The following is a 57671-nucleotide window of genomic DNA, read 5'->3' on the forward strand; positions in this document are numbered from 1 at the left end:
GCGGCGCGCCGCGTATCGCGCTTGCGCACCCGCACCGCGGCGAGCAGCAGTTCGGCATAGGCGCGCCGGACCTCGCGCGCCGAATCGCTGCCGCGCGCCTCGGCACGGCTGGGCACAAACCCTTGCCAGCGGCGCACCGTTCCGGCCTCGCCGCCCTGGTAGCGCTCACGCACGCCGCCCGCGGCGGCGAGGCGCCGGGCGACGTCGGGCGAATGCGCGGCCACGGCATCGACGAAGGCCTGCCATGCCGCCAGCTTGGACTTGGTATTGCCGGCGGCGGCCGCCTTTGCCGCCAGCGCGCTGGCGCGCTCCTGATAGAAGATCGCGCGGCCGGCATCGAGGCGGTTCAGCGCGCCGTTGCGCGACGTCCTGTTGCCATCGGTGTGCGGCCGTGCCGGGCCGGATCGCATCACGGACGACCATGTCATGCCGTCCGGGGTACGGCCGGGCGCCGCTGTCCGCCCCTGCGGTGCGAGGCGCAACGACCCCCGCGGCGTCAGCATGCCGAGGCGCCGCGCCTGCAGCCACAGCAGGCCGGTAGCCGCATCGGCCACCCCCATGCGGAACCGCTGCCGCAGGGAAGCGGCCACGGCGCGTTGCCAGCGCGGCGGCAGCGCCGGCATGGCCGGCGTCGCCGCGTTCGGATCGGTGGAGCGGCGCGGCGCAACCGCATGGATATCGCCTTCGATCGATGCACGGACCGGCCTGGTGCTGCCCTTGGGCACGAAGTCGAGCACGGCGTCCCGATTGGCGCGCATCGCGTCGAGCGTCTTTGAGACCAATGCCGCGCTATCGGTCAGCGCGGCACGATGACTGCCGAGGCGCGTTACCAGGGCCTGTGCCTGAGCCAAGGGCGCGGCGTCGCGCGTCGGAGCGGCTTGCCGCGACGGCAGCGCGGCAAGCCATTGCACGAGCTCGCCACGCAAATGCCGCATCGCCTCGGCGCGCGGCGCCAGCACGTCGGCCGAGCCCTTGAAATCCCGCTGATTGGCTTCGATTCGCCGCAGCTCCTGCCGCAATCCGATGGCCAGCAGTGGATGCCAGGTGGTGGCGAGCCGCTGCGCGGCCGTGTCGAGGCGGCGCAGATCGCGGACGATCGCGTTTTGCCGGGCAGGATCGGTTTCCAGTTGCAGGCGCGCCAACTGCGACTGCGCGCGCGACTCGATCCGCCGCATCTGCTGGCGCATCGGCCCGGACAGCCAGCGATGCAGCGCCTGGCCGTCCTCGAACGCCGTCTCCCGCGCCACGCGCACCAGCTTGGCCTCGGCATCGCGCTGCTTGCCGATCGCCTGCGCCGCACCGCGGCGCCCGGCATCGAGCCAGTTCAGCATGCCCAGCGTATCGACGCGGCTGAGCCGGTCCTGTACCGCGCGCCAACGGCTACGGGCCACGGGATAGCTGTGCGGCGGGGTTTCCGTGCGAGGCTGGGCCGCCGACGGGCCTGGTGTCGCCGGCGGCCTTGCCGCGCCGGCGGGATCGACGCCCTGCCGCCTTAGCGAACCGGGAAAGCCGGCCAGGCTGGACAGCGCCGGCAGCCGCTGTGCCATCGTGTCCTGCCATTGACCCAGGCGCATGCGTGCCGCCGCCAGCGGCGTCTGCATGGCATTGCGCAGCGGCATCGTCAGCGTCGACAGCGCCTGCGCGCCGCGGTCCAGGCCCGCCATCGTGCCGCGCCAAGCCGTCGCGGCGTGGCGCACCCCGGTCAGCGCGCCGGTCGCGCTCTGGCGAATCCAGCGGCCGCTGACCGGATTGATCATGAACTGCACGCCGCCGAGCAGCAGTTGCGTGCGCGTGGTCGCGCGCTCGCCGGGCGTCATGTTTTCCCAGTTCGACACCGCCGAATAAGCGGTATAGCCATAGGTGCCGGCGCCGACCGCGAGCGCCTGGCGGCCGCTGCGGGTGGCCTGCTGCTGCAGCGCCTGCGTGCGCAATGCCAGCTGGCTGGCCTCGTCGGTCAGGCCGCGGCTTTCGGCCACCAGCGCGCGCTGGCCGCTGCGTGCCGCGCTGACCCCGGCCACGCCCGCGCGCACGCCCAGCGCGGCGGCGAGGATATTGAGCCCGTCGATCAGCATCTGCGGGTTCTTGTCCGGGTTCCAGCTCTGGCCATGCGAGATCTGGTCGGCGATGCTCGCGGCGGAGGTGCCGACGCCGTACGCGGTCGCGGCCCCGGCGGCCGCCATGGCGACGGGCGCCAGCGCGCCGCCGGAGCCGACCACCAGCACCACGCCGGCGACGATGCCGACGCCGGCCGCCACCGTATCGAGATGGGTCTTGCGGCGGAAGCTCTCCCAGCCGCTCTCGATGCGCGCGTCGCCGATCTCCAGCTCGATATTGCCCTTGCTGTCCACCGTGAACTCGCCGTCGCGCGGCATCGCCAGCACGGCGTCCGCCGCCGGCAGCGTATTGTTTTCGCGGTAGTCCTTCAGGTCGTCGTACGCGCGCCCGGCCTCGTCGACGAAGCGCGGACCCTGGCCGGTCTCGACCTTGAACAGCATTGTGCGGGTGATGCCACGCTCGCGGCTGGCGTAGACCACCGGCAGCAGCGTCACGCGCGCATGCTCGCCGCCCTGCTCGATCAGCTGGTCGGCCACCACGTCGAGCATGTCGGCGTAGTCGTCGTCGATGCCGGCGAAGATGTCCTGCTTGCGCAGCGTTTCCATCTGCGCGTCGGCATCGCCCGCGAGCTGCACCTCGGGCGGAATGCCCAGCGCCAGCCCTGCCATGTTGCGCGCGTGCGTGCGGCCCGCCATCTCGTAGGGTCGCCCGCCGTAGTCGACGTAGTGCTGGTTGATGACGCCCTGCGCCATCGCGCGCGGCTCGGAGACGAATAACTCGTACAGCGCGGCAGGGTCCTCGCGCTGCTCGGGCGTCAGCGTCGCGGTCAGCGCGCGGGTCTCCTGCGCGGCGCCGGCCTGCGCGGCCTCCTGCACCAGTTGCTGGCGCGCGGCGTCCTCGTTGTCCAGCGCCTGCTGCAGCGGCGCCCAGGTCGGCGCGTCCTGCTCGCGCAGGAACGGATGCTCGCGCTTCCAAGCCTGATGCTCGTTGCGCAGGCGCTCGACGTCGTCGCTGGCCGCGCCGCTGTCGCGCTCGCTGCGATAGCGTTCGAGTTCGGCGGCGCTGGCCGACGCCGTCGCACGGGCGCGCTCCAGCGCCTCGCCGGTGGAAACCACGGTCTCGTCCTTCTCCACGTCGACGCCGAGGTCGCGCGCACGGTCTTCGGCGGTCAGGCGGGCGCCGAGCGCGGCCAGCAGCGCGCGATGGTCGGTGTCGACCTGCGCGGTGAGCCGAGTCAGTTCGGGATCTGCGTCGGCGCCGGGGTTCTGGCCGGGGCTGGCGCCATTGGCATTGGCCGACGCATTGCCGTCGCGGCGAGCCTGCGCGATGGCCTGCGCATCGTTGTTCAGCGTCTCATAGTCTTGCCATGCGGTGTCCTCGGCGGCGATGGCCGACTGCAGCTGCGCATGCGCTTCCCAGACGCGTGCGGTGACCGGATCCATTTCGACGCGCGATGGGCTTTGCCCCGGGATCGACAGCGTTGTCGAGGCAGCCGGATAGCTGCCGTACAGGGTGGGAGACTGCACCGAGAACTGGGTTGGGTACTGGACATACCATCGCCCGTTCTCCTTGACGGCAACCGGCGGCGAACCGGGCGCAGCCAGCAGCGGCGCAGTGGCCGACGTGGAACTCGTGGAGGCAGGGGATGTGGGCGGCGGGGTTGCCGTGTCCCCGCTGGCATTGCCGGCCGCCGCATCGATACCGGGCGGCAACACCGTCCATGGCGCCGGGCGCGCGGCCTCGCCGAAATTTGGCGTCAGCAGCGGCGAGGTCGACAGCGAAGGGCGCGTGCTCGGCAACGATCCCGGCGACTGCGTGGCTGGCGCGAGCGGCGCGGACGGTCCGGACGGTGCCAGCGGGCCGGCTGGCGCGGACCCGGAGAAATCGTGCGTCCGATGGGCTTCGAGCGCCAGCGCGTACTCGCCCTCCGCGGCGCGGCGCGTCTCGGTGGACGCGAGCGCATCGCTGCGGCCATGCGCGACCGCCTGCGCCAGCCGCGTTTCGTCGCGGCGTTCGCGCGCGGTGTCGATCTCCTGCTGCGTGGCGCCCGGCCGCCGCACGGTCGCCTCATAGGCCTGCGCCGCGTTGGCGGCGGCCTCATCGGCCGTGGGCAACGCGCGCTGAGCGGCACCGCCGTCCTTGCGCCATTCGTCGGTACGGCCCTGCCGCAATACGTCCGTCGCGTCGCCGTTGGCGTTCGCCACGGTCCCCTGCACGTTGGCGCGCGCCTGGCCCGCCGATTCGCGCAGCGTGGCGATGGCGCCGTCGCCGGGGGCACCGGCGCCGCCCTTTTCGCGAGCCCGCAGCCCCTCGACCAGCGCCGCGTCCGCCTGCTGCGAACTGCGCAATGCCTGCAGCGCGTCGTGCTGGCCGCGGGCGGCCGCCATGCGGTCCTGGGCGTCGGCGTAGGCGATGCGCGCGTCCTCACGGCCTTCCGCACCGGTGGCGCCCTCGTACGCGGTGCGGGCATGCTCGAGGCCGGTCTGCGCCTCGCGGTATTCGGTATCGATCTCGGCGGCGCGGTCGCGCAGCGCCTTGCGCGCGGCTTGATCGTCCTTGGCCGACTGGGCCTCGTTCAGCGCCGTTTGCGCAGCGGTATTGCGCTGCTCCAGCGTCTGCCGGGCCTGCTGGACCTCGGGCGGTTCGACCAGGCACTGGTTGGCACGGGTCTCATCGACACGGTGCTGCTCCTGTTTGGCCGCGAGGTCGTTGGCGGCCACCTGCGCGTCCCAGGATGCCTGCGCCGCGACAGATTGCCGGTCCGCCACCCACCACGCGTCCAGCGCCGCCCCATAGGCATCGTCGGCACGCTGCAACGCCGCGGCATCGCCCTCCGTGCGGGCACGCTGGCGCGCCGCGCCGGCCTGCTCCAGCTCGCGCCCGGTTCTGTCCAGCTCGCGCTGCGCGGCATCGCGCTCGTAGCGGCGCCATTCGGTTTCGAGCGCCGCGGCGGCGCTGTCGGATTGCCGCCGGGCGGCACCGGCCGTTTCCCGCGCCTCGTTCAGGGCCTGCTGGTCGGCGGCATTCAGACTGGCCGGATCACTGCCCGGCGGGGCCAACGCCGTCACCGCGCGGTCGGCGGCGGCCAGCGCCTCATCGGCCCGCTTGGCATTGACGTCGGCCACCGCAACCGTGTGCAGTTGCTGCGCGTCGTCGTACGCAGCCTGCGCCGTGTCGACCTTCGCCTGGTTCTGTGGTCCCGGCTCCCGCAGCGCCGCGGCCTTGGCCTCGTCGAGCGCGATGCGCTTGTCGTGCGAATCCAGTTCGAGCGCGGCCTGGTTCAGCTCGGCCTTGCGCGTCGCCGCGGTCCCCTCCGCCGCCTCGGCCTTGGCGATATCGTCGCGCGACTGCGAACGCTCGGCGGCCTCGCGCGCGGCTTCCGCCTGCGCGCGTGCGGCCGCCTCCGCCTCCTGTGCCTGGCGCAGCCGCTCGAGCATCGCGGCGATCTGCTCGCGCATCTGCTGCAGCCGCGCCTGCAGCTCGGCCAGTTCGCGCTGGCGCTGCGCAGCCGAGTTCGATTCGGCATCGGCCGCGCGTGGAGGCGGCGCGGACGGTGCCGGCGGCGGTGGCGGCGGGGGCGGCGGGACCGTGATCGGGCGCACCGTCGAGGGACCTGACAGATCGGCGGGATAGCTCATCGTGACCTCGAAACGAAGGCCGGGCGAGGCACCATGCCGATGCGGACGCGCCCTGACCCGGGGCGCCGACATCAGACCGCGCGTCGATGAAGGCCCCGTGACGACACGAACCCTCGTGGTGCGAAGCGCCGCCGCTGCTGCGCTGCACAGCGATATCCCTACGAGTCTCCGTAGCCCATGCCCTGCCCCGCTTGCCGCTGGCGCGCCGTATGCTTACGCGTTGCTCTCGCATGGAGACAGGGACTTCCCGTCGTTCCCGCGAAAGCGGGAATCCAGCGTCTTTGCAAGCCACTGGGCCTCGCTTTCGTGGGGACGGCAGCTGTCGGCCGCTCGTCGCCATGCCATTTGGCGACATCGCGTCATCGGGGAAAACCCGATATCCGCCTGGGTGCGCGGGAATGCCAGATTGGCCGGGGCCCGCGTATTGACCGAGATTTAGAGGTGATCTCAATTTTTTCTTATGAGGACCCAAGCTAAAAAATAGTTGGACGAGCCGCCCGGCGAATTTGAAGAATGCAGATGCCGGGGGACGTCCATCCATGCATGACAGGTTCCCGCAGACCGCCGCGAGTCATTCGGCTTCGCCGCGGGCAATCCGCCTGCAAGTGGGGACGCGCGCTCTGGCCCGGATCCAGCCTGTACCGACGCACCGCGACGAGACACCACGACGAGGAACGCATGGAAACGCAGATTGGCAGCATGCAGGGGGAGCAGCAAAGCCGACCGTCGACCGGCCTCTTTGCCTGGTATCGCGACATCACGCCGGGCGAGCGCCGCACGTTCTGGAGCTGCAAGGTCGGCTACGCGCTCGACGCGATGGATACGCAGTTCCTCAGCTTCGTGATTCCGACGCTGATCGCGACCTGGGGCATCACGCGCGGCGATGCGGGCTTCATCGGCACCGCCACGCTGCTGACCTCGGCCGCGGGCGGCTGGATCGCCGGCATCCTGTCCGATCGCATTGGCCGCGTGCGCACGCTGCAGCTGACCATCGTCTGGTTTGCCTTCTTCACCTTCCTGTGCGGGCTCGCGCAGAACTACGAACAGCTGCTGATCGCCCGCGCGCTGATGGGCTTCGGCTTCGGCGGCGAATGGACCGCGGGCGCGGTGCTGATGGGCGAGGCGATCCGCTCGCAGGACCGCGGCAAGGCGGTCGGCATGGTGCAGGCGGGATGGGCGCTCGGCTGGGGCATGTCGGCGCTGCTGTATGCGCTGGTGTTCAGCATCCTGCCGCCCGAGACCGCGTGGCGCGCGCTGTTCCTGATCGGCCTGCTGCCGGCGGTGTTCGTGATCTTCCTGCGGCGCCTGGTCAAGGAGCCCGAGGTCTACGCCGAGCACAAGGCCAAGGAAGCAGCCTCCGAGCAGAAGACCTCGTTTGCCGCGATCTTCTCGCCGAAGCTGCTGTCGATCACGCTGCGCGCCGCGCTGCTGACGACGGGCGCACAAGGCGGCTACTACGCGATCACGACCTGGCTGCCGACCTTCCTGAAGACCGAGCGCGGCTTGACGGTGCTCGGCACCGGCGGCTATCTGGCGATGGTGATCGTCGGCTCGTACCTGGGCTATATCACCAGCGCCTATCTGACCGACCGCATCGGCCGCAAGCGCAATTTCATGCTGTTCGCGCTGTGCTCGATGGCGATCGCGCTGATCTACACGCAGATCCCGGTCAACGACACCGTGATGCTGATGCTCGGTTTCCCGCTGGGCTTCTTCGCCTCGGGCATCTTCGCCGGCATGGGCGCCTTCCTGACCGAGCTGTTCCCGACCAGCGTGCGCGGTTCCGGCCAAGGCTTCTGCTACAACGTGGGTCGCGCCATCGGTGCGCTGTTCCCCTTCCTGATCGGCCATGTCAGCCAGACCATGCCGCTGGGACAGACGATCGGCGTGTTCGCCGCCGGCGCCTACGGCGTGCTGATCATCGCCGCGCTGACGCTGCCCGAAACGCGCGGCAAGACGCTGGAAGCATGAGGGATCGGAGAACGCATGCGCCCGGCGATAACCCTTCAGGGTCTAAGGAAAGTGGCGTATATACAACATCGTCGCGGCATCGCATCAACAGGCCGCAGGCCTTGCCGTATCGCCGTTCGCGGGCATCGCGATGGATGGCAATGCGGCCCCGCATCGCACGGTTGGAATGCGCGTTCGATGTCATGACATCTTGGCTTGCAATAATTTGGCCGGCGTCCGATGGCAACAGCAGCAGCAGCAGCAGCCACCGCTGGCGCCATCACGGTTTCGCACCACCACAGCATCGATATCGATAGCAATAGCGGCCGCGCAACGCACGGCACGCACAACACCGGGCACGCCGCACCGCGGCGCCATCCGGGTTTTCCGACGGGAATGGGTCAGCAGTATGTTGGGCTTTGCCTGAAGGCCTGGCCAGCGGGCGCGCTATGTCGCCAGCGGACCAAGCCATGGCAAGCCTTCACGCTGTCGCGTCAATGCGGCAGCCATACGCATTTGTCGGAGGCGATCGATGGAAAAAGTAGTGGAAGCCGGCCTGGGCCGCGACACCAGCCTGTCGCGGACCCTGAGAGCCGACCTGCCGCGCGCCACAAGCGACGGCACGTCGGCGCGCGGTCCACGCGGCCTGCCCCCCGTGACGGGCCCCCACGGCATCAAGGTATTCGGCGAACGGCATATCGTTCCCGTCCAGCGGCGCACGCGCCAGGGCGGCATGCCGGGGCTGGTCGAGGCCATGCTGCGCGAAAGCTCGCATGAATCGCGCACCGCGCTGATGCAGTCGGCCATCCGGGGGATCGGCTTCGACTGGCTCGGCTATGGCACCGCCACCACCGTCAGCGGGCAGGTGCAGATGCGCACCTTCCTCGATACCTACTCGCATCCGGGCTGGCGCGACTACTACCTGCGCGAGCGCTACTACGAGGTCGATCCGCGCCAGCCGCGGCCCGGCACCTTCGGCCTGCCGCTGGTGTGGGACGTCAGCGACCTGGAGCGCAGCACCTCCGGCGGCACGCAGGCGCTGCGGCTGCGCCGTTTCCTCGACGATCTGCGCGACGCCGGCATCCGCAGCGGCGTGTTCCTGAACCTGCCGATGCCGGGCACCAGCGACTTCGTCGCGATCAGCTTCGCCTCCGGCATCGAGAGCCGCCGCTGGATCGGCGATCCGGTGATCGGCCAGGCCTTGACCGTCGGCTTCGCGCTGCACGAGTTCCTGACCTGCCATGCCGATATCCCGGCGCTGGGCGGCACGCAGCGCGATGGACTGTCGGAGGTCCAGCGCGACATCCTGGCTTGTCTTGCGCAAGGGCTGTCGGACAAGCAGATCGCCAACCGCATGGAGATGTCGATCTTCAACGTCGACTACCACATGCGCCGGCTGCGCAGCCATTTCGGCGTGCGCAATCGTGTGCAGCTGGCGCATGCGGCGACGATGCAGGACCCGACCTTGATCGCCACGGCGGTGGAGAGGATGGATCGGGCGGAGAGGATGGAGCGTGGGGGCAATGGTGCCCGCGAGCGCGCCGGGGCGGGATATCGCGCGGAAGAGGCGTTGTTGGATTGCTAGGGGCGGTTGCCCTCTCCTCCAGCCCCTCTCCCGCGAGGGGGAGAGGGGAGCACGTCAGCGGTCGAGCAACGGCGATGCGGTATCTATCGCGCCAACCGGCTCCCTCTCCCGCTTGCGGGAGAGGGCTGGGGAGAGGGCAAACCACGCCAGCAAACCACAATCCCCCGGCCGCCCAACCACCCTACCCGCCCTTCGCCCACCGCATCAGATCCGCCACCCGCTCGAACAGCGAGCGATCGATGAAGCGATCGAGCGGCACCGTCAGATAGAGCCGCTGCGCCAGGTCCGAATCGAAGGCCGACGGAATCAGGTAGTCGGCGGCCGCCTGCCGGATGCGCGCCGCGACCTGGCCGCCGCCTTTGGCGACCACCTTGGGCAGCGTACCGGGCCCGTCGTAGCGCAGCGCCACCGCGTATTGCGTGGAATAGACGACCGCGGTCGACACCCGCACCCGTTCGCCGACGCCGAAGAACGCCGCCTCGAAAAACGCCGCGCGCCGCCGTCCGGCGATCATCGGGTCGCCCTGCGTGTCCTTGTATTCGCGCCGGTATTCCTCGACGCTCATGCGCTGGCGCTTCATGAACTCGTAGCGCTCGTGCACGTAGTCGATCACCGCCATGATCAGATAGATCACCGCGGCCCAGCAGCACATCATCAGCAGGATATGGGCGATCAGCAGCAGGATCTCGGCCGGCCGCGCATAGCCTGTGCGCACGCCATCCTCGATCGCCCGCAGCGCCAGCACATAGATCAGCCCGCCCAGCAGCGCGATCTTGATCACGGTCTTCAGCAGGTTGACCAGATTGCGCACCGCGAACATCCGCTTCAGGCCCTCGGCCGGATTCAGCCGTGCCAGTTGCGGCTTGATCTGTTCGAACGCGACCAGCGGCCCGACCTGCACGAAGGCGCCGATGATGCCGCAGACCAGAGCGATCGCGGCGATCGGCAGCACGCCCATCAGCAGGAAACGCGCGCCGGCCTCGCCGAGCGCCAGCATCTGCTGGTCGGCCAGATGCTGGTCGATCGCGCCCATCGCGCTCAGCCACAGCGCCTGGAACAGCCGCACGAAATAGCGCCCGAGCAGCCATAGCGCGATCAGCACGCCAAGAAAGACGAAGGCCGACGTGACATCGCTGCTGCGCGGCACCTCGCCGCGCTTGCGCGCGTCGTCGAGCTTGCGCCGCGTCGCTTCGAGGTTCTTTTCGCTATCGGCCATGGCGTGGCCTCACTGAACGCCCGCGCGTCCGCGCAGCAGGTCGATCAGCGCGTTGTCCGGACGCAGGAAGCCCTGCAGCGTGTCCACCATCACCGACAACATCAGCACCAGCATCAGGAAGGCGACCGTGATCTTGACCGGCTGCGCGAACTGGAACACGTCGAACTGCGGCACGAAGCGGGCGATCAGCGCGAAGCCGAGTTCGACGATCACCAGCAGCAGCAGGATCGGCGCCGCCAGCTTGACGACCCACGAGAACATCGTGCCGGCATAGATATTGGCAAACTGGAACGACGACAGCGACACATCGGGGCCGAAGGACATCACCGGCCAGAAGGCAAACGATTCGACGATCACGCCGGTCATCGCGAACAGGCCGCCGAACGACGCGAACAGCGCGATACCCAGGTGGGACAACAGGTTCTCCATCGGCCCGTCCTCCTGCTGCGTCACCGGATCGAAGAAGGTCGCGTTGCCCGAGCCGGTCTGGAAGTCGATCAGCTCGCCGATCATCTGCAGCGCGACGAAGAACAGCCCGAACGCCATGCCCAGCAGCAGGCCGATGAACGCCTCCTTGAAGATCAGCAGCAGCCACAGTCCGCCCGCCACCGCGTCGATGTCGACGCGGGCGCCCGGCGAGACAAACAGCGCGATGGCCAGCACGATGCCGTTGCGCGCCACGCCGGGGATCGATTGGTGCGACAGGAACGGCACCACGGTAAAGGCGGTCAGCAGCCGCGGCATCACCATCAGGATCGGCATCACGGTCTCGCGGCCCCACTGGAAAAAGATCGCCGGATCGATCATGCCTTGATGCCTGCTCCCATGCCGCGTTGCCAGACGCGCAGCGCGGCCTCCTCGGCGGCCTCTTCCTCGCGGCGCTCGATGTCGGCTCGTGCCGCGGCCTGTTCGCGGCCGATCAGTTCTCGGGTGCCGGTCAGCCGGGCCTGCGCCTGTGCCCACAGCCGGCGGCTTTGCTCGAATTCGGCACGACGCTGGCCAGCAATATCGAGGGCCTGCGCCAGCGCGGCATTGGCGCGGGCGATGCGCGCGTCGAACGACGCCTGCCACGCCTGGGCATCGAGCAGGCCCGAGATCGCGACGCCCTCCTTCGCGGCGCTGTCGTGCAGGCGCTGCAGAAACGCCGCGCGCTCCGACAGCGCCGCGCGCACCGCGCCCTGCGCCGCCTCCGCGGCCCGCATGCCTTCGAGAAACGCATCGCGCTTGTGCCGCATCTCGCGATGGGCGTCCTCGTGGCGGCGTTCGCGCACGCGTTCGAGCTGGCGCAGCGGCACCGTGGTCGACTGCCCGTTCATCGTTTGGCCTCCTGCTGAGCGGGGGCGCGCCCTGCCGCGGCCATCGCCGCCGTCGCTGGCGTAACCGCCGGGGCCGGCGGCGTGATCGCCCGTTCCAGCGTGCGCAGCGTGGTCTCGTAGGTATCCAGCTTGCCGGCCGGTTGCGCCAGGAAGGCGCGGATCTGGCCGATCGACGCGACCGCGGCGTCGGCCACCGCATCGGCGCCGGGACGGTACTCGCCGATCTGCAGCAGCAGCTCCAGTTCGCGGTACTTGGCCAGCAGCTCGCGCAGCCGCGCTGCATGGCGCGCCTGCTGGTCGTCGACCACATGCGGCATCACGCGGCTGACGCTGGCCAGCACGTCGATCGCCGGATACTGGCCGGCGCTGGCCAGCTTGCGCGACAGCACGATATGGCCGTCGAGAATCGAGCGGACCTCTTCGGCGATCGGGTCGCTGTCGTCCTCGCCTTCGGTCAGCACCGTGTAGGCGGCCGTGATCGAGCCGCGCGCGGCGGTACCGGCGCGCTCCAGCAATTGCGGCAGCATCGAGAACACCGAGGGCGGATAGCTGCGCCGAGTCGGCGGCTCGCCGCTGGCCAGCCCGATCTCGCGCTGCGCGCGCGCCAGCCGGGTCAGCGAATCGACCAGCAGCAGCACGCGCTTGCCCTGGTCGCGGAAGTGTTCGGCGATCGCGGTCGCGGTATACGCGCACTTGACCCGCTCCATCGGCGCGCGGTCCGACGTCGCCACCACCAGCACGGTGCGGGCGAGCCCTGCATCGCCAAGGCTGTATTCGATGAATTCGCGCACCTCTCGCCCGCGCTCGCCGACCAGTGCGACCACATTGACATCGCTCTGCGCGCCGCGCGCCAGCATGCCGAGCAGCGTGCTCTTGCCCACGCCCGGCGGCGCGAAGATGCCGACGCGCTGGCCCTCGCCCAGCGTCAGCAGGCCGTCGATCGCGCGCACGCCGGTGGGCAACGGCGTGCGGATCAGCGCGCGGGTCAGCGGATCGGGCGGCTCGTTCTCGACCGGCACCTGGCTGACGCCGACCAGCGGCCCGCGGCCGTCGATCGGACTGCCCAGCGCGTCGAGCACGCGACCCAGCAATGCGGCGCCCGCCGGGCACCGGTAGCCGTGCATCTGCGGCACGACCTCGGTCACCGCCGACACGCCGGTGGTGCGTCCGAGCGGCGTCAGCAGCGCGGTCTGCTGCTCGAAGCCGACCACCTCGGCCAGCAGCGGCGGCTCGCCCGGCGTGACCAGCTGGCAGATCTCGCCGACATGCGCCTGGATGCCGGTCGCATTGATCAGCATGCCGACCGCCTTCGACACGCGCCCGCGCATCGCCACCGGCGTGAAGTGGTCGAACGCGCGTTCGAGATCGAGCGCGGCGTGCTGCAGCGCGGCCTTCAGGTCGGATGTCGGGATCGGGTCGGCCATGGGCGTGGGTTCAGAAATGCGCTGCGAAACAGCTCAACGATCCGTCGTCCCCGCGAACGCCGGGACCCAGCGGCTTTGAAAGACGCTGGGTTCCCGCCTGCGCGGGAACGACATGGTGGTGATGGACATGTTGTCAGCGTACACACCCGTCGTCCCCGCGAACGCGGGGACCCAGTGGCTTTTGAAAGACGCTGGGTTCCTGCCTGCGCGGGAACGACGTGGGGATGATGGGCATGTGGTCAGCGTACACACCCGTCGTCCCCGCGAACGCGGGGACCCAGTGCCTTTTGAAAGACGCTGGGTTCCTGCCTGCGCGGGAACGACGTGGGGATGATGGGCATGTGGTCAGCGTACACACCCGTCGTCCCCGCGAACGCGGGGACCCAGTGCCTTTTGAAAGACGCTGGCTTCCTGCCTGCGCGGGAACGACGTGGGGGTGATGGGCATGTGGTCCGCCTCGCACCGTCAACCCGCCTGCACCCGGCGCGCAAACGCTTCGAGCTGGGCCTGCAGCCCGACCTCCATCGTGCCGGACGGCGTCAGGATGCGGCAGGCATCGGGCTCCAGGCTGGGCTCGACCACGACGTTGGCGCGGCGCGGCCAGTCCAGCGTCTCGGCCATCGCGTCGAGCAGATTGCGCACCGCCTGCTCGCGGCCGAGCGGGATCTGGATCGTGATGAAGGGCTCGCTGCGGACCAGCACGTCGATCCGCTGCAGCGCGACCTCGAGGATGATGTCCGGATCGAGCTCGCCGGCGATCTGCTGGACCGCCTTCATCACGATATTGGCCATGGTCCGGCGCATCGCGCCGAGCTGGCGCTCCGCCTCGGCGGCGGCGCTGACCTGGGCGGCGGCGTGCTCGGCCTGGGCCTTGGCCCAGCCTTCGCGGTAGCCGTGCTGGCGCCGCTGCTCGGCGTCGCGCTGCGCGTCGGTGGTGATCCGATGCGCCTCGCGGCGGGCGGCCTCGATGACCTCGGCCGCGTCCATCAGCGCCGCGTACTCCGCCTCCTTCAGGACCTTGCGCTCGGACAGCAGCTGCAGGTTCTCGCTGGTGATCAGAAAAGCCAGTGCCATGTCGGAAACCGTTCTGGAATCAGATTGAGCAGAAGCAGCTCGCGCAGCTGCGCGGCCTGCGGGCGGCTCAGCGCCGGCACCGGCAGCGCGGCCAGCCGGCGCGGGAACTTGCGCCGCACCGCGGTGAGCAGCGCCGATGGGGCATCGCCCTGTGCCGTGCCGCCCGCCGGCGGCAACGTCTGCACCAGGCCGCACAGCAGCCGGTAGCCGCGTTCGGCCATCACGCGGGCGGCCGACGATGGCCGCGCGCGGATCGGATCGAGATTCATCGGCAGGTCCGGCAGGTCGGGCACGCGCTTCAGGATGAAGGCCACCGCCTGCGGGTCGAAGCGCCGCGCGGCGCGCCGCAGCCGGTACGGCACCGTGCCGATCAGCGGCTGCGCCAGCGCCCCCAGCCTGCCGTCGAGCTGCTGCGCGAGGCGGCTGCGCTCGCTGGCGAAGCCGGGCTTGTGTACGGCCATGCCGCACCAGACCGCCAGCAGCCGCAGCGCGCTGCGATCGAGCAGCACCAGCCGCGCCAGCGGGTCGCCACGCCCGTCGAGCAAGGCCTGCAGCAACCGCCCGCGCGCCGGTTCGTCGCCGCCGCCGAGCGCCAGCGGCCCTGCCAATACCTGCGCCGCGGCCGGGCCGAAGCGGTCAGCCTTGCGCAGCGGCAGCGGCCATTCGCGCGGCAGCCAGCTCGGATGCTGATGCGCGAGCGGGCGCTGCGCGAAATCTGCGACCGCGCGGGCCAGCGCAAGCGACGGCACATGCGAGGGCACATGCGAGGGCACATGCAGGCCATGCGGCAGACCCGGCGCGGCCAGCGCGACCATCAGGCACGGCTCCTCGTCGACGGACGGGCGCCAAGGCGGCCGAATGCCTGCCGCAGGCCGCCGCGCTTCCACGCGAGCACGCCGAGGCCGGCGAGCGCCAGCGCGGCGATCACCGCCCCCGCGATCGCCGCGAAGCGGCCGACCGGGAAGCCGTGGCTGGCCGGCGCACGGGCGACCGGCCCGATGGGCGTAAATGGCCGCGCCTCGACCAGCGACAGCGAGACCTTGTCGTGGGTCACGCCCTCGATGCTGTGGGCGACCATGTCCTTGACCGTCGGCACCAGCAGCCGCAGGTCGGTATCGGGACGATGCTTGATGAAGACCGCCGCCGACGACGGCCGGATCTTGTCCGACAGCGGATCGGTAGCCGGGATCACCACGTGCACCCGCGCGGTCACCACGCCGTCGATATTGCGCAGCGTTTCGGACAGCTCCTGCGACAGCGCGAAGATATAGCGCATGCGCTCTTCGGTCGGCGTCGCCACCAGTCCCTGCTTCTGGAATACCTGGCCCAGCGACGAAAAGCGCTCGCCGGGCAGCCCTTCGCTGCGCAGGATCTCCAGCGCGGCGGGCAGCTGCGCCTCGTCGACGCGCACGCTCCAGCCGGTCTCGCCGGCGCGGACCTTGTCGGCATCGATACCTTCGGCGGTCAGCACCGCCAGCATCTGGTTGGCCTCGGCCTCGTTCAGCGAGGCATACAGGTCGACGCGGCAGGCGGCCAGCAACAGCGCCAGCGTCAGCGGGGCAATACGGACAAGACGGGACAGCCGGAGCCGGCGCGTGGCCGGCATGGCCGAAGCCGCAGAGATCGGCGTCATTGCTGGTTCTTGAGCAGGCTGTTGAACAGATTGGTGCCCGCGCTGCCGATGCTCGACGTGACATGGATCGACGAGAACAGCTCGAGCGATTCGGTCTGCAGCATCATGGCCTGATACACCACGTCGCTGGTGCTGCCCTGCTGGATCGCGGTGAACATGCTCTCGCGCATCTCGTCGAGCCGCGCGGCCTGGCGTGCCGCCTCCTCGCCCGCCGACACATAGGTGGTGCGGATCGCGGCGCCGAGCGAGGACGTGCTCGGCTCGCTGGCGGTGGTGCCGCCGGCGGCGCCATGCTGCACCATCTCGGCGAAGGTGCGCGCGTCGGCCGGATCGGCGGCCTGGTTGGCCTGCGGCGCCTGCTGGTGCGCGGACACGGTAGCCGTATCGGCAACGGCGCCTTGGGCGGCGATCGCGGTGGGATCCATCGCTGTTCTCCTCGACTGAAATCAGGGACAAGCGGGTCAGGGTGCGCGGCGCGCCGGACCGGCGCCGTGGCCGTCCGGCGACGCGCGCGACCCCGCCGCCGTCAGTTGGTCCTCGACGTCTGCTTGACGTCCTGCATCGCGCCCTGGACCAGGTTGGCCTTCTGCGTGTTGTGCGCCATTTCGCTGCTGACCACGGCGTTCTGACGGGTCAGCGTGTCCTGCAGGGCCATGATGTTCACCGAGAACTCCTGGGCCTTCTGCTGGATTTCCTGCATCTTGGCGTTCAGATCGACTTCACCAGCCATTTCCATCTCCTTCGTCAAGTGGTACTCAAGTGGTACTGCCAAACACTCCGCATCGGCGATGCGGAACCGATCTGCCGCGGCGCTCATCCGGGGCGCCGCGGCGGATTCCATCGACCATCCCGTCATTCCCGCGAAAGCGGGAATCCAGCGGCTTGAACTTCCGCTGAAAGTCGCTGGGTCCCCGCGTTCGCGGGGACGACATGGGCCCGATCAGCGGGCCGAGGGCGGCGGCTCGCCGCCCTTGCCTTCCTTCAGCACCAGCCCGTCCGCTTCGATCTTCTCGATCTCGGCGCCGTTCTTCAGCACCGCCCCTTCGAAATACCGGCTGCCGTTGGCCAGCTGCACATAGCGCGTGCCGTCGCCGTTGTCGGTGATGCTGACCACCCGCGCCGGAAACACGCCCTGCCAGTTGTCCCAGCGGCCCTCGCGCAGATGGCGCCGCCGGCTGTCGGCGGTCTCGCGGTAGTCGATGCGATCGGACACCAGCACGCCGGGGTGCAGGTCCTCGATCACCCGCTTGACCTTGTCGCGGCCGGCGACCGGGTCGGCCGTGCCGGTCAGCACCACGCGGCCATTGCCTTGATAGGCGATGCCCACGCCCGGCTCGTCGACGTAGCGCTGGATGTGTTCGATGATGTCGTCGGCGGAGCGGACCTGCTGCTGCACGCCGCGCCCGAACGGCGCCAGCGCCTGGGCGATGCGTTGGCGGTCGACGCGCGAATTGACGAAGCCGCGCACAGTGACCGCGCCATTGGGCAGCGACACCACCTCGAGTTCCGGATAGCTCGCGACCGTCTGGCGTACCTCGGCCGGGTCCACCTGCGCGGTACGCGCAAACCCGCCGTCCTGCGACAGCGTGGCGGCCAGCCAGCCGGCGCCGATCAGCAGCGCCACCACCAGCACGCCGATGCCGCCCAGCACCCAGCGGCTGGACTGGCGCACCGGTTCGTCGCTGTCGGCGCGCGCGGCGCGGCGGCCCGATTCGGCCCAGGCGAACAGCGTGTCGGTGGTCTCGGATGCGGCCGGGGCGGCGCGCAGCAGTTCCATGTCGAGCGAGCCCACCGTCAGGATGTCGCCGCCGGCCAGTGCGATCACGCGCTGCGTGGTGTCGCGGCCGTTGACCTTGACCTGCGCCTCGCCGATGCGCTCGGCCGAGACGGCCAGCTCGCCGACGTTCAACACCAGATGGCGCGGCTGCACGTCGTCCCCGGGCACGCTGATGTCGACGTCGCTGGCGGCGCCCAGCACATTGGCGCCGCGCCGCAGCGAGATCACGCGCCCGTAGACGGCGCCGCCCAGCAGCCGCAGCGTCCAGCCGGCCGCGCCGGCCTCCTGGCGCGGCGGGTCGGCAAGCGGATCGGCGTGGGGATCGGCGTACGGATCGGCGTGCAGCGCGGCCATCAGCTCATCCCCGGCATCACGAGACGCGGTGTCAGCAGGTAGAAGCGTTCCATGTTGGCCTGGCGCTTCTCCTGGTACTTGAACAGGTTGCCGATGATCGGCACGTCCTGCAGGAACGGCACGCCCGACGATGCGCGCAGCTTCTCTTCCACCGTGTAGCCGGCGATCAGCAGGCTCTTGCCCTCGTCGACCATCGCCTGCGTGGTGATCGAACGGCGCCGCACGATCGGGATGTTGTCCACGGTCTCGCCGGACAGGTCGCCATCGGCGATATCGATGCTCAGCATCACCGCGCGTCCTTCGCGCTCGTCGATCACCAGCGGCGTCACGCGCACCGCGGTGCCGGCGACCACATTGAACAGGCCGGCGTCCTGGAAGCCGTCGACGCGCACGTAGAACTCGCGCATGTTCTCCAGCGCGGCCTCGGTGTTGTCCAGCGTCAGCACCTTGGGCCGCGCGACGAAGTTGGCCTGGCCACGCTCGGCCAGCGCCTTGACGCGGGTCAGCAGGTAGCGCGTGACGTCGTTGCCGATCGCGCCGGTGAACTGCAGGCCCGAGCCGGCGGTATTGCCGGTGGTGCCGCCCTCCGAGCGCGCATTGCCGAAGGTCAGCGGCGAGCCGCCGCCACCGCCGAGCTGCAGGTCGACGTGGCGCGTGTGCAGGCGCCAATCGACGCCCAGGCTGTCCAGGTTTTCCTGGCTGATGTCCATGATCGTGACTTCGATCTCGATCAGCCGCGGCTTGATGTCGAGCGACGAGATCAGCCGCTGGTACTGCGCCATCCGCTCCGGCACGTCGCGCACGATCACGGCATTCAGCCGTGTATCGGCCTGGAACTGCGGCAGGCCGCCGAAGCCCCAGTTGCCGAAGCCGGGCTGGCCGATGCCGGTGGAGCCGTCGTTCATCGACTCCAGCACCTGGCGCGGATTGGCCTGCGGCAGTGTCATGTTGTTGGCGCCGCCGCTGCGCAGCTCGGCCATGCGGCTGGCGCCGCGACTCGGCCCCATGCTGACCGGCGTGGTCGCCGTGCCGGCGCGCTGGCGCCCGTACAGACTGCGCAGCACCGTGACGACGCCCGGCACCGTGATGTCTTTGCCGGAGCGGTTGATGCGGAAATCCGAGGCCCACGAGTACTTCAGCGGGAAGATCTGCACCTCGGCGCGGTCGTCGTTGACCGCGCGATCGTCGAAGGCGCGCACCGCCGAACGCACGGTCTCGACGTAGCGCTTCGGCCCCGACACCATCACGGTGCCGTCGTCGTCGTTGATCGTGATCGGATAGCGCGAGTCGATGACCTGCATGTGTTCCAGCGCATCGTTCAGCCGGTCCCCTGCCCCGCGCGCGAACGGAATGACCTCGCTGCGCGCCTCGCCGGCTGGCTCGATATAGAGCAGCGAGCCGTCGTAGTAGTAGGTCAGGCCATAGCTGGCGCAGACGCTGCGGAGGATCGACAGCGGCGAATCGGAGAAGCGGCCGCTGATGGTGCCGTCCACGCGCGAATCAACCACCGCGGTGGTGCCCTGCGTCGACGCCAGCTCGCGCAGGAAGTCCGCCACGCGCTTCTCGCTGGCCGAGATCTGGAACGGCTTGCCGGGCCAGTTCAGGTCGGCGGCATGCAGCGGCGCGATGGCGCCGAGAAACAGGGCCAGCAGCAGCGCGACTGCCGCAAGAACCCTTGTCGTCCCCACGCGCCCCGTCGTCCCCGCACGCCCCGTCGTCCCCTCGCGTCCCGTCGTCCCCGCGTAGGCGGGGACCCAGCGGCTTTGACTTTGCGATGTCGCATGGCGAAAGCCACTGGGTCCCCGCATGCGCGGGGACGACGAAGCGGTGGCGGCTTGTGGCACGCGCGGCGCGTTATCTGTCGACGGACGGCCCTGCATTGCGCCCGCCATGGCCAGACATCGAGGTCCGAACCGTTCGCTTGTCAACATATCCTCCCCGGTTTTCCACTGCGTAATTGTTCGTAACTGTCGTGCGCGTCTTGTCGTCGATCCTGTCGTCGATCCTGTCGCCGAATCTTTCATCGAATCTGTCGTTACAAGAAGGTCAGCATCGTCTGGATCGCCCGCTGCGAGAACCGCATCACCTCGCCGCCGAGCCAGCCGCCCAGCAGCACCAGCGACACCAGCACCGCGATCAGCCGCGCCGAGGTGCCGATGCTCTGGTCCTGGATCTGGGTGACCGCCTGCAGCACCGCCACCACCAGCGCCACCACGGTGCCGATCAGCACCACCGGCAGCGTCACCCACAGCACCACCAGCAGCGCCTCGCGCGTGATATCGAGAATGGTGTCGGCGCCCATCGCTCACTCGACCTCGGGATTGCGGATCCAGCCGACCGGCACCAGCCGCACGTCCTCGTCGACTTCCTGGTAGGACAGCACCGGCAGGCGCGGCGCCACCGGCTCGATCAGCCGCTTGATGTAGCGGCGCACGTCGACGCTGACGACCACCACCACGCGCGCGGCGTTGGCCTTTTCCAGCAGCTGGCGCAGCTGCTCGCGGATCTCGCGGGTGACGTCGTGGCTCAGCAGCAGCAGGTTGCCGCGCGCGGCCTTCTCGATCGCGCCCTGCACGCGCTGCTCCAGCGCGGGCTCGAACAGCACCGCGTCGATCGCGCGTTCGCCGCCGACATGGCGGCTGGTGATCAGCCGGCCCAGATCGACGCGGACCAGTTCGGTCAGCGCGATCGCATCGGTTTCCTTGGGTGCCCAGGTCACCAGGCTCTCGAAGATCGTGCGCAGGTTGCGGATCGGCACGTCTTCCTGCAGCAGGCGGCGCAGCACCTCGGTGACGCGCTGCAGCGGCACCACACGGGCCAGCTCCATCACCAGGTCCGGCGCCTCGGCCTGCACCACGTGCATCATCTCCTGCACGTCCTGGATGCCGAGCAGCGGCGCGGCATGCTGCTTGATCACCGCGCCGACATGGACGGCCAGCACTTCCTCGCACGACAGCGTGCGCGGCGCCCCCGGGGCCCGCGCGTCGCCGATGGCTTCGCGGCCGGCGCGGCCGGTCGGCTTGTCCTGCGGAATCCATACCGCCTCGGCGAACGGCCCGAACGGCGCGCCGACCACGGCGCGGCCCTGGTCCACCAGTGCGCGCGAGCCCGGTTCGACCAGCTCCATGCCGGGCCGCAGCGCGCCGCGCGAGGCCACCACGTCCTGCACGCGGATTGCGTAGGCGTCGGGCTCGCCCAGCGGGCGGTATTCGATGCGCAGCCGCGGGAAGACCATGCCCAGGTCCGACTCGACCTGCCCCTTGGCGATCGTCATGCGCTGCTCGAACTGGCGCATGTCCAGGCGATCGCGCAGCGTCGGGTCCAGGTCGAGCGCCAGCGCGGGCGCCACGGCCGAGCGCGTGTCGTCCGACTTGCGCTCGTCCGGCATCTCGATCCAGGTGACCGTGCCGGCGGTACGCTGGCCCCGCCGCATCAGCCAGTAGCCGCAGCCGGCCACCACCAGCGCCATCGAGGCGAACGTCCATTTGGGGAAGCCGGGCACCACCAGGAACACGGCGATCGCCACGCCCGACACCAGCAGCGCCTTCGGCTGGGCCAGCAGCTGGCGGCCGATCACGGTGCCGAGGTTGGCGGCGCGGCTGTCGCTGTCGTCCGACGACACACGGGTGATCACCACGCCGGCGGCGATCGACACCAGCAGCGACGGGATCTGCGAGACCATGCCGTCGCCGATGGTCAGGATCGCGTAGCGCTGCAGCGCGTCGCCGATGCTCATGTCCTTCATCAGCGTGCCGATCGTGATGCCGGCCAGGATATTGACCAGCGCAATGACGACCCCCGCGATCGCATCGCCCTTGACGAACTTCATCGCACCGTCCATCGCGCCGTGCAGCTGGCATTCCTGCTCCAGCTCGCGGCGCCGCTCCTGTGCCTGGGCGGCGCTGATGGTGCCGGCACGGACATCGGCGTCGATGCTCATCTGCTTGCCGGGCATCGCGTCCAGCGCAAAACGGGCGCCGACCTCGGCCACGCGCTCCGAACCCTTGGCGATCACGATGAACTGCACGATCGCGATGATCAGGAACACCACGCCGCCGACCACGACGTTGTTGCCGACGATCAGCTTGCCGAACGTCTCGATGATGTGGCCCGCGTTGGCATGCAACAGGATCAGCTTGGTCGACGCGATATTGAGCGAGAGCCGCAGCAGCGTGGTGAACAGCAGCAGCGAGGGAAACGTCGACAGCGACAGCGCCGACGGAATATAGGTGGCGACGATCAGCAGCGTCAGGCTGATGCCCAGATTGATCGTCAGCATCAGGTCCAGCAGGAAGGTCGGCAGCGGCAGCACGAACAACGCGATCACCGCGAACAGCAGCAGCGTCAGCGCGATGTCGGACTGGCGCGAGGCCGCCGCAGCCATCTGCTGCAGGCCCGGCGTGGGGCCGATCCCCTTGGTGAATCCCGACAGTTTTGCCATGACGCGATATGTGGGCTGCTTTTGGGCTGCTTTTGGGCTGCTTCCGGGTTGCTTATGGGCTTGTGGCCCGCGGCGATGCTTCGATTGGCCGTTCACACCGGGCGGGCCACCCTGACGCCGAAGCCACGGCCAAGCCGAGCCATGCCGCCGCGGCGCCCCCTGGCGAACGGTGAGCGCAGTGTATGGCGGCTGCGCCACGCGACCAATACCGAGGATTCGTAGCAGCGGGGCTGCCGAAGGCGTCCCGGCGAGGGTCCCTACCAAGGCTCGTAGTGGACGGGGCTGCACCTGCTTCCGTATCGTTCTCCCGTCGCGCATCTATGCGCAGTTGCGGCCCCCGTTGCGGCATTTGCGTGCATTTGCGTACCTCTTATTTCGGTCACCGGCTGAGGCCGCTGCGGGCTTTTTCGCCGCCGGCGGGCCTTGCCATGCCTCTGCCATCCATGACGTCATCCGTTGCGCTCAGCGAACCCCCAGCGTCGGCCGGCCCCTTGTCAGCGGGCCGCGGGGGACCGGCGCGTGCGCGCGTTCGGCTGCATCGCCCGGGATCCGGCGAGGCTGCGATCCGTGAGCTGGACGCCGCGCCCGAGCTGCCGCACGTCGAAGCCGATATCGCGGCGCTGTCCAATCGCCTGCTGTGCCGGACCGCGCCGTTGCGGCTGCGCGCGGCGGGCGCCGACTGGCTGCTGCGTTTCGAGCCGCAGCAGAGCCCCTCATCAAGCTCGGCCCACGTCAACGCCTACGCCTTCACGCTCGGCGAAACGCGCGGGCAGCTGCTGTTCGATGTCCCGAGCGAACGCCGCCTGCTAGGCGTGGACGGCGCAGCGGAGACCTTGCCGGCCCTGCTGCGGCAAGCGTTGATGGCCGATGCGCTGGCCCAGGTCGCAGAGGCGGTGGCCGCGGCATCGCGGCAGCCGTTCGCCTGGCAAGGGAATGGCGCCGGCCCGCGCTCCGGCGCGCCCTGCTTCGCGCTGACGCTGCGACGGATCGCCGATGGCGGCGATGGCGGCGATGGCGGTGGTGCCGCGACCGCCAGCGAGACGCTGCACGCGACCCTGCAACTGGACGAGCCCGAGCGCCTCGCCGCGCTGCCGGTGCTGCAGCGCGCGCCCGATGCCGGGCTGCCGCCGTGGCTGGCGCAATTGCGGGTGCCGCTGGCCGTGCGCATCGGCACCACCGCCATCGCGGTCGGCGAGATGCGCGACATCCGTCCCGGCGACATCGTCGGCATCGAACAGTGGCAGACGCATGGCGGCGCGCTGGCCGTCCATTGCACCACCGGTGCAGCGGGACTGGGCTGGCCCGCGCTGGCCGAGGGGCGCCGCATCACGATTCAACGCCCGACCGGCGCCCCCGCCGCGCCGTCGGCTCATGGAGACAGCATGGAAGACCGCAACAACGGGCAGCGTGAATTGCCGCATCCGGACGCCGCGCCGGCCGCGCTCGATCGGCTGGAAGAGCTGGAGGTGTCGCTGCGCTTCGAGGTCGGCGATGTCTCGCTCGCGCTGGCCGACCTGCGCGAGGTGCGGCCCGGCTATGTATTCGAGCTGCCCCAGCCGCTGAAACAGAGCGAGGTGCGCATCGTCGCCGGCGGCCGCATCCTGGGCACCGGCACGCTGATCGCGGTGGGCAACCGGCTCGGCGTGCGCGTGTCGAGCTTCGCCGCGGGCGACGCATGAGCGGGAATCTGTACAACCCGGTACTGATCCTCACCGTCATCCTGGCGTTCGGCATTGCGCCGTTCGTCGCCCTGATGGTGACCAGCTATACCAAGCTGGTGATCGTGTTCGGGTTGCTGCGCGCGGCGCTGGGGCTGCAGCAGGTGCCGCCCAATATGGTGCTGAACGGCATCGCGATCATCCTGACCGCCTACATCATGGCGCCGATCGGCGCCGACGCCTTCGACGCGATCGAGCGGCGCGCGCAGAGCAATGCGCCGTTCAACGTGGGGGATGTGGTGACCGTCTACGACTCGGTCAGCGGGCCGCTGAAGGAATTTCTGATCAAGCACACCGAGGAACGTAACCGCACCTTCTTCGTGCAGTCGGCCAAGCGGATCTGGCCCGAGGGCCGTGCCGACGATCTGCAGCCGGACGACATGATGGTGCTGATCCCGAGCTTCACGCTGTCGGAGCTGACGCGCGCGTTCCAGATCGGCTTCATCATCTATCTGGTCTTCGTGGTGGTCGACCTGATCGTCGCCGCGATCCTGCTGGCGCTGGGCATGTCGATGATCGCGCCGACCACGATCTCGGTGCCGTTCAAACTGCTGCTGTTCGTGATGCTCGAGGGCTGGACGCAGCTGATCCAGGGGCTGGTGCTGTCGTACCGGTAGGCCGTTGCAGCCGCGACGGCTTTGACCGCCACCTCAGTCGATCACCTCGGCACAGGCATCGGTCGGCAGCGCGGCCACATCGCCGATCACCGGCACGATCTTCAGGCCCGCGGACGCGACCCGGCACGGGGCGGCAAGCACGCCGCAGCCGCCAAGCGCAAGCACCGAGGCAAGGACCAGCGGCAACATCATCAGCAATCGTTTCATCGGGCAAGGCCTCGTCAGCGGGAACGCGCATTGTGCACGATTCCTTGCCTGCCGGCATCCTGGGCTAGCATACGGACTGATACGCCCTTCCGGATCGCCGATGACTTTTGCCGCAACGCCCCATCCGAACGACCTGCAATCGTCCCTCCCCGTTCCCCGTGCACACCGCCGAAGCTGGCTCGGCCGCGCACTGACTGCCTTGCCGATGGTGCTGCTGACCGCCCTGCTGAGCGGCTTCGCGACCAGCACCCTTGCCCAGCCCCTGTGGTTCGCCAACGGCAAGCCGACCGCCGCCGCGCAGCAGGCAGTCGCCGCGTTGGCCAACGCACCGGCCGACGGCCTCGATGCCGAGGACTACGACGCCAACATGCTGCGCGACGCCGTCGCCAAGGCCGCCAATGGACCGGCGCTGCCGCCCGAGGCCGCCGATCGCCTCGACGGTGCGCTGACCGGCGCGATGCAGCGCTATCTGTCCGATTTGCACCGTGGCCGCATTGACCCGCGCAAAGTCCAGGCCAACTTCAATATCGCCGAGGAAAAGCCGTTCGATCCGGACGCCTATCTGCGCGCGGCGGTAGCGGCGAACCGCCTGCCGGCCGCGATCCGCGAAGCGGCGCCGTCGTTTCCGCTGTATGGCACCTTGCGCGATGCGCTGGCCCGCTACCGCGCGCTGGCCACGCAGCCCTACTGGAAGTCCCCGCTGCCGCCGTTGCCCGAGCGCAAGCTGACCGAGGGCAAACCCTATGACGGGCTGCCGGCGATGGCCCAGCGCCTGACCGCGCTCGGCGATCTGCCGGCGGGCACGCCGGTGCCTGCCACCTATACCGGGCCGCTCGTCGCCGCGGTCAAGTCGTTCCAGACCCGTCACGGCCTCGAAGCGGACGGCGTGATCGGCCCGGCCACGCTGGCCCAGCTCAATACGCCGCCGTCGGCGCGCGTGCGGCAGATCGTGCTGACGATGGAGCGCCTGCGCTGGACCCCGCTGGCGGAAGGCTCACGCATGATCGTCGTCAATATCCCCGAGTTCATGCTGCGCGCCTACGAGTTCCACGAGGGCAAGCTCGATATCCGGCTGGAGATGAAGGTCATCGTCGGCAAGGCCCTCGACACGCGCACGCCGCTGTTCAAGGAGGACATGCGCTATATCGAGTTCAGCCCGTACTGGAACGTGCCGCGCTCGATCGCGACCAAGGAAATCATTCCGCGGCTGCAGCGCGATCCGGCCTACTTCAACCGGCAGGGCTTCGAATTCGTGGCCGGCAACGAGGTCATCAAGCAGCTGAACAGCGCCAATATGCAGGCGGTGATGGACGGGCAGATGCGCATCCGCCAGCGGCCGGGCCCGCTGAATGCGCTCGGCGACATCAAGTTCGTGTTCCCGAACAACCAGGCCATCTATCTGCACCACACGCCGGCGCCGCAGCTGTTCAAGCGCGGCCGGCGCGACCTGAGCCACGGCTGCATCCGCGTCGAAGATCCGGTGGCGCTCGCCAGGTTCGTGCTCAAGGACATGCCGGAGTGGACCGAGGAGCGAATCCGGCAGGCGATGGGCGCCGGCAAGGCCAGCACCGTCTCGCTGATCAATCCCTTGCCCGTAACGTTGGCTTATGGCACGGCCATCGCAAGAGCCGATGGACGGGTATACTTCCTCGCTGACATTTACGGCCAAGATAAAGTGCTCGGCCAGGCGCTGCAGCAGCGCGCCGCCCGCCGAGCCGCACATACGCCAGCCGTCAGGGCCACGCCGCCGGCCAATCGCGCGGCCAGCGCCCCACCTTCCTGAGACAAGCAACTTCGAGCCAACCTCGAGCCAAGCAAGCTAGAACATCACATCATGACGTATTCACGTGATCCGGCACGGCGCCGCTTCCTGCAACGTACCGGCGGCCTGGCGCTGAGCGCCGGCCTGACGGCCCTGGCGCCCAGGCTGGCGCTGGCCAATGTGCCGGGCGCCCGCGCGCTGGCCTTCGACCACACCCATACCGGCGAGCATCTGTCGCTGGTCTACGCGATGGGCGAACAGGTCCTGCCGCAGGCCCACCTGAAGCTCAACCGCTTCCTGCGCGACCACTATTCGGGCGACGTCGGCACGATCGATCCCGAGCTGTTCGGCGTGCTGTACCAGCTGCGCACGGTGCTGGGCAGCGACAACCCGTTCCAGGTCATCTCCGGCTATCGCAGCCCCCATACCAACTCGCGCCTGCGCAAGACGCGCGGCGGCGGCGTGGCCAAGCACAGCCTGCACATGGACGGCAAGGCGATCGACATCCGCCTGCCCGGCGTGCCGCTCGACGATCTGCGCGACGCGGCCGTGTCGCTGCAGGCCGGCGGCGTCGGCTTCTACCGCAGCGAGAACTTCATCCACATCGACACCGGCCGCGTGCGCCGCTGGGGTTGAGCCTTCAGATCGCCGGCCCGTCGCCCCCGCCACAGGCGACAGCCGATTTCCCGGCGTTCGAATCCGCCGTCCCCGCGCACGCGGGGACCCAGTGACTTCCCGCTTCGGCCCCAACATTCGCTTGGCAATCAAACCGCCGGGCCCCCGCTTTCGCGGGGGCGACGGAACGATGCGTCGACGGCGGAATCCGTCGTCCCCGCGAACGCGGGGACCCAGTGACTTTCCGCTTCGGCCCCAACATTCGCTTGGCAATCAAACCGCTGGGCCCCCGCCTTCGCGGGGGCGACGGAACGATGCGTCGACGGCGGAATCCGTCGTCCCCGCGCACGCGGGGACCCAGTGACTTTCCGCTTCGCCCCGAACATTCGATTGGCAATCAAGCCGCTGGGCCCCCGCCTTCGCGGGGGCGACGGAACGATGCGTCGACGGCGAAATCCGTCGTCCCCGCGCACGCGGGGACCCAGTGACTTTCTGCTTCGCCACCCAACATTCGATTGGCAATCAAACCGCTGGGCCCCCGCCTTCGCGGGGGCGACGGAACGATGCGTCGACGGCGGAATCCGTCGTCCCCGCGAACGCGGGGACCCAGTGACTTTCTGCTTCGCCACCCAACATTCGATTGGCAATCAAGCCGCTGGGCCCCCGCCTTCGCGGGGGCGACGGAACGATGCGTCGACGGCGGAATCCGTCGTCCCCGCGAACGCGGGGACCCAGTGACTTTCCGCTTCGGCCCCACATTCGCTTGGCAATCAAGCCGCTGGCCCCCCGCCTTCGCGGGGGCGACGGAACGATGCGTTGACGGCGGAATCCGTCGTCCCCGCGCACGCGGGGACCCAGTGACTTTCTGCTTCGCCCCCCGCTCCCAACATCCGATCCGCAATCCGATACGCGGTATTGACCGAATCGGTGACGCCCAGATGCCCGTGCCCAACGGCGAGCCACAGCCCCGGATGGCCATCGGCCGGTCCGACGATCGGCACCGAATCCGGCATGCAGGGCCGGTGCCCCATCCATCGGCTCGGCGACGGATCGTCCAGCCCGTCAAAGGTTTCCCGCGCGATCCGCTCGAGCATTGCCGCGCGGCGCATATCGGGCGGCCGCGACAGCCCGCCGATCTCCACCGTGCCGCCGACGCGCAGCCCCTCCTCCATCGGCGTGACGAAGACCTTGCGGTCCGCCAGCACCACCGTGCGCGTTACGGTCCGCCCGGCATCGCGGAATTGCACGTGATAGCCGCGCTGGCTCTCCAGCGGAATATCCAGCCCCAGCGGTGCCGTCAACCGGCGTGACCACGCGCCGGCGGCCACCACGATCTCGTCAAAGCACTGGTCCGTGCGGCCGTCGGCCTCCACCACACACCAGCGCGGCCGGCCCGCGAAGTCCGCGCGCCGCAGCGCGCGAACCTCGGTCCTGCGCCGCTGTCCGCCGCGTTGCTCGAACGCCCGCACGATGGCCTGCACGTAGCGCCCCGGATTGACGATGGTCGCGTGATCCTGCAGAAAGACGCCGATCTGATAACGCTTGCCGACATTGGGCTCCAGCGCCTCGATGCCGGCGCGATCCAGCGTCTCGACGTCGTAGCCGAATTCCTTGCGCATGCGCCAAGAGGTGGCGTCCTTCTCCAGCGCCCCGGCATCGGGATACAGATGCAGATGGCCGCGCTGCATCAGCAGCTCGGGCGCGCCGATCTCCTGCGTCAGCTGCCGATGCCGCTGCACCGCGTTGACGTGGATGGCATGCAGCCGCTCGGCCGCCTGCTCGACGCGGTGCGGCGAGGCCGACGCAATGAAGCGCAGCAGCCAGGGCAAGGCCCGCGGCAGATAGGACAGCGGCAGATACAGCGGACTGCGATCGTCCAGCAGCATCTTCGGCAACGAGGCCAGTACGCCGGGCATCGCTAGCGGCGCAACGGAGCCCGGGCTGATGGCGCCGGAATTGCCATAGCTGCAGGCCTGTCCGGGCTCGTCCCGATCGATCAGCGTGACGTCGGCCCCGCGCTTCTGCAGCTCGTATGCGATCGCCGACCCGACGATGCCGGCACCCACCACGGCAACGCGTGGCGGGCGGGACGGTGGGATCGGCGTGTTCTGATGTTCCATGGAAATCGGTGGATGGGTGGATGTCTTGACGGCTTCGAATGTAAGTGGCTCACTATCGCGGGCGCAATAGCAGATATCGGTATGCGATACCTGTGGCGAATCAGGGCGGGAGAATCGGGAAATGGGGACGGCGAAGGCAGTACGGGGATCGAAGGCCCGGAGCGTGGGGGCGAACGGCGGTAGCAGGCATCGCGATCAGCGCAGCAATCAGCGAGGCGATGAGCGGGGCGACGACAGCCGCTCCGCCAATCCGCTCTTTATCGCGTCGATCGGCAAGGCCTTCGAAGTGCTCGAGCGCCTGGCCGACATCGGCCGCCCGGTCGGCCTGACCGAGCTCTGCCAACACGCGTCGCTGAGCCGCAGTGCGCTGCAACGCATCACCCATACGCTGGCCGCGCTCGGCTATCTGCGCCAGGACCCGAAAACCCGCGCGTTTACGCTGTCCGGCAAGGTGCTGCACCTGAGCCACGCGATGCTGTCCAGCGACTCCCTGCGCGACCGCGCCCTGCCCCATCTCGAAGACCTGAATCGCCGCACCGCCGAGACCGTCAACCTGATGGAGATGGAAGGCGACGAGATCGTCTATGTGGTGCGCTTTCCCGGCTTTCGTGCTGTCAGCGTCGACCTGCACGTCGGCTCGCGTCTGCCGGTCCACTGCTCCGCGGCCGGCCGCGCGATCCTCGCGGAAATGGACATCGACGACGCGATGCGCCTGCTGGCGCGCGTGTCCCGCCGCGCGATGACGCCGCACACGCGCACCGAGCTGTCCGACCTGCGCACGGCGCTGCAGACCGCGCGCAAACGCGGTTATGCGCTGAACGACCAGGAGTCCTTCATCGGCGATATCTCGATCGCCAAGGCGATCCTGAACCGGCAGCGCGAACCGATCGGCGCGGTGAACATCGCGGTGTCGACCTCGCGCTGGACGGTCGAGGAAACGCTGCGGCAATTGCTGCCGCAGCTGCTGGTCACGGCACGGGCGATCGAACGCGACGTCAACGCGCGCTGAGCGATTTGCGCGGGGTGTGCCCGCTGCAAGGGCCGAATCGCATCCGCCGGCGCTGTCAAAAAACTGTCATCGACGCTGCCTACCATCCTGTCTGCGCTCCCCAGAGCGGCCCCCCCTCGATGCCCGGCGGGTGCCGGGCATCGTCGTTTGCAGCGTCGAACTTTCAGATTGCTTTCAACAACATGAAGCCAACACCGAATCCCTCCCGCCGCACCCTCCTCAAATTCCTTGCCACCTCGCCGATGCTGCCGCTGGGCTCGGCTTCGGCCGCGCTGCTGGCCGGCTGCGGCGGCGACGACGACGCGGACACCGCGCCGAACCCCGGCACGCCGGCCGCCACCTTCACCACTGCCGAGTTCATCGGCATGGCGGCGCCGACCCTGGCCGCACCGGCCGCGATGGCCACCACCACGGTGGGCTCGGAACTGAAAGTCTCGTTCAGCGACGGCAGCAGCCAGACCTACAAGCTCGCCTATCAGCCCTTCTTCATCACCGGTGATACCGTGCCCGACGGCAAAGGCGGCACCGTGGTGGCCGGCGGCTACTTCGACATCCACAACCAGCCGATCGTCGACCGCTCGGTGCCCGGCAGCGAGCGCCAGTTCTTCTCCGATTGCGTCGACGGTAGCTCGCTGCTGACGCTGGCCGACGCCAACGTGCCCGGCGTCAAGGGCAAGCCGGTGTTCGCCGTGGTGCAGTTCGAATACACCACGCGTGACCAGGCCGGCGCCTCGACCTACGGCATGCTGCCTTCGCCGATCGCGATCCTGACGCTGGACCAGGACCCGGCCATCGGCAAGCTGACGCTGGTCAAGTACCACAACGTCGATACCTCGGCGGCCCGCGGGCTGTGGATTACCTGCGGCGCCAGCCTGTCGCCGTGGAATACGCACTTGTCGAGCGAGGAATACGAGCCCGACGCCTTCACCATCGCGTCGAACACGCAATTCCAGCGCTTCAGCACTTTCACGTTTGGCGACCCGACTGCCGCTTCGCCGTACGACTACGGCCATCTGCCGGAGGTCACGGTCAATCCGGATGGCACCGGCTCGATCGTCAAGCACTACTGCCTGGGCCGCATCTCGCACGAACTGGTCTGCGTCGCGCCCGATGAGCGCACCGTGCTGATGGGCGACGATGCCACCAACGGCGGCGCCTTCCTGTTCATCGCCGACCGCGCGCGAGACCTGTCGTCGGGCACGCTGTACGTCGGCAAATGGAACCAGATGTCGGGCACCGGCCCGGGCTCGGCCACGTTGAGCTGGATTCCGCTGGGCCACGCCACCAGCGACGAAATCCGCGCGCTGGTCCGCGGCGGCATCAAGGCCACCGACATCTTCGACGTCAAGACCACCGATCCGGGCGATGCCAGCTATACCCGCATCCCGTTCAATGGCGGCTTCCAGTGGGTCAAGCTGATGCCCGGCATGGAAAAGGCCGCGGCCTTCCTCGAGACGCACCGCTACGCGGCGCTCAAGGGCGGCAGCCTCGGCTTCACCAAGTGGGAAGGCACGACCATCAACGCGCGCGACAAGGTGGCCTATATCGCGATGTCGCGCATCGAATCCTCGATGCTGAACGGCTCGGGCGGCGTCAAGGTCGAAGGCCCCTACTCGGGAGCGGTCTACGCGCAGAACCTGCGCGGCGGCCAGACGGATACCACCGGCGCGCCGATCAACAGCGAATGGGTGCCAGTCGATATGGCCGCCGTCCCCGAACTGATCGCCGAAGATTTCGGCGGCGGCAAGCTCAAGCAGCAGGACGCGCTGGGCAACTTCGCCAATCCGGACAAGATCGCGACGCCGGACAACCTGAAGTACTCGGAAAAGCTGCGCACGCTGTTTATCGGCGAGGACAGCAATACCCACGTCAACAACTTCCTGTGGGCTTACAACGTCGATACGAAGAAGCTGTCGCGCGTATTGTCGACGCCCGCCGGCGCGGAATCGACCGGGCTGCATGCGGTGGACGAAATCAATGGCTGGACCTACGTCATGAGTTCGTTCCAGCATCCGGGCGATTGGGAATCGCCGCTGCATGACATCGTCAAGCCGACGCTGGATCCGTTGGTTCGGGCCAACTACAAGGACCGCTTTGGCGCTGCCGTCGGCTATATCACGGGGGATGCGACTTCGGTGAAGTTGGCGAAGGGGTAAGCCTTTTACGCGCTGAAGGAAGCCCGAGCGTGAGGATGCTCGGGCTTTTTTGTTTGGCGTCCGGGTGCCGGCAAGACCGCGAAGCCGGACTTGAAAGGAAAGACGACTAGACTGTCGCCCTCGGCTGCATCCCGCATGCCGCGCCCCGCGAGGGGGCCGGCCCTTTCACTCCCCATTCCTCAATGACCGACAAGACCCGACAAATCGCCATTGCCCTGGTCCTAATGGCGGTGCTCGCCATGCTTTGGCTGGTTGGCAACGACCAGAACCACACCGACGACACCGCTCCCTCTCCGGTTTTGGACGCGTCGCAAGTCCAATCAGCGAGCGCGGCGGGCGGCATTTACCGCGGCGGCACGCTTGAACCGTACAGCATCGACCCCACGCGATCCACGGACCGCCTGCCGGTGTACCAGGCGGCCGCGATCCTGCAGGACTATCGCGCGGATCGCGACAGCGCTGATCGGCGTTATCGCGGGGCGTACTTCATCGTCGAGGGCGTGGCCAGCGGTATTCGGCGCGAGGGCGAAACGCAGGTCTATCTGCAAATCCGCACCGACGACCCGGGTCAGTCGGTACGCGCGAACCTGCTGGAGCGGCAGAACTGCGGGGCTGCGCGGCCCGTCTGCGAAGTCGAGGCGCGCGCCACGATGGTTCGGCGCGGGCAGAAGGTGGCGGTGGAATGCACCGGTGCGGGCTTCGTGGATACCACGCCCGTGCTCGACGGCTGCCTGCTGCGTGGCGGCGCCAATTGATCTGAAGGGATGTGAGGGCCGGCGGCGGCCCTGGACGTCTTCCCGCCGCGCCCTTCCGCCGAGGTTTCATCCTGCTGTCATTTGCGCCACGCACAATCGCCTCCATTCGGCCCCCGTTGCCGACCGTATGACCGTGCCGGCTTTTTTGCGGCGCACCGCACCACCGGTTGTCCTTGACACCGTTTTTTTTGCGGCTTAAATGAAAACGTTTTCATTTCACCCGATCCCTCCCGCCCTCGTCCCGGTTCCCGCCGAATGATCCGTAAAGCCACGCCCCTCGCGACAGCGTCCGCCCCGTCCAATGGCGCGACGCTGATGAACGTTGCGAAGGCGGCGAGCGTGTCGCTGGCAACGGCGTCGCGCGTGTTCAGCAATCCGGAGATGGTCCGCCAGGACACCGCCGAGCGCGTGTTGCGGGCGGCGGGCGAGCTTGGCTTCCGCCCCAACCTGCTGGGCGCCAAGCTGCGGGCCCAGCGCACGCGCATCGTCGGCGTGATGCTGCCGACGATGGAGAACGCTGTCTTTGCCGAATGCTGGCGCGGCATCGAAGAGGCGGCCCTTGCGCAAGGCTATTCGCTGATGCTGGTGACCAGCCGCTACGACCCGGAGCGCGAACGCGAGCGGATCGAATATCTGCTGCGCCATCGGGTCGACGGCATGGTGCTGACGGTCGCCGATGCCGCCCGCAGCACGGTGCTGGACCAGCTCGATGCCGAACGCGTGCCCTATGTGCTCGCGTACAACCAGGGCACGCGCCGCGGCAAACACTATTCGGTGTCGGTGGACAACCGCGTCAGCGCACGCGCCGGTGTCGAGACGCTGATCGCCGCCGGCCATCGGCGCATCGCGGTGGTATCGGGCGCCTTCGCCGCGTCGGACCGCGCCAAGCAACGCCATGCGGGATATCAGGACGCGATGCGCGCGCATGGCCTGGAACCGCTGCCGCCGCTGTCGCTGCCGGCCCACACGCCCACGCATACGCCGGAGGAGGCCGAGCACATCCGGCGCCTGGTCACGGCGCCGCGCGGCCCCACGGCGCTGTTTTGTACCAACGACATGCTGGCGATCGGCGTGATTTCGATTCTGAAGCGCCTGGGACTGTCGGTGCCCGGCGATATTTCCGTGCTCGGCTACGACGGCATCGAACTCGGCCAGCTGCTGGAGCCGCCGCTGTCCACGGTCGTGCAGCCCAACAACGAGATCGGTGCCCGCGCGCTGGCGTGCCTGCTGGCTCGGCTGAATTCCGCAGGTGCCGAAGCCGCGTCCGACCGTGCCTTGCCACGCGCAACGCTGCTGCCGCATTCGATACGCGCAGGCGCCAGCGTCGGACCACCGCCTTAGCGCCTGACGCAGGCCTGACCAGCCGCCTTCACTCGCATCGCTTTCCGCCGTCTTTTGTCGTATTCCCCCACCGTCGTCTCTAGAAAAGGAGTGCATCATGCAATCGACTTCGTCCTGGCTGCTCCACCTGCGCTGGGTGCTGCCCACGATCGGCGCGGTCGTATTCAGCCACGCCGCGGCCGCGCAAACCGCGATCTGCTACAACTGCCCGCCGGAATGGGCGGACTGGGCCGCGCAGATCCGCGCGATCAAGGAAAAGACCGGCGTCACGGTGCCGCACGACAACAAGAACTCGGGCCAGTCGCTGGCCCAGATCGTCGCGGAAAAGGCCAATCCGGTAGCCGACGTCGTCTATTACGGCGTGACGTTCGGCATCCAGGCGCAGAAGGAAGGCGTGACCGCGCCCTACAAGCCCGCCAACTGGAATGACATCCCGGACGGCCTGAAGGACCCGCAGGGCAACTGGTTCGCGATCCATTCCGGCACGCTGGGCCTGATGGTCAATGTCGACGCGCTGCGCGGCAAACCGGTGCCGCAATCGTGGGCTGACCTGCAGAAGCCGGAGTACAAGGGCATGGTCGGCTATCTCGACCCGGCCAGCGCCTTCGTCGGCTATGTGGGCGCGGTGGCGATCAACCAAGCCCTGGGCGGTTCGCTCGACAATTTCGGCCCGGCGCTGAAGTTCTTCAAGGACCTGCAGAAGAACCAGCCGATCGTGCCGAAGCAGACCGCGTACGCGCGCGTGCTGTCCGGTGAAATTCCGATCCTGCTGGACTACGACTTCAACGCCTATCGCGCCCGCTACAAGGACCGCGCCAATGTCGCGTTCGTGATTCCCAAGGAAGGCACGCTGGTGGTGCCCTACGTGATGAGCATGGTCAACAAGGCGCCGCATCCGGCCGAAGCCCGCAAGGTGCTGGACTTCGTGCTGTCCGACGCCGGCCAGGCGCTGTGGGCCAACGCCTATCTGCGCCCGGTACGCGCCAAGGCGGTGTCCAAGGAGGTCGAGGCCCGCTTCCTGCCGGCTTCGGACTACGCTCGCGCCAAGACCATCGACTACGGCAAGATGGCGGAGGTGCAGAAGGCCTTCAGCGACCAGTACCTGAAGGAAGTGCGCTGATGCTGATGCCGGTCCCGGGGCGCGAGTCGCCCCGGCTGGCTCCTTCCCGTTGGAGAACCTAATGCGCCGTCGCACCACTGCCCCATCCGCCCGCACGCTGATCGTCTTCGCGCTGCCGGCGCTGATCGTTTTCCTGGCGTTCTTCTGCCTGCCGATGGCCAAGCTGCTGGCGGTCAGCGTAGCGGGCGACGACGGCGCCGGGGTCTACTGGACCGTGCTGTCCAGCCCGCGCTATCTGCACAGCCTGCTGTCCACGGTGCTGCTGTCGGCGTCGGTGACGCTGGTCACGCTGGCGATCGCCGGCGTGGCAGGAACCTTCCTGCAGCGCCATCCGGTCCCGGGCAAGTCGGTACTGGTTGCCATGCTGACCTTTCCGCTGGCCTTCCCCGGCGTCGTGATCGGCTTCATGGTGATCATGCTGGGCGGCCGCAATGGTCTGCTCGCGTCGGTGGGCGATCTGCTCGCCGGCGAGCGCTGGACCTTCGCCTATGGCATGGCGGGACTGTTCGTCGGCTACCTGTATTTCTCCATTCCGCGCGTGATCCTGACCGTGATGGCCGCGGTCGAGAAGCTCGACACCTCCCTCGAGGAAGCGGCCCGCTCGCTGGGCGCCGGCCGCTGGCGCGTGGTGCGCGACGTCATGCTGCCGGCACTGATGCCGGCCCTGATCTCCAGCGGCGCGATCTGCTTTGCCACCAGCATGGGCGCATTCGGCACGGCGTTCACGCTGGCCACGCAGCTCGACGTGCTACCGCTGACCATCTACAACGAGTTCACCAACTACGCCAACTTCGGCATGGCCGCCGCGCTATCGATCCTGCTCGGTGCCGTGACCTGGGCGCTGCTGGCGGTGGCTCGTCATCTGTCCGGCAACGCGGTTGCCGCTACCGCGTAGGAGCGCGAGCATGAAGACCAACCGTCGTGGCGCCGCGTATTGGGCGCAGCTGGCACTGACGCTCGCCGTTTGCGCATTCATGACCGTGCCCGTCGCGCTGTCCGTGCTGGCCGGCCTGACCAACAATATCTTTGTCGGGCTGGAGAGCGGCCTGACCACGCGATGGGTCGAGGAGGTCTGGGGCCTGTACCGCAACACCATCTTCCTGTCGCTGTGGATTGCCCTGGCGTGCCTCGCCTGCACGTTGGTGCTCGGCGTTCCGGCCGCCTACTACATGGCGCTGCGCCGCAGCCGCGTGACGCGGCTGATCGAAGAGTTGCTGATGTTGCCGGTGGCGATCCCCGGCCTCGCGACGGCACTCGGCCTGATCCTGCTGTATGGCGGCCTGCCATGGCTGCGCACCAGCTGGGTCTTCATCCTGATCGGGCATGTCCTGTTCACGCTGCCGTTCATGGTCCGCTCGGTACTGGCCATCATGTCGGCAATCGACATCCGCACGCTGGAAGACGCCGCCGCCAGCCTCGGCGCCACACGCATGCAGCGATTCTTCACCGTGGTGCTGCCCAATTGCCGGCAAGGGATTCTCGCTGGTGCACTGATGGTCGTGACGCTGTCGGTCGGCGAATTCAACCTGACCTGGATGCTCCATACGCCTACCACACAGACACTGCCGGTGGGCCTCGCCGACAGCTATGCCTCGATGCGGCTGGAGATCGGCTCCGCCTACACCATCGTGTTCTTCCTGATGATCATTCCGCTGCTGGTGGTGATGCAGATGGTGTCCGCACTCGGGGCGCGCGCCCAGCGACATCCAGTAGAGGACACCGCCACGCCGTTCGCCGGCACGGTCACCACTTCGCCAAACACCCCAGCCGGCCTGGACAGCGCGCCGCAGTCCCAGCCCCAGACGGAGGCCCCCCGCCATGCATGAACCCACCACCATCGCGCTGCGCCACTGCGGCAAGACGTTCCCCGACGGCACGCGCGCGCTCGAACCGCTGGATCTGGACATCGGCGCGGGCGAAACCGTCGTACTGCTCGGCCCGTCCGGCTGCGGCAAGACCACCACGCTACGCATGATCGCCGGCCTGGAGTTTCCCGATACGGGCGGCGAGGTGCTGTTCGGCGGCACAGCGGTCACGCACCTGCCGATCGAACAGCGCGGCGTCGGCATGGTGTTCCAGAACTACGCCCTGTTCCCCAATATGACGGTGGCCGAGAACATCGGCTACGGCCTGCGCGTGCGCAAGGTCGACGCGCAGACCCGCCGCCGGCGCGTCGACGACATGCTGGCCATGATGCAACTGGCCGCCTTCGCCAACCGGCGCGTCGACCAGCTGTCCGGAGGCCAGCGCCAGCGCGTGGCCCTGGCCCGCGCCATTGCCGTGCAGCCGCGCGTCTTGCTACTGGACGAACCGCTGACCGCGCTCGACGCCAAGCTGCGCGACGCACTGCGCGCCGACATCAACCGCCTGCTGCGCAGCCTGCGCATTACGACGGTCTATGTCACCCACGACCAGGCGGAAGCGATGGCGCTGGGCGATCGCATCATCGTGATGGACAAGGGACGCATCGCGCAAAGCGGTACGCCGCAGGAGATTTACCGGTATCCCGCCAATTCGTTCGTAGCCGATTTCATCGGCACCATGAACCGATTGCCAGCCGCCGCGGATCAACACATATGGCGCGTGCCGGGCGGCGCGTTGCCTCGTGAGGCGCAACACATCGAGGTGGCGCAGGCCGAGTTGATGTTCCGGCCGGAAGACGTGTCGCTGACTGACGCGCCCAGCGCGCACGATGTCCATGTGACCGGCAACGTCGTCACCGCCCTCTTCCTCGGGCATGCGACCAGGCTGTTGGTCGATGTGGGCGCCCCCGCCCCGATCGTGCTCGATACCCCGCGACGCGACCGCTGGGCGGCCGGCGACCGCGTTGGCCTGCGTATCGATACCAGCCATCTGGTGACGGTGCCCGCTGAGGCCGCACGGAGCGCCGCATGATGCAGACCGCTTCCCAGCCCGCCTCCCAGGCCGCCTCCCAGGCCGCGCCCTACCTTGTCGCCCACATCACGGACCTGCATATCAAGGCCGGCGGCAAGCTGTCCTACCGACGTGTGGATACCGCGGATGCGCTGCGCCAGTGCATTGATACGCTATTGGCGCTGCCCCAGCGCCCCGACATTGCCGTGGTGACCGGAGACCTGGTCGACTTCGGCAGTGAGGACGAATATCGCTTCCTGCGGGAGATTCTCGAAACCTTGCCCATACCGGTTCGGCTGATGCCCGGCAACCACGACAGCCGGGAAGCCTTGCGCCGCGTGTTCCCCGATCACGCCTACCTGTTCGCCGCGGGCGATGGCGACGCGCCCGTGCACTACCGCATCGACGCGGGGCCGTTGACGCTGATCGCCTTCGACTGCACCGTGCCGCGCCATAGCGGCGGACGCGTGGACCCGGACCAGCTGCCATGGCTCGAAGCCGCACTGGCTGTCGACCCGGAACGCCCTACCCTGCTGATGCTGCATCACCCGCCCTTCCACACGGGCATCGGCCATATGGACCAGCAGGGCCTGGAGAACGCCGCGCTGCTCGAGGCCGTGGTCCGGCGCCATCCGCAGATCGAGCGCGTGCTGTGCGGTCATTTGCATCGGCATATCACTCGGCGCTTTGGCGGCACCATTGCCATTACGGCGCCCGGTCCGGCGCATCAGGTGGCACTGGATCTCGACCCGCAGGCCCCCTCGCGTTTTCGGATGGAACCGCCGGGGTTTTTATTGCACTGGTGGCATCCGGTGCATGGGTTGGTTACGCATGCGGCGCCGATTGGGGATCATGGGCCGGCTTATCCGTTTTTTGATTCGGAGGGGAGGTTGATTGATTGAGGGGACGGGGTGAGCGCCGTGCCGACACACAACGCCTCACCGCTTCCCTCCCTCTCCGGCGCCACCCCAACATACCGCCCCCGGCTGTATCAGCTGCCTCACTCCCAATTGGTCGAGGCTATGCGCCAGCAACCCAACTGCGCGCCGTAGCAATCATCCTCAATGATCCCCGGCATGGAAAGGGCCGCGGCGACCCTGGAGACGCACCGCTACGCGGCTCTCAAGGGCGGCAGCCTTGGCTTCACCAAGTGGGCAGGCACGACGATCAACGTCGCGGGACAAGTTGGCCCATATCGCAATGTCCCGATCGAATCGTCAATGCTGAAAGGCTCGGGCGGCGTGCGGGTCTAAGGCGCCCTATTCGGGCGCTGTTTATGCGCGACACCCGTGCGGCAGCGAGGCGGGATACCACCGGCAATTCGGAATGGGTGTCGGTAGATATGGCCGTCGTCCCCGAACTGATCGCCGAGGAATTCGGCGGCGGCAAGCGCAAGCAGCAGGACGCGTTGGGCAATTTCGCCAATCCCCGACAAGATCGCGACGCCGGGCAATCTGCGCATATTGCGAAGGCCCTGCAAAAAACTCATTCCGGACGACTCTCCACGAGCACCTCTTCAAGAATTTACAGGCGCGCTCTCTTCACGGGCCTCCTCATTCCCAGAGGACCCTGCACCACCTGCGCACGTCATTGGGGACAAAGAACTAGAGCCACGCTCCGTGCACGGCGGAGACTCGAATCGCTTCCGGCTATCACTGATCCGTGGTCAAATCCGTATTCTCGATCTGCTCACATCCGTCTAGTGGGGTAGATCGAGACCCGTTCCGGGAATCATCGTGTCAGCTTCCAGAAAACGAATTTAAGTCCCATGCTCGGGAAGCCTTAGAGGTAGAATTACAGAATGTAAAGAACAAAATCTCGAGGAGCCGATGGATATTAACACTTCGATTATAGCCGCACTGCGCAACGTCGCCCAATACGGTGATACAGACATTTTTTCCTATCCATTCGAGAATCTCTTGTTTCGTGATCGGCTTACAGAGGCAAGCAAGCTTATAAGGGATATGCATGAAGAGCCAGAGCGCTGGCTCTCTCTCTACCCGCCGCAGACTATGAGAAGCCTCACGCAGGTCGGCTATACTGGGTTTCGTTGGGCGACGCTCATCGATCCATTTTGGAACGCGTACTATTTGTCACTGGTCCTTTCTATTGCGGACAAAATCGAATCCGTTCGGCTCCCGGAAGCTTCCGGCACGATCTTTTCGTATCGCTTTCACTGGCAAGACACTGAAGCGAAAATCTTCAAGGATAGTTCTTGGATCGACTACAGGCGACAATGCATAGCACTTAGTGAATCCTTTCCTGTGGTGGTGCAAACCGACATTTCCGACTTTTATCCGAGGATTTACCACCATCGAATAGAGAACGCGCTAAAGCGTGTTCCGGGAGTGGGCGACCAACCTAAGCGCTTGATGGATCTGCTCGGGCAGTTTTCCCAAAACGTTTCGTACGGCCTCCCAGTTGGCGGTCCTGCATCGCGCCTCCTCGCCGAACTGTCTCTCGATGGAGTAGACAAGCTCCTCGACCGACGTGGAGTGCGCTTTTGCCGCTACGCGGACGATTACGCTATCTTCTGCACCGACAAGGCAGAAGCCTATCGGACTCTAGTGTTTCTGTCGGAGAAGCTCTCAAACGAAGGTCTAGTTCTTCAAAAGAAGAAGACGCGCATCTTGACGGCGCAAGAGTTCCGAGAGACCGCGCAACTCTTGGACCCAGCTGAAGCGGCGAATGCCTTGGCCACCGAAGAGCAGAAGTTGTTGAGCATCTCTCTGCGTTTTGACCCGTATTCGCCCAACGCTGAGGACGAATACGAGGAGCTAAAGGGCGCAATCCAGGAGATCGATATTATCGGTATCCTTGGCCGCGAAATTGCTAAGAGCACTATCGATTCCGCGGTCGCCAAGCACGCCGTGCAGGCGATCAGTGTTCTGGAGCCGAGGCAACAACTGCTGGCTGTCGCCATGCTGCTCGATCCCGACAACATCATGACGCTCGCACCGATTTTTACTACAGTGATGCGCGTTGTACGGGAGATCTATTTGGCTTCAAACTCCGAAGCGCGGATTCAAATTGACAACGCCCTCTGTGCACTGTGGACAGAGCGATCGCCGCTGCTGTCGGTGGAGGTTAATCTTTCCTACTACATCAAGACGTTGGCCGGCGAACAGACGCAACAGAAGGAAGAAATCCTGCTCCGAGTCTTTGACAGCAGTGCGAATCCAATGATTCGCCGGCTTGTCATCTTAGTGATGGCAAGGTGGTCGTGCCACTATTGGCTCTCCGACGCGAAGACGAAGTATGGCGCGATGTCAATCTTCGAACGGCGCGCGTTCATCATAGCCTCGTACCACCTCGGCGACGAAGGAAGGCATTGGCGCGCTCATGTCAAGAGCGGTTGGTCCGATGCAGAGCACTTGATTCAAAGCTGGTATTCCGATCGATTTCAGTCAAATAAAAGCGTGCCTGTATGATCTCGGAACGTGCCTTCGCAAGGTCCTTTCCATCGTTTTGGAAAGAGTTGGTGCCGCTGCTTACGCCCCGCTTCGTCGGCCTCTTTAATGAGGCTTACGAACAGGTTCTGGTTGATGAGAACGGCAATGTGCTCACTGGCGTTCCTATGGGCACAGAAACGAGACCCGACATTGTTGCGGAGTTCGCTTTTCGAGGATCCCAATTGCTACACAAACGCAACCGTGATCCTTTGTCTCTTCTCGACGATCCCGATATTGTGGCAGAGGCAAGTCGACGAGCTTTCGAAGTCGTTCGGCGGTACGAAGGTACGCCGCCCGTCGAAAATCACCCCCTGTCGCAGACGGAGCTCGATGAGGGGTATGCGCTGGTAAGAAACTATGTGTCGCTCTACCGCGCTTTCCCTGCCAATGCGCACACTGAATTTTGCCCTCAGTTCCAGGGATCAGGCTTCTTAAGCGCGGCCGAGGGTGATTTGGGCATCGAAGATACGCTCATTGAAATCAAGACCACTACGCGAAAGGTATCCGGCAAGGACTTGCGGCAGCTCATCACGTACCTCGCACTAGATAGTGCCGCCGGAACTATGCGATGGTCGCACATTGGGATCTTCAATCCTCGTCGCGGAACTCTGCACCGCGCGCAAATTGACGCATTGCTGCTACGCGTGTCAGGTGGGAAACCACGCGTTGACGTTTTGGCGGAGCTTGTTAGCTTCGCGCAAACGACCGACCTCGTTGTTGATCGCACATTTTGAGGAAGCATGTTCGCCGTAGGGAATAGAACGGTAGGCGCAGTGGCGCGGCATCTCATCGCGTCACCGACTCCTCCCCCGTTCCCCGGCACTGCGTCCCTGGATGACGCAACAAAGTAGGTTCGAGGCGGAATCGGCCCCGTAGAAGTAGCATATATTGAGGGCAGCTCTATCAATGAGTGGCACTGTCAAGAACTCAACCTGTATGCCGACATATCTTGAACTGCGTTGGCATAACTCTTATCGAACAGTAAACTTCCCCCCTTTTTGATCAGGTGCCGGCCGCCGCGCCAACATCTTAGCCGACGCCTCACAGCCGGCACCGAAGATTTCAGGCTTGACGTCGCGATTGGGATCAGTAGATACATGCAGCGCTGCTACCGGTACAATCATCTGGTTCCGCGAGCTTGCGATACGACGGCGATGTTCTTAGCCGCAAGTTATCGCTGATACACTAAAATTTGGCCGACGCCGTGCATGTGCACCGGAGCAGCAAGCACTAAAATCAGGCAATATATTTGAATTGATGCACACCGTAAACTGGATTCTGGAAAACAAAGAGTGGCTATTCAGCGGAATTGTTGCCACGATTTTTCTCGCGACTGGGGGATGGCTCAAATCACAAAGGCAAAATCGACCACTGGCTGTTGGTTACGATATTTTTGGACCACACAGCTATCCAATTCCTGTTGACATATTAAAAGAAGATAATGCTAGTGAAACGCATAACGGAGCCGAACTTGTCATTCTTGTGTTACAAATTGACAACCACTCCGATGCATCCTGTCGAAACGTTCGCATTCTTTATTCAGCGAAATGCAAATTTCCCGCACGTGTAGAATTCAAGCGAAGAGACACAGAAGTCAAATACGACATTGATCACAAAAGCAAAGAGATTATAATCAGCGAAATCCCACCAAACGAAACGGTGTCAGTGGCATTTTTTAATCCATATAATGGTTTTTCAATTAACCATGTTATGATTGGTGATGCCGCCATTACGGATTCAATGCGAAAGCATGTTCAAGCGAAGCGCTATCCGATGCTGTACTGGTCCGAAAGGATCGCAACTGCCGCACTGTTTATCGCAGCGGCGGTTATATTTTGGGCAGGATATGTGTTATGGAAAAATAACAGAGACAATCAATTGATTTTGTCCGCCACTGATAATCTAAGAGGGTGTTTGCCGACCGTTATTCACGACGCCAACAAAAATCCGGACGATTTGATCCAACGATTTTCGGCATTGAGCTATCCGTTTAACCGCATGGTACTTGCAATGAACAAGGCAACATCATTGCAAGAACTTACCAAAAAAAGAACGGTGGTGTTTTGCGAATCGAACCAAGAATAGCCCTCGCACTGCCGCTGGGACGCGTGGGATGCGCTAGCAACTGCTCACGTCCCGGTGACCAATGCAACTCCGGTCAGCCGCACAACACGCAGCCCCTCATATTTCCCCAATCTCCCCGGCACCAGAATCTTGCTGAAATAATAAACTACGATAGGGAGTTACTTTGCAATTCGTATCCAACGGCCCTGACATACCGAATGCGCTCTTGCAGGCTCACGAGGAGGGCCGAGTAGTGTTTTTCTGCGGCGCAGGTATTTCCTACCCCGCTGGCCTACCAGGCTTTAAAGGGCTGGTGGAAGAGATTTACCGGCTGAACGGCACGCCCCTTTCTGACATAGAACGCCAGTCCTTTGACTTGGGACAGTTTGACGCCACTCTCGATCAATTGGAGCGGCGTCTTCCAGGCCAGCGCTTAGCGGTTCGTCGTGCTTTGGCGCAGGCGCTCAAACCTAGGTTGCGCCGTAAGGGTGCGACTGATACACACGCGGCATTGTTGCGGCTCGCGCGCAGCCGTGAAGGGTCGCTGCGGCTTGTGTCCACTAACTTCGACCGTGTGTTTCATGCGGCGGCCAAACGCTCCGGCCAGGCTTTCGATAGTTATGCGGCACCGATGCTACCAATCCCAAAGAACAGCCGCTGGAATGGCCTGGTCTTCCTGCACGGACTGCTCCCGGAAAAGGCCGACGATACCGCCTTGAACCGTCTGGTAGTCACCAGTGGGGATTTCGGTCTGGCCTACCTCACGGAACGCTGGGCCGCCCGTTTTGTGAGCGAGTTATTCCGCAATTACGTTGTCTGCTTCATCGGGTACAGCATCAATGATCCGGTACTACGCTACATGATGGATGCGCTCGCTGCTGACAGGATGTTGGGCGAGGTCACACCGCAGGCGTGGGCGCTTGGCGATTACCAGCGTGGAGATGACCATCGCAAGACCATCGAGTGGGAGGCCAAAGGCGTCTCGCCTATCCTCTACGAAGTACCCGCTGGCAGCCATGATCATTCAGCGCTTCATGGCACCCTGCACGCTTGGGCGGAGACGTATCGCGACGGCGTACTAGGCAAGGAGCGAATCGTTGTCAGTCATGCTTTGGCACGGCCATCGGCGAGTACGCAACAAGATGACTTCGTTGGGCGGATGATATGGGCCTTGTCGGACAAGTCGGGACTGCCCGCCAAGCACTTTGCGAACTTTAACCCCGTACCATCCCTAGACTGGTTGCTGGAAGCATTCTCGGACGAACGGTTTCAGCACAGCGATCTGGCACATTTTGGCGTGCCCCCATGCGAACAGGTGGACACGAAGTTGCGATTCAGCCTGATTCGCCGGCCAGCACCCTACGACCGCGCACCACCGATGCTGCTAGCTAGCGGTGGTGACAACGGCAGTCAGTGGGATGACGTGATGTTCCATCTGGGGAGCTGGCTGGTACGCCATCTGGATGACCCGCGGCTGATCATTTGGGTCGCACGACGCGGTGGCAAATTGCATGACCGCTGGTCTTGGCTAATCGATGAGAAACTGAACGACCTTGTCTCCAAGGAGCGCAACGGAAATAAGGTCGAGCTGGATGAAATTCGCTTACAGGCTCCGAAGGCTATTCCTAGTCCCTCGATGCGCAAGTTGTGGCGCCTGCTCCTCAGCGGCCGGGTGAAATCATCATGGCACAACTTGGATTTGTACCGATGGATACGTCGGCTGAAGCGCGAAGGGCTGACCAGCACTTTGCGCTTGGAACTGCGTAGTTTGCTCGCGCCTTTGGTGGAATTGAAGGAACCGCTTCGCTGGGGAAACGAGGAAGCCGGCACAGGTGAGCCCATGCGAATCAAGCAATTGGTGGACTGGGAGCTGGTGCTGGCAGCCGACCACGTTCATTCTGCTTTGCGGGATCTCGCTGATCAACAATGGGCTTGCGCCTTACCCCTGCTGCTGGATGACCTACAACAGCTGCTGCGTGATGCGCTGGACTTGCTACGCGAGCTCGACGATGGCGATGACCGCAGCGATCGTTCACACTGGGACCTGCCGTCGATCGCTCCACACTGGCAGAACCGGGGCTTTCACGACTGGGTATGCCTGATTGAATTGCTGCGCGATGCGTGGCTGGCGATTCGCAACAGCGACGGTGCTCGTGCCTCACGAATTGCAGAGACATGGTTCGACCTGCCGTATCCAACGTTCAAGCGACTGGCCCTTTTCGCTGCCAGCCAAGATGGCTGCATCCGACCCGAACAGTGGGTGGCTTGGCTGTTGGCGAATGATGCTTGGTGGCTATGGTCCCATACTACGGGTCGGGAAGTATTCAGGCTGTTGGTATTGCAAGGTTGCCAGCTGTCAGCTACAGCACAGGAGCGTCTGGAGGCTGCGATCGTAGCTGGCCCACCGCGCACGATGTACAGGGAAGATCTCGAGCCCGGCCGGTGGAAAGACTTGGTGGAACACTCAGTCTGGCTGCATTTAGCCAAACTGAATACCTCTGGCCTCGCACTCGGACCCGTCGCAGCGGCGCTTTTGGCGGAACTCTCCACTGCACACCCACAATGGCAGTTGGCGTCCAATGAGCGCGACGAATTCTCTCACTGGATGAGCGGCACCGGCGATCCGGACTATGAGCAAAGCCGGGATGTCGACATTGCACCCCGAAATTGGCAGGAACTCGTTCAATGGCTAACAAAGCCACCGCCGGAAAATCGTCCGCTCTACGAGGACACGTGGCGCGACGTTTGCCGCAATCGCTTCTTCCACAGCTTGTACGCACTGTGCGACCTCGCGCGTGGAGGGGTATGGCCAACCCACCGATGGCGCGAGGCACTGCAGTCTTGGAGCGAGGAAGGCATGGTATTGAGATCGTGGCGGTATGCTGCACGATTGGTGTGCACCATGCCGGACCCCGCAATTCAAGAGATTGCACACGCCGTGACGCGGTGGATCGACAGTGTTTCGAGGTCGGTCATTCAGCACGAGCAAATCCTGCTCGACCTATGCCGTCGCATCCTGAGTCTGCCGCTCAAAGCAGGAACCGGAATGACGCGCAATGGTGAACCGATTAACGAACCCGTTACTGAGGCCATCAATCATCCCGTCGGGCATGTCACCCAAGTGTTGATCAACCTCTGGTTTAAGCGAAATCCGAACGACAACGATCAGCTACCTGCGGACATTGAACCCTTCTTCACACTGCTTTGCGACCTTCAGACGGCTCGATTCCGACACGGCCGCGTAATATTGGGTTCGCAATTGATTGCGCTTTTTCGTGTTGACCGCACTTGGACCGAGCAAAACCTGTTGCCGCTGTTCAAATGGAACGATCCGGCTGAAGCGAAAGCCGTGTGGGAAGGATTTCTCTGGTCGCCCCGCTTGTACCAGCCATTGTTGATTGCGTTCAAAACGCAATTCCTAGAAAGCGCTAACCACTACGCCGACTTAGGTGAACACCGTCAACAGTTCGCCGCTTTCCTGACTTACGCGGCATTAGGCCCGACCGAGGGCTACACCGTCGAAGAGTTTCGATCCGCCATTGGAGTTCTGCCTCAAGAAGGCCTGGAGGAATCAGCGCAGGCCCTCTGCCAGGCTCTTGAAGGTGCAGCCGATCAGCGTGAGGACTATTGGAGAAACCGCATACGGCCCTTCTGGCAGTATATTTGGCCCAAGTCTCGCGACATTTCCACGGGTCGAATCGCTGAATCATTGGCCCGATTAGTTGTTGCAGCCCGATCTGAATTTCCGGCTGCTTTGGCCGCGATGCAAGACTGGTTGCGACCAATTGAACATCCGCACTACATCGTACACCTACTGTACGAATCGGGTCTTTGCTCGCGTTTCCCTGCGGATGCTCTACGTTTGCTGGACATTGTGATTGCCGACCAACAGTGGGCGCCTCAGGAGCTAGGACAATGCTTGGACGTGATCGTCGAAGCATTGCCTAAACTCGCTCAAGAAGTCCCATACCTGCGGCTCCAACAGCATTTTCGGAGACGGACATAGCATAAAATGGAGTTACGTTGTTGTTGGATTTGCAGGTCAATCTCCAGAGCGCCGTAGCTGTAGGTGCATGGTAGTTTCCGATGTCAAACGGAGAAATAGGGGCAGGCACATTCCGGGCCATGGCACTAGGTGCCCCGCTCCACTCAGAAATTCGGTTCAACTGTCGCTGCCGGGCAGGGCTGGAGTCGTTCCAGAAGGAACCGCGAAAAAGACGCGCTTGGTCTATTGCGCCCTCTCTATGTCAACGGCAGATCCGTACGCGAAGTCATGCCCTTGCCATTTTGAGCCTCTGAGTTGTCGGGCCTACTCCTGGCTTAAACGGCCCTGCCATGCAACGCCACCAAAGACCGCGCAAGCAAAACCTCATCTCTCGCTCACCCGCTCCGGCCCGACGCCGACATACCGACCCCGCGGCCGTATCACCTGCCCCACCCCGAATTGCTCCAGGCTATGCGCCAGCAATCCAATGCTGCGCGCCGTAGCAAACATCGCGAACGCGGCATCTTCCGGTAGCCCGTAATGAATGACCATGGCCGCCAGCGCGACGTCGATGTTCGGTTGCAGCCCCGTTAGCCTCGTCGCCTTCTCGATAAAGCGCGCTATCGCCTCCGGCGGCTCGAACATCGCCAACAAGGCCGCCGCCCGCGGATCGCCGTCGGGATACAAGTGATGCCCAAATCCGGGCAACGGCAATCCCGTCGACAGATGGTGCGCAATCACCTGTTCTTCGCCCTGCCGCTCCACTTCATCGAATAGCGCCTTGACGCGGCCCGAGGCGTCGCCGTGCAAAGGGCCGGACAGCGTCGCCAGTCCGCCAAGGAGGCAAGCCGGCAGCGATGCGCCCGTGGATGCCGTGATACGTGCGGCAAAGGCTGAACTCGTCAGTTCGTGGTCCACCAGAAGGACCATGGCCGTCCGCAAAAGCTCGGCCACCTGCGCCGGCTGTTTCCACCCTTGCGCAAACCGAAGGTGCAACGGTTGTTGGCCCGGTTGTGCACCGAACGCGTTGGCGAGTTGGCCGACCAGGCTTTGGCATTCGACATGCAGCACCCTTGTCATGCGCCCGTGCGTGGAGTGGCCGGTGGCGGCCAGCGTAGCAAGGGTCTTGAATGCCGCAACGCGTCCGGGCTTGGCGACTCGGGTGGAGCATGAAAAGTCCACCGCCTGCTGCGCGTCCCACAGTAATCGCGCCACGTCCTCGAGGGTGGCCGAGCCGGCGAGGGACACAGCGTCCTGCCCGCGGTAGTAAAGCCGCTCGCGCACGAACGTGGAAAGCGCGGTCGGGATGCTGGGTTCCGCGCCGAACAGCGTATTGGTTGCGAGGGTCTCGTGCTTGCGGCCGGCCTGCTTGCGTTTGGCGAGCGTGGCGACATCTTCTGCGCGATACAGGCTGCGGCGGGAGTCGGACGGGTCGGCCATAACTTCCAGCTTGCCGCGGCTGACGTAGGCGTAGATCGTCTGCGGTCGGACGCCGAGGCGTTGGCACACCTCGTCCATCGATATCCAGGTGCTCATGGTGGTCCAAATGACTTTATGTTGATTTTATAGATCAATATTGCCATGACAATCAACTATTACCTACCATGCCGTCAACCATCAACGCCTTGCTTCACACCACACCTGGCTGACGCACATGAAACCGCAGATCCTGCAGCTCAATCCCATCCTGATTCCGGCCATCAATGACGAGCTCGCCTCGCTCTATCAGGTTCACAAGTTCTTCGAGATCGCAGACCAGGCGGCATGGTTGCGCGAGTACGGGACCTCCATTCAGGCCGTTATCACCGGCGGGCACACCGGAATTTCTCGGGCGATGCTGGAGCAATTGCCCGCGCTGAAGGTCGTGGCGATCAATGGCGTAGGCACCGATGCGGTGGACCTGGACTACTGTCGCGGCCGCAATCTGCCGGTCACCGCCACGCTCGGTGCGTTGACCGAAGATGTTGCGGACCTTGCCATCGGCCTGCTGATCGCGGCCTGCCGCAATATCTGCGCAGTAGATCGTTTCGTCCGCGAAGGCCAGTGGGAGCGGTACCCGCAGCCGAGCGCGATTCCGCTTGCCCGACGCTTCAGCGGCATGAATGTCGGCATCGTGGGCATGGGTCGCGTCGGCCGGGCCGTGGCGACGCGGGCGGCGGCGTTTGGCTGCCCGATCCGCTACACCGACCTGCGCTGCATGGATGACGTGCCCCACGAGTTCGTGGCGGATCTTCGCGATTTGGCGCGCCGCAGCGATGCACTGGTGCTTTGCGCGGCGGCCGACAAGGCGGAGGGCATCGTCGATGCCGCGGTGCTCGACGCGCTGGGCCCGCGTGGCTATCTCGTCAACGTGGCGCGCGGCCGGTTGGTCAATGAGGCCGACCTGGCCAAAGCCGTGGCGGCCGGCCGCATCGCGGGCGCGGGCCTAGATGTGTTCGTCGACGAGCCGCGCGTACCGCAGGCCTTGCGCGAGTCCGATCGCACGACGCTGCAGGCTCACCGCGCCAGCGCGACCTGGGAAACCCGTACCGCGATGGCGCAGATGGTGCTCGAAAGCGTGGTGCAGGCGCTGGCCGGCGGCCGTCCGACGATGAGTCTGACCACCTGAGCGCAAGAGCGATCGTTCCCACACCGCACCGCACGAACGCAGGAACCCAGGAACACCCACGCCCACGAGTGCGCGGGCGCCTTCCAGCCTCACACCCCATGACGGAGACCCGCCCTTGAACGCTTCCCGAAAAATCGCCCTCGTCACCGGCGCCGGCAGCGGTGTTGGCCGCCTCAGCGCGATCGCGCTGCTGGAGGACGGCTGGACGGTGGTGCTGGCCGGCCGCCGCGCCGAACCGCTGCAAGCGCTGGCCGCCGAGGCTGCTGCGCGCGGACAGCACGCAGTGCCCGTGCCCACCGATGTCACCGACCCCGCCAGCGTGCAGGCCCTGTTCGACACCATCGAACAGGAATTCGGGCGGCTGGACCTGCTGTTCAACAACGCCGGCGTCAATGCCCCGGCCGTCCCGATGGACGAGCTGCCGCTGGACGCATGGTTCAACGTGATCAACACGAACGTCACCGGCGTCTACCTCTGCGCGCGAGCCGCCTTCGGCCTGATGCGCCGGCAATCGCCGCAGGGCGGACGCATCATCAATAACGGCTCCATCTCGGCGCACACGCCGCGCCCCTACACGGCGCCCTACACCGCGAGCAAGCACGCCGTCACCGGCCTGACCAAGGCACTGGCGCTAGACGGCCGCGCGTTCAACATCGTGGCGGGGCAGATCGACATCGGCAACGCGCTGACGGAACTGTCGGAGCGGATGACGCGCGGCGTGCTGCAGGCCAATGGCACGACAGCGCCGGAACCGATGATGGACGCCGCGCACGTCGCCAATGCCGTGCGTCATATGGCATCGCTGCCGCTCGAGGCGAACGTGCTGACCATGACCGTCATGGCCAGTGCCATGCCCTTCGTCGGGCGCGGCTGATATCGCTCGGCATCTCACGTCGCTCCCGCGCCCCGGCTTGCTGGCGCCGCGGGGACGCACAGCATCAGAGTTGACACAACAGTTGACCAGAAACAGAGGAGACAACCATGCCATTCACCAAGCTGATCACGTCCCTGGCCGTCCCGGCCGCCCTGATCATGGCCCCCGGCCTGTCGGGGGCACAGGCACAGAACTACCCCACCCGCCCCGTCACCATCATCGTGCCCGCACCGGCCGGCGGCGGCATCGATCTGATTGCCCGCGTGGTCGGAGAAAAGCTGGCGGTCAAGCTTGGGCAGCCCTTTATCGTCGAGAACCGTCCGGGGGCATCGAACAATCTTGGCACCGCCGTGCTGGCCAATGCCAAGCCGGACGGCTACACCATCGGCATCGTCGGCGGCAGCCACAACATCAATAAATACCTGTTCAAGAATCTGGGCTGGGATCCGGAGAAGAGCTTCGAGCCGATCGTCTATACCCACGTGATTCCGCTGGTGTTCGCGGTCAATCCGAAAATTCCCGCCAAATCGGTGCCCGAACTGGTCAATTGGATGAAAGCCAATCCGGGCGAGGCCAAGGTGGCGACTTCCGGTCGTGGCAGCGCGCAGGAGATGGCCGCGGAAATGTTCCGCATGGTCAGCGGTGCGAACATGCTGCTGATTCCGTACAAGGGCTCGTCCGCCGCCCATCCGGACCTGGTGGCCGGCCGCACGGTGCTGTTCATCGACACCATCAGTGCGATCCAGGAACAGATCAAGGCCGGCAACGTCCGCGCGCTCGCCGTCTCCACGCGAAATCGCTCCAGGGCGCTGCCCAATGTGTCGACCGCGGAAGAGCAAGGGCTGAAGGGCTATGACGCCAATACCAATGGCGGCTTCCTGGCGCCCGCCGGCACGCCGAAGGAAATTGTCGCCAGGCTCAATACCGAGATCAATGCGGCATTGAAGCTGCCGGAGGTACGCGCCAAGCTCGAAGCCGCCGGGATCGAGGTCCAGGGCGGCACGCCACAGGATTACGCCGCGCTGATCAAGTCCGACCTGGCGAAATGGGGAAAGGTGGTCAAGGAGGCCGGAATCCAGCAGGAATAGCGGCCGGTAAGAAAATCGGGTAATTCTTGCCCGTTGGCCCTAAAGTTTTCCATCCCTCTGCCGTCAATCCGCGTTGAGCACAAAAAACCGGACCACGCAGTCCGGCCCGGCGAAGGCGTCCGCCTTGGGGCGCCATTCCACAACAAGGGGAGCGGAGGGAGAAATGCTTATCGGAAACTGGTCCATCCGGGCAAGGCTGACCGCGTGCTTCGGCGCGGTGTTGCTGGTACTGGCAATCGCGCTGGGCATGGGCGTCACGCAGTTGCGGGCCATCGGCGAGGCAGCGCATTCGGCCGAGGCCGGGGCCGTTACCGCGGCCAAGGGCCCAGCCCTCCTGACCCAGCTGGATCAACAAATCACCACCACCACCGAATGGATGGCCGGCCTGGGTATCGCCGCCCTGCTGCTCGCGGTGGCAAGCATCCACGCGCTGTCCAAGGGTATCGAGCAGCCGCTGGCCGAGGCCGAGCTGATTGCCGAGACGGTAGCCGCCGGCGACCTCAGCCAGGAATTCGAGACCGAACGCAGCGGTCCCTTCGGTCCCCTGCTCGGCGGGCTCGGTCGGATGGAGGACATGCTGACCGACCTGATCACCCGGATCAAGACGTCCACCGATTCGATCACCGAGGCCTCGCACCGGATCGCGGCCGGCAATACCGACCTGTCGCAGCGCACCGAACAGCAGGCCGCGACGCTGGAAGAAACGGCGTCGAGCATGAGCGAGCTGACCGCGATGGTGCAGCAGAACACCGAGCGCGCCCGCGAAGCCAACCGCTTTGCGCAATCGGCATCGGGCATCGCCGAGCGCGGTGGCGAGGTGATGACCGCGGTGGTCGACACGATGCAGGCGATCGACACCAGCTCCAAGAAGGTGGCCGATATCGTCGACGTGATCCAGGGCATCGCCTTCCAGACCAATATCCTGGCGCTGAACGCGGCCGTGGAAGCGGGGCGCGCCGGCGAACAGGGCCGCGGGTTCGCGGTGGTCGCCGGTGAAGTGCGCACGCTGGCCCAGCGCAGCGCCGCTGCGGCGCGCGAAATCAAGGACCTGATCGACGATTCGGTGCAGCAGGTCGGAAGCGGCTCGACGCTGGTCGGCAAGGCCGGTCAGACGATGCAGGAAATCGTCGGGGCCGTTCGGCACGTGACGACGCTGCTGGGCGAGATCGGTACCGCGTCCGAGCATCAGAGCAGCGGCATTGCCCAGGTGGCCGAGGCGGTCACGCAGATGGATACCGTGACGCAGCAGAATGCCGCGCTGGTCGAGCAGGCCGCCGCGGCTTCGAATGCGCTGGCCGACGAAGCCCGTGAGCTGCAAAGCGTGGTGGCGCGGTTCCGGCTGGAGGCCGGCCCTGCCCCGATGCCGGCATCGCGGGAGCCGTCGCTTCAATTGGCCGCAGCGCGATAACCGACGACGTAGCCTATCCGCTCAGCCCGTGCCGGATCGCCAATTCCACAGGCGAGTAGGTGCCATCTTGCCGCTCCAGCTGTAGCGGCTCCCGCGGCAGCAAGGAGGGCTGCGCCATGAACCGCGGCGTCGTGCCGCGGTGGGGCTGGGCGGAATGCACCAGGAACGGGTGGCACAGGTACACCGTTCCAGCGTCGCCGGTGGCCAAGACCTCTGGACGCCCTTCCGTCTCGGACAACCGGCCGACGATTTCGCGCAATGTCAGGCCGGCATCTCCGGCAGGCGCGAGCATCCTCGCGACATCCAGATGCGAGCCGATTCGAATGCGCGTTGGCGCGTCGTGCTCGCTGACATCCGAGAATAGAAACAGCATCAGCAACGCCCTTCCCTTCGAGTTGACGTTGGCGCGCCACTCCATGAAGTCGGGATTGTCCCAACCGAAGCTCACATCGACGTGCCAGCCGGCATCGCCGGGATCCTCTGCCGAGGGAAAGCGAACGGGGAAGGTGCCCATCGCCTTGCAAGGCAGCCAGCGCCCGGCGCCGACCAGCTGATCGAACGCCTGGCGCAACACGGGCGTGTTTGCTGCCTCGATAAACGGCGGCTGGGAATACATGCCGAGGCGGATCACGGGCTTGGTCCAGGTGGAGGGATCGGCCGGATCGCAGCCCGTGTCTCGCCACAGGATTGCCCTTGCCTCCTCCGCCACCGCACGGGGAAAGGCACCGTCGATCCGGATGAAGCCCTGATCGACAAAATTGCGGATCTGCACCTGGCTCAGTGCTGCGCCTGCTCGGCCGTCGCCCTGCATCGCCTTCCCTTTACCGTAGTTCGAGAAGCAGATTGTAAGACCCGGCATGGCCGGGTCCTACGAGAAGCGCCCTACTTCACCGGCGTCAAAATCGGCGCGCCCTGCTTCTTGATCAGGAACACGACGAACTTCGCCGGTTGCGTCTTGCTGGCGTTGCGCCCGACGGTGTGGATATCGTTCGGGCCTTCGTGGAAGGTCTCGCCGGCCTTCAGCGTGACCTCCTTGCCGCCCTTGACGCCCATCACGATGCTGCCCTCGAGCACATAGACGAAGCCGTGGGCGTCGTGGCGATGCACCGGGTCGGCGCCGCCGGGCGCGTAATCGACGACGATCATCTCGACTTCCTTGCCGGGGTATTCGGGCAACGGCTGCGTCAGCAGCGGCTTGACCGAGACGCCTTCTCCGGCCGCGGCGGCGGGCTGTCCCACCATCAGCGACGAGAGCAGCAGCGTTGCCGCAAAGGCAGTGACTGGTTTCATGGTTTCACTCCAGATTCTTGGACAGTTCCTCAAACCGACACGGTAATGACGGTATGCATACCCTCGCGGGCGATCTTTGCGTAGGGACAGAGCCGCTCGGTATGGCGGACCAGTTCTTCGGCAACCGGCTTGTCGACACCGGGCATCCGGATGTGGATGTCGGCAATCAAGGCATAGCCGCCGTCGGCGGGATCGCGGCCGAACGACACCTTGACCGCGACGGTCGCGGCCGCAATGTCGATCTGCTCGCGCTGGGCGAGCAGGCTCAAGGCGCCGTGGAAGCAGGCCGCGAAGCCCGCCGCGAAAAGCTGTTCGGGATTGGTGCCGCCGCCCGGCCCGCCGAGTGCCGCTGGCAAGCGCAGGTCCAGATGCAGGTTGCCATCGTCCGATCGCGCGACGCCCGATGCGCGGCCATGCCCTGCCTCGCCTCCCGACACCGTCACGGTGGTCGTGTACAGCACGGCGAAGTCGCTGCCGCGATATCGGTCGAGCAACGTCAGCGGCGGCGGCTTCAGCCCCTTGGTTGTCATAGGGCCTCCGCGCCTACTCGACCTGCGATTGGCGCATCCAGTCCTCGAAGCTGATGCGCCCCAGATGGGCCGGTCCCTCCGGCACCAGCGAGCCCGTCTGCAGCTCTGCGCCGAAATAGCGGGCGGCGGGATCGACCTTGACCGTGCGCGAATCTCCGATCGCCTGCAGATAGCGCTGCACGATGTCGCTCATCTTGAACGGCTCGGGACCGGCGATCTCGACGATGCCGTTCGCGGGCCCGGCCAGCGCGCGATCGGCCACGGCTTGCGCGACGTCGTCCGACGAAATCGGCTGGATCAGCGCCGGCGACAACCGGATCGTGTCGCCCTGCGCCGCCGCTTGCGCGATGCCGCCGAGAAACTCCAGGAACTGCGTCGAGCGGACGATCGTATAGGGCACGCCGGACTCGCGGATCAGGGTCTCCTGCGCGAGCTTGGCGCGGAAGTATCCGTTCTGCGGCAGCCTGTCGGTGCCGACCACCGACAGCGCAACGTGGTGTGCGACGCCCGCTTCCTTCTCGGCGGCGGCCAGATTGCGCGCCGATGTCTCGAAGAAATGCAGTACCGCGGCGTCCTCGAACGACGGCGAATTGGCGACGTCCACCACCACCTGCGCGCCGGCCAGCGCTTGCGCGAGCCCTTCGCCGGTCAGGGCGTTGACGCCGGTTTGCGGCGACGCGGCGACCACCTGATGCCCCTGGGCCGACAGCCTCGTCACGACTTTCTTGCCGATCAGGCCCGTGCCGCCAATGACAACGATCTTCATGATGCTTCTCCCTGCTGTGAGTGGAAGTGGAACAACTTCACGCTCATGCTAGGGGTCGCGCATCGCGCGCACCAGACCGATGCCGAAACCACGGTGTTTCCCGATCGGCACCAATCGAAGCGGGCAGACCGGAGCAGGCAGACCGCTCGAAAGCAATGCTCGGATCAGCGATTGACCTTCAACCGGTATTCGCTGGGCGAGAGCCCGAAGTGCCGGTGGAAGGCGACCCGCATGCGTTCCTCGCTGCCAAAACCGCATTCGCGCGCAATCTGATCGACCGGCTTGTCGATTTCCTGCAGCATGCCGCGCGCCGCCTCCATGCGGAAGTGCTCGACGCCCTTGGCCGGCGTGCGGCCGGTCTTTTCCTTGTAGACCCGCGCGAAGTTGCGCGGGCTCATGCCGACGCGATCGGCCAGTTGTTCGACCGACAGGTCTTCCCGCGACAGATTCTGGGCGATCCACAAATGCAGCGTCTCGAACACCGGTACCTGCCGGCTCTGGGCGATCAGCATTTCGCTGAGCTGCGGCTGCGCGCCCGGGCGCTTCATATAGACCGCGAGTTCCTTGGCGACACTGAGCGCCACATCGTGGCCGCAATCGGCTTCGACCATGGCCAGCGCCAGATCGATGCCGGTGGTGACGCCGGCGGACGTCCACAGGTTCTGCTGCTGGACGAAGATCGCATCGGCATCCAGATCGACCGTGGGGAACATCTCGTGAAACCGGCCCAGCATCGCCCAGTGCGTGGTGGCGCGCTTGCCATCGAGCAGCCCGGCGTGCGCCAGCAGGAACGCCCCGCTGCAGACCGAGGCCGTGCGCCGGACCTTGCCGGACACCGTGCGCAGCCAT

At 66.1% G+C, this 57671-nt stretch carries 46 protein-coding genes (1 of these 46 running past the window's edge); 24 read left to right on the plus strand and 22 right to left on the minus strand.

The window, feature by feature from the left end; genetic code table 11:
* Positions 1-5693, minus strand: a 5693-nt coding sequence (locus LRR16_RS15120) for a DUF4781 domain-containing protein (protein ID WP_232206381.1), incomplete at its 3' end; no start/stop codon positions are given.
* Positions 5694-6371: 678 nt separating this feature from the next.
* Here LRR16_RS15120 and LRR16_RS15125 point away from each other — a divergent pair.
* Positions 6372-7664 carry an MFS transporter gene (locus tag LRR16_RS15125; RefSeq protein WP_023264457.1) on the plus strand — a complete coding sequence of 431 codons (1293 nt, stop codon included), beginning with the start codon at positions 6372-6374 and terminating at the stop codon, positions 7662-7664.
* A gap of 511 nt (positions 7665-8175) precedes the next feature.
* Complete coding sequence (locus tag LRR16_RS15130; protein ID WP_232206382.1) at positions 8176-9228, plus strand: LuxR family transcriptional regulator; 1053 nt, start codon at positions 8176-8178, stop codon at positions 9226-9228.
* A gap of 181 nt (positions 9229-9409) precedes the next feature.
* Here LRR16_RS15130 and LRR16_RS15135 read toward each other — a convergent pair whose 3' ends face one another.
* From LRR16_RS15135 to sctV, 13 genes are all read right to left on the minus strand, one after another.
* Positions 9410-10444, minus strand: coding sequence for an EscU/YscU/HrcU family type III secretion system export apparatus switch protein (locus tag LRR16_RS15135; protein WP_064575414.1), 1035 nt, complete (start codon positions 10442-10444; stop codon positions 9410-9412).
* A gap of 9 nt (positions 10445-10453) precedes the next feature.
* On the minus strand, positions 10454-11251 hold the full coding sequence (sctT, locus tag LRR16_RS15140) for a type III secretion system export apparatus subunit SctT (RefSeq protein ID WP_043439419.1): 798 nt from the start codon (positions 11249-11251) through the stop codon (positions 10454-10456).
* Positions 11248-11760 (minus strand): type III secretion protein HrpD, encoded by a 513-nt coding sequence (locus tag LRR16_RS15145; protein WP_232206383.1) that lies wholly within the window; start codon positions 11758-11760, stop codon positions 11248-11250. Before LRR16_RS15145 ends, sctT begins: the two co-directional genes overlap by 4 nt.
* Positions 11757-13184 (minus strand): FliI/YscN family ATPase, encoded by a 1428-nt coding sequence (locus tag LRR16_RS15150; RefSeq protein ID WP_082928462.1) that lies wholly within the window; start codon positions 13182-13184, stop codon positions 11757-11759. The genes LRR16_RS15145 and LRR16_RS15150 overlap by 4 nt, the downstream gene beginning before the upstream one ends.
* A gap of 465 nt (positions 13185-13649) precedes the next feature.
* Complete coding sequence (gene sctL / locus LRR16_RS15155) at positions 13650-14258, minus strand: type III secretion system stator protein SctL (protein ID WP_023264256.1); 609 nt, start codon at positions 14256-14258, stop codon at positions 13650-13652.
* Positions 14240-15073, minus strand: coding sequence for a type III secretion system protein SctK (locus LRR16_RS15160; protein ID WP_232206384.1), 834 nt, complete (start codon positions 15071-15073; stop codon positions 14240-14242). Before LRR16_RS15160 ends, sctL begins: the two co-directional genes overlap by 19 nt.
* Positions 15073-15891: a type III secretion system inner membrane ring lipoprotein SctJ gene (gene sctJ, locus LRR16_RS15165; protein WP_231906382.1), complete on the minus strand. Its 819-nt coding sequence runs from the start codon at positions 15889-15891 to the stop codon at positions 15073-15075. The genes LRR16_RS15160 and sctJ overlap by 1 nt, the downstream gene beginning before the upstream one ends.
* Positions 15888-16316, minus strand: coding sequence for a hypothetical protein (locus tag LRR16_RS15170; protein ID WP_006580118.1), 429 nt, complete (start codon positions 16314-16316; stop codon positions 15888-15890). The genes sctJ and LRR16_RS15170 overlap by 4 nt, the downstream gene beginning before the upstream one ends.
* A gap of 101 nt (positions 16317-16417) precedes the next feature.
* Positions 16418-16621, minus strand: a complete 204-nt coding sequence (locus LRR16_RS15175) for a hypothetical protein (RefSeq protein ID WP_006580119.1) — start codon at positions 16619-16621, stop codon at positions 16418-16420.
* A 210-nt stretch (positions 16622-16831) separates the two neighbouring features.
* The gene (locus tag LRR16_RS15180; protein ID WP_232206385.1) at positions 16832-18022 is read right to left on the minus strand and encodes an FHA domain-containing protein; all 1191 of its coding nucleotides are present in this window, start codon (positions 18020-18022) and stop codon (positions 16832-16834) included.
* On the minus strand, positions 18022-19710 hold the full coding sequence (gene sctC / locus LRR16_RS15185; protein ID WP_231906386.1) for a type III secretion system outer membrane ring subunit SctC: 1689 nt from the start codon (positions 19708-19710) through the stop codon (positions 18022-18024). The genes LRR16_RS15180 and sctC overlap by 1 nt, the downstream gene beginning before the upstream one ends.
* Before the next feature lie 347 nt (positions 19711-20057).
* Positions 20058-20324 (minus strand): flagellar biosynthetic protein FliQ, encoded by a 267-nt coding sequence (locus LRR16_RS15190; RefSeq protein ID WP_006580269.1) that lies wholly within the window; start codon positions 20322-20324, stop codon positions 20058-20060.
* A gap of 3 nt (positions 20325-20327) precedes the next feature.
* Complete coding sequence (gene sctV / locus LRR16_RS15195) at positions 20328-22463, minus strand: type III secretion system export apparatus subunit SctV (protein ID WP_043442842.1); 2136 nt, start codon at positions 22461-22463, stop codon at positions 20328-20330.
* Between the two features lie 443 nt (positions 22464-22906).
* On the opposite strand from sctV, the gene sctQ reads away from it, so the two are divergent.
* Both sctQ and sctR read left to right on the plus strand, forming a co-directional pair.
* Positions 22907-24142: a type III secretion system cytoplasmic ring protein SctQ gene (sctQ, locus tag LRR16_RS15200; RefSeq protein ID WP_232206386.1), complete on the plus strand. Its 1236-nt coding sequence runs from the start codon at positions 22907-22909 to the stop codon at positions 24140-24142.
* Positions 24139-24798 (plus strand): type III secretion system export apparatus subunit SctR, encoded by a 660-nt coding sequence (gene sctR / locus LRR16_RS15205; protein ID WP_006576043.1) that lies wholly within the window; start codon positions 24139-24141, stop codon positions 24796-24798. Before sctQ ends, sctR begins: the two co-directional genes overlap by 4 nt.
* A 33-nt stretch (positions 24799-24831) precedes the next feature.
* Here sctR and LRR16_RS15210 read toward each other — a convergent pair whose 3' ends face one another.
* Complete coding sequence (locus LRR16_RS15210; RefSeq protein WP_006576044.1) at positions 24832-24990, minus strand: DUF6726 family protein; 159 nt, start codon at positions 24988-24990, stop codon at positions 24832-24834.
* A gap of 220 nt (positions 24991-25210) precedes the next feature.
* On the opposite strand from LRR16_RS15210, the gene LRR16_RS15215 reads away from it, so the two are divergent.
* Positions 25211-26788, plus strand: coding sequence for a murein L,D-transpeptidase (locus LRR16_RS15215; RefSeq protein ID WP_232206488.1), 1578 nt, complete (start codon positions 25211-25213; stop codon positions 26786-26788).
* 51 nt (positions 26789-26839) lie between these two features.
* On the plus strand, positions 26840-27403 hold the full coding sequence (locus tag LRR16_RS15220) for a DUF882 domain-containing protein (RefSeq protein WP_174780308.1): 564 nt from the start codon (positions 26840-26842) through the stop codon (positions 27401-27403).
* 749 nt (positions 27404-28152) lie between these two features.
* Here the strand turns inward: LRR16_RS15220 and LRR16_RS15225 are convergent.
* Entirely contained in the window at positions 28153-29502 is a 1350-nt protein-coding gene (locus tag LRR16_RS15225) for an FAD-binding oxidoreductase (RefSeq protein ID WP_232206387.1), read from the minus strand.
* Between the two features lie 163 nt (positions 29503-29665).
* Here LRR16_RS15225 and LRR16_RS15230 point away from each other — a divergent pair, with 163 nt between their 5' ends.
* From LRR16_RS15230 to dsr1, 14 genes are all read left to right on the plus strand, one after another.
* A complete protein-coding gene (locus LRR16_RS15230) occupies positions 29666-30511 on the plus strand; it encodes an IclR family transcriptional regulator (protein WP_232206388.1) in 846 nt (281 codons plus the stop codon).
* 182 nt (positions 30512-30693) lie between these two features.
* Positions 30694-32667, plus strand: a complete 1974-nt coding sequence (locus tag LRR16_RS15235) for a PhoX family phosphatase (protein WP_232206389.1) — start codon at positions 30694-30696, stop codon at positions 32665-32667.
* Positions 32668-32849: 182 nt separating this feature from the next.
* Positions 32850-33422 carry an OB-fold putative lipoprotein gene (locus tag LRR16_RS15240; RefSeq protein WP_232206390.1) on the plus strand — a complete coding sequence of 191 codons (573 nt, stop codon included), beginning with the start codon at positions 32850-32852 and terminating at the stop codon, positions 33420-33422.
* A 255-nt stretch (positions 33423-33677) separates the two neighbouring features.
* Entirely contained in the window at positions 33678-34763 is a 1086-nt protein-coding gene (locus tag LRR16_RS15245; protein WP_370646821.1) for a LacI family DNA-binding transcriptional regulator, read from the plus strand.
* A 97-nt stretch (positions 34764-34860) separates the two neighbouring features.
* Positions 34861-35883 carry an ABC transporter substrate-binding protein gene (locus LRR16_RS15250; protein WP_232206392.1) on the plus strand — a complete coding sequence of 341 codons (1023 nt, stop codon included), beginning with the start codon at positions 34861-34863 and terminating at the stop codon, positions 35881-35883.
* Between the two features lie 61 nt (positions 35884-35944).
* Complete coding sequence (locus tag LRR16_RS15255) at positions 35945-36778, plus strand: ABC transporter permease (protein ID WP_232206393.1); 834 nt, start codon at positions 35945-35947, stop codon at positions 36776-36778.
* A 10-nt stretch (positions 36779-36788) separates the two neighbouring features.
* The gene (locus LRR16_RS15260; protein ID WP_232206394.1) at positions 36789-37709 is read left to right on the plus strand and encodes an ABC transporter permease; all 921 of its coding nucleotides are present in this window, start codon (positions 36789-36791) and stop codon (positions 37707-37709) included.
* Positions 37702-38778: an ABC transporter ATP-binding protein gene (locus tag LRR16_RS15265; protein ID WP_232206395.1), complete on the plus strand. Its 1077-nt coding sequence runs from the start codon at positions 37702-37704 to the stop codon at positions 38776-38778. The genes LRR16_RS15260 and LRR16_RS15265 overlap by 8 nt, the downstream gene beginning before the upstream one ends.
* Positions 38775-39659: a phosphodiesterase gene (locus LRR16_RS15270; protein WP_232206396.1), complete on the plus strand. Its 885-nt coding sequence runs from the start codon at positions 38775-38777 to the stop codon at positions 39657-39659. Before LRR16_RS15265 ends, LRR16_RS15270 begins: the two co-directional genes overlap by 4 nt.
* Positions 39660-39821: 162 nt before the next feature.
* A complete protein-coding gene (locus LRR16_RS15275) occupies positions 39822-40010 on the plus strand; it encodes a hypothetical protein (protein ID WP_232206397.1) in 189 nt (62 codons plus the stop codon).
* Positions 40011-40586: 576 nt separating this feature from the next.
* Positions 40587-42188, plus strand: a complete 1602-nt coding sequence (locus LRR16_RS15280) for an RNA-directed DNA polymerase (RefSeq protein WP_232206398.1) — start codon at positions 40587-40589, stop codon at positions 42186-42188.
* 50 nt (positions 42189-42238) lie between these two features.
* Positions 42239-42943: a hypothetical protein gene (locus LRR16_RS15285; protein WP_232206399.1), complete on the plus strand. Its 705-nt coding sequence runs from the start codon at positions 42239-42241 to the stop codon at positions 42941-42943.
* Positions 42944-43463: 520 nt separating this feature from the next.
* The gene (locus tag LRR16_RS15290) at positions 43464-44294 is read left to right on the plus strand and encodes a hypothetical protein (RefSeq protein ID WP_232206400.1); all 831 of its coding nucleotides are present in this window, start codon (positions 43464-43466) and stop codon (positions 44292-44294) included.
* A 163-nt stretch (positions 44295-44457) separates the two neighbouring features.
* Positions 44458-48279 (plus strand): anti-phage defense-associated sirtuin Dsr1, encoded by a 3822-nt coding sequence (gene dsr1, locus LRR16_RS15295; RefSeq protein ID WP_232206401.1) that lies wholly within the window; start codon positions 44458-44460, stop codon positions 48277-48279.
* Positions 48280-48642: 363 nt separating this feature from the next.
* Here dsr1 and LRR16_RS15300 read toward each other — a convergent pair whose 3' ends face one another.
* Positions 48643-49794 (minus strand): citrate synthase family protein, encoded by a 1152-nt coding sequence (locus LRR16_RS15300; protein WP_232206402.1) that lies wholly within the window; start codon positions 49792-49794, stop codon positions 48643-48645.
* A 118-nt stretch (positions 49795-49912) separates the two neighbouring features.
* Here LRR16_RS15300 and LRR16_RS15305 point away from each other — a divergent pair, with 118 nt between their 5' ends.
* From LRR16_RS15305 to LRR16_RS15320, 4 genes are all read left to right on the plus strand, one after another.
* A complete protein-coding gene (locus tag LRR16_RS15305) occupies positions 49913-50866 on the plus strand; it encodes a 2-hydroxyacid dehydrogenase (RefSeq protein WP_232206403.1) in 954 nt (317 codons plus the stop codon).
* A 115-nt stretch (positions 50867-50981) separates the two neighbouring features.
* On the plus strand, positions 50982-51740 hold the full coding sequence (locus tag LRR16_RS15310; protein WP_232206404.1) for an SDR family oxidoreductase: 759 nt from the start codon (positions 50982-50984) through the stop codon (positions 51738-51740).
* Positions 51741-51847: 107 nt separating this feature from the next.
* Entirely contained in the window at positions 51848-52828 is a 981-nt protein-coding gene (locus LRR16_RS15315) for a tripartite tricarboxylate transporter substrate binding protein (protein ID WP_232206405.1), read from the plus strand.
* Between the two features lie 163 nt (positions 52829-52991).
* On the plus strand, positions 52992-54236 hold the full coding sequence (locus LRR16_RS15320; protein WP_232206406.1) for a methyl-accepting chemotaxis protein: 1245 nt from the start codon (positions 52992-52994) through the stop codon (positions 54234-54236).
* A 13-nt stretch (positions 54237-54249) separates the two neighbouring features.
* Here the strand turns inward: LRR16_RS15320 and LRR16_RS15325 are convergent, their stop codons facing one another.
* The 5 genes from LRR16_RS15325 to LRR16_RS15345 form a co-directional block, all read right to left on the minus strand.
* Positions 54250-55095 (minus strand): phytanoyl-CoA dioxygenase family protein, encoded by an 846-nt coding sequence (locus tag LRR16_RS15325; protein ID WP_232206407.1) that lies wholly within the window; start codon positions 55093-55095, stop codon positions 54250-54252.
* 23 nt (positions 55096-55118) lie between these two features.
* The gene (locus tag LRR16_RS15330) at positions 55119-55526 is read right to left on the minus strand and encodes a cupin domain-containing protein (protein ID WP_053823809.1); all 408 of its coding nucleotides are present in this window, start codon (positions 55524-55526) and stop codon (positions 55119-55121) included.
* 29 nt (positions 55527-55555) lie between these two features.
* On the minus strand, positions 55556-56056 hold the full coding sequence (locus LRR16_RS15335; RefSeq protein WP_232206408.1) for an Ohr family peroxiredoxin: 501 nt from the start codon (positions 56054-56056) through the stop codon (positions 55556-55558).
* 13 nt (positions 56057-56069) lie between these two features.
* A complete protein-coding gene (locus tag LRR16_RS15340) occupies positions 56070-56822 on the minus strand; it encodes an SDR family oxidoreductase (RefSeq protein WP_232206409.1) in 753 nt (250 codons plus the stop codon).
* A gap of 164 nt (positions 56823-56986) precedes the next feature.
* Positions 56987-57671, minus strand: partial view of a GlxA family transcriptional regulator gene (locus LRR16_RS15345; protein ID WP_232206410.1) — the 3' portion only. 287 nt of this gene lie beyond the right edge of the window; only the last 685 of its 972 coding nucleotides appear in the window; the start codon falls outside the window, past its right edge; it ends in the stop codon at positions 56987-56989.

This window comes from Cupriavidus sp. UGS-1, from assembly GCF_021213615.1.
Taxonomy (GTDB): Bacteria; Pseudomonadota; Gammaproteobacteria; order Burkholderiales; family Burkholderiaceae; genus Cupriavidus.

Excerpts from the sequence above, each read along its gene's own strand:
- LRR16_RS15125 (WP_023264457.1), top strand. The coding sequence starts at position 6,372 with ATGGAAACGCAGATTGGCAGCATGCAGGGGGAGCAGCAAAGCCGACCG.
- LRR16_RS15130 (WP_232206382.1), top strand. The coding sequence starts at position 8,176 with ATGGAAAAAGTAGTGGAAGCCGGCCTGGGCCGCGACACCAGCCTGTCG.
- LRR16_RS15135 (WP_064575414.1), bottom strand. The coding sequence starts at position 10,444 with ATGGCCGATAGCGAAAAGAACCTCGAAGCGACGCGGCGCAAGCTCGAC.
- sctT (WP_043439419.1), bottom strand. The coding sequence starts at position 11,251 with ATGATCGATCCGGCGATCTTTTTCCAGTGGGGCCGCGAGACCGTGATG.
- LRR16_RS15145 (WP_232206383.1), bottom strand. The coding sequence starts at position 11,760 with ATGAACGGGCAGTCGACCACGGTGCCGCTGCGCCAGCTCGAACGCGTG.
- LRR16_RS15150 (WP_082928462.1), bottom strand. The coding sequence starts at position 13,184 with ATGGCCGACCCGATCCCGACATCCGACCTGAAGGCCGCGCTGCAGCAC.
- sctL (WP_023264256.1), bottom strand. The coding sequence starts at position 14,258 with ATGGCACTGGCTTTTCTGATCACCAGCGAGAACCTGCAGCTGCTGTCC.
- LRR16_RS15160 (WP_232206384.1), bottom strand. The coding sequence starts at position 15,073 with ATGGTCGCGCTGGCCGCGCCGGGTCTGCCGCATGGCCTGCATGTGCCC.
- sctJ (WP_231906382.1), bottom strand. The coding sequence starts at position 15,891 with ATGACGCCGATCTCTGCGGCTTCGGCCATGCCGGCCACGCGCCGGCTC.
- LRR16_RS15170 (WP_006580118.1), bottom strand. The coding sequence starts at position 16,316 with ATGGATCCCACCGCGATCGCCGCCCAAGGCGCCGTTGCCGATACGGCT.
- LRR16_RS15175 (WP_006580119.1), bottom strand. The coding sequence starts at position 16,621 with ATGGCTGGTGAAGTCGATCTGAACGCCAAGATGCAGGAAATCCAGCAG.
- LRR16_RS15180 (WP_232206385.1), bottom strand. The coding sequence starts at position 18,022 with ATGGCCGCGCTGCACGCCGATCCGTACGCCGATCCCCACGCCGATCCG.
- LRR16_RS15190 (WP_006580269.1), bottom strand. The coding sequence starts at position 20,324 with ATGGGCGCCGACACCATTCTCGATATCACGCGCGAGGCGCTGCTGGTG.
- sctV (WP_043442842.1), bottom strand. The coding sequence starts at position 22,463 with ATGGCAAAACTGTCGGGATTCACCAAGGGGATCGGCCCCACGCCGGGC.
- sctQ (WP_232206386.1), top strand. The coding sequence starts at position 22,907 with ATGACGTCATCCGTTGCGCTCAGCGAACCCCCAGCGTCGGCCGGCCCC.
- sctR (WP_006576043.1), top strand. The coding sequence starts at position 24,139 with ATGAGCGGGAATCTGTACAACCCGGTACTGATCCTCACCGTCATCCTG.
- LRR16_RS15210 (WP_006576044.1), bottom strand. The coding sequence starts at position 24,990 with ATGATGTTGCCGCTGGTCCTTGCCTCGGTGCTTGCGCTTGGCGGCTGC.
- LRR16_RS15215 (WP_232206488.1), top strand. The coding sequence starts at position 25,211 with ATGGTGCTGCTGACCGCCCTGCTGAGCGGCTTCGCGACCAGCACCCTT.
- LRR16_RS15220 (WP_174780308.1), top strand. The coding sequence starts at position 26,840 with ATGACGTATTCACGTGATCCGGCACGGCGCCGCTTCCTGCAACGTACC.
- LRR16_RS15225 (WP_232206387.1), bottom strand. The coding sequence starts at position 29,502 with ATGGAACATCAGAACACGCCGATCCCACCGTCCCGCCCGCCACGCGTT.
- LRR16_RS15235 (WP_232206389.1), top strand. The coding sequence starts at position 30,694 with ATGAAGCCAACACCGAATCCCTCCCGCCGCACCCTCCTCAAATTCCTT.
- LRR16_RS15240 (WP_232206390.1), top strand. The coding sequence starts at position 32,850 with ATGACCGACAAGACCCGACAAATCGCCATTGCCCTGGTCCTAATGGCG.
- LRR16_RS15245 (WP_370646821.1), top strand. The coding sequence starts at position 33,678 with ATGATCCGTAAAGCCACGCCCCTCGCGACAGCGTCCGCCCCGTCCAAT.
- LRR16_RS15250 (WP_232206392.1), top strand. The coding sequence starts at position 34,861 with ATGCAATCGACTTCGTCCTGGCTGCTCCACCTGCGCTGGGTGCTGCCC.
- LRR16_RS15255 (WP_232206393.1), top strand. The coding sequence starts at position 35,945 with ATGCGCCGTCGCACCACTGCCCCATCCGCCCGCACGCTGATCGTCTTC.
- LRR16_RS15260 (WP_232206394.1), top strand. The coding sequence starts at position 36,789 with ATGAAGACCAACCGTCGTGGCGCCGCGTATTGGGCGCAGCTGGCACTG.
- LRR16_RS15265 (WP_232206395.1), top strand. The coding sequence starts at position 37,702 with ATGCATGAACCCACCACCATCGCGCTGCGCCACTGCGGCAAGACGTTC.
- LRR16_RS15270 (WP_232206396.1), top strand. The coding sequence starts at position 38,775 with ATGATGCAGACCGCTTCCCAGCCCGCCTCCCAGGCCGCCTCCCAGGCC.
- LRR16_RS15275 (WP_232206397.1), top strand. The coding sequence starts at position 39,822 with ATGATCCCCGGCATGGAAAGGGCCGCGGCGACCCTGGAGACGCACCGC.
- LRR16_RS15280 (WP_232206398.1), top strand. The coding sequence starts at position 40,587 with ATGGATATTAACACTTCGATTATAGCCGCACTGCGCAACGTCGCCCAA.
- LRR16_RS15300 (WP_232206402.1), bottom strand. The coding sequence starts at position 49,794 with ATGAGCACCTGGATATCGATGGACGAGGTGTGCCAACGCCTCGGCGTC.
- LRR16_RS15305 (WP_232206403.1), top strand. The coding sequence starts at position 49,913 with ATGAAACCGCAGATCCTGCAGCTCAATCCCATCCTGATTCCGGCCATC.
- LRR16_RS15315 (WP_232206405.1), top strand. The coding sequence starts at position 51,848 with ATGCCATTCACCAAGCTGATCACGTCCCTGGCCGTCCCGGCCGCCCTG.
- LRR16_RS15320 (WP_232206406.1), top strand. The coding sequence starts at position 52,992 with ATGCTTATCGGAAACTGGTCCATCCGGGCAAGGCTGACCGCGTGCTTC.
- LRR16_RS15325 (WP_232206407.1), bottom strand. The coding sequence starts at position 55,095 with ATGCCGGGTCTTACAATCTGCTTCTCGAACTACGGTAAAGGGAAGGCG.
- LRR16_RS15330 (WP_053823809.1), bottom strand. The coding sequence starts at position 55,526 with ATGAAACCAGTCACTGCCTTTGCGGCAACGCTGCTGCTCTCGTCGCTG.
- LRR16_RS15335 (WP_232206408.1), bottom strand. The coding sequence starts at position 56,056 with ATGACAACCAAGGGGCTGAAGCCGCCGCCGCTGACGTTGCTCGACCGA.
- LRR16_RS15340 (WP_232206409.1), bottom strand. The coding sequence starts at position 56,822 with ATGAAGATCGTTGTCATTGGCGGCACGGGCCTGATCGGCAAGAAAGTC.